This is a genomic window from Rhodococcus sp. NPDC056743 (genome assembly GCF_042790355.1).
Classification (GTDB): domain Bacteria; phylum Actinomycetota; class Actinomycetes; order Mycobacteriales; family Mycobacteriaceae; genus Rhodococcus_F.
Genome location: NZ_JBHTZI010000009.1, coordinates 132,674 through 189,121, shown reverse-complemented (window position 1 = coordinate 189,121; position 56,448 = coordinate 132,674). Strand labels below are relative to the sequence as shown.

55 protein-coding genes and 2 pseudogenes (2 of these 57 only partly in view) are annotated in these 56,448 nt (G+C 61.2%); 25 read left to right on the top strand and 32 right to left on the bottom strand.

Going from position 1 to position 56,448, the window contains the following annotated elements; genetic code table 11:
- On the top strand, positions 1-45 hold the 3' end of the coding sequence (locus tag ACFRFQ_RS21660) for a TetR/AcrR family transcriptional regulator C-terminal domain-containing protein (protein ID WP_378662054.1). It extends 594 nt beyond the left edge of the window; only the last 45 of its 639 coding nucleotides appear in the window; its start codon lies beyond the left edge, outside the window; it ends in the stop codon at positions 43-45.
- Here ACFRFQ_RS21660 and ACFRFQ_RS21655 read toward each other — a convergent pair.
- Positions 31-351, bottom strand: coding sequence for an AzlD domain-containing protein (locus ACFRFQ_RS21655; protein ID WP_378662052.1), 321 nt, complete (start codon positions 349-351; stop codon positions 31-33). The two genes, ACFRFQ_RS21660 and ACFRFQ_RS21655, sit on opposite strands and share 15 nt — an antisense overlap.
- The gene (locus ACFRFQ_RS21650) at positions 348-1,025 is read right to left on the bottom strand and encodes an AzlC family ABC transporter permease (RefSeq protein ID WP_378662049.1); all 678 of its coding nucleotides are present in this window, start codon (positions 1,023-1,025) and stop codon (positions 348-350) included. Before ACFRFQ_RS21650 ends, ACFRFQ_RS21655 begins: the two co-directional genes overlap by 4 nt.
- A gap of 64 nt (positions 1,026-1,089) precedes the next feature.
- Here ACFRFQ_RS21650 and ACFRFQ_RS21645 point away from each other — a divergent pair, with 64 nt between their 5' ends.
- The 3 genes from ACFRFQ_RS21645 (at position 1,090) to ACFRFQ_RS21635 (ending at position 2,529) form a co-directional block, all read left to right on the top strand.
- Positions 1,090-1,650: a helix-turn-helix domain-containing protein gene (locus ACFRFQ_RS21645; protein ID WP_378662046.1), complete on the top strand. Its 561-nt coding sequence runs from the start codon at positions 1,090-1,092 to the stop codon at positions 1,648-1,650.
- Between the two features lie 91 nt (positions 1,651-1,741).
- Positions 1,742-2,152, top strand: coding sequence for a VOC family protein (locus ACFRFQ_RS21640; protein WP_378662044.1), 411 nt, complete (start codon positions 1,742-1,744; stop codon positions 2,150-2,152).
- The gene (locus tag ACFRFQ_RS21635; RefSeq protein ID WP_378662041.1) at positions 2,149-2,529 is read left to right on the top strand and encodes a VOC family protein; all 381 of its coding nucleotides are present in this window, start codon (positions 2,149-2,151) and stop codon (positions 2,527-2,529) included. The genes ACFRFQ_RS21640 and ACFRFQ_RS21635 overlap by 4 nt, the downstream gene beginning before the upstream one ends.
- Before the next feature lie 20 nt (positions 2,530-2,549).
- Here ACFRFQ_RS21635 and ACFRFQ_RS21630 read toward each other — a convergent pair whose 3' ends face one another.
- The 4 genes from ACFRFQ_RS21630 to ACFRFQ_RS21615 all read right to left on the bottom strand — a co-directional run bounded on the left by ACFRFQ_RS21630 (position 2,550) and on the right by ACFRFQ_RS21615 (position 5,529).
- Positions 2,550-2,708 carry a hypothetical protein gene (locus ACFRFQ_RS21630; RefSeq protein WP_165826276.1) on the bottom strand — a complete coding sequence of 53 codons (159 nt, stop codon included), beginning with the start codon at positions 2,706-2,708 and terminating at the stop codon, positions 2,550-2,552.
- Between the two features lie 356 nt (positions 2,709-3,064).
- On the bottom strand, positions 3,065-4,207 hold the full coding sequence (locus tag ACFRFQ_RS21625) for a hypothetical protein (protein WP_378662037.1): 1,143 nt from the start codon (positions 4,205-4,207) through the stop codon (positions 3,065-3,067).
- Complete coding sequence (locus ACFRFQ_RS21620) at positions 4,200-4,427, bottom strand: hypothetical protein (RefSeq protein ID WP_378662034.1); 228 nt, start codon at positions 4,425-4,427, stop codon at positions 4,200-4,202. The genes ACFRFQ_RS21625 and ACFRFQ_RS21620 overlap by 8 nt, the downstream gene beginning before the upstream one ends.
- Positions 4,428-4,431: 4 nt before the next feature.
- Positions 4,432-5,529: a hypothetical protein gene (locus ACFRFQ_RS21615; protein WP_378662031.1), complete on the bottom strand. Its 1,098-nt coding sequence runs from the start codon at positions 5,527-5,529 to the stop codon at positions 4,432-4,434.
- A 611-nt stretch (positions 5,530-6,140) separates the two neighbouring features.
- Between ACFRFQ_RS21615 and ACFRFQ_RS21610 the strand changes: the two genes are divergently transcribed.
- Positions 6,141-8,528: a DNA topoisomerase gene (locus ACFRFQ_RS21610; RefSeq protein ID WP_378662029.1), complete on the top strand. Its 2,388-nt coding sequence runs from the start codon at positions 6,141-6,143 to the stop codon at positions 8,526-8,528.
- Between the two features lie 73 nt (positions 8,529-8,601).
- On the top strand, positions 8,602-8,922 hold the full coding sequence (locus ACFRFQ_RS21605; RefSeq protein WP_378662027.1) for a hypothetical protein: 321 nt from the start codon (positions 8,602-8,604) through the stop codon (positions 8,920-8,922).
- A 178-nt stretch (positions 8,923-9,100) separates the two neighbouring features.
- Here ACFRFQ_RS21605 and ACFRFQ_RS21600 read toward each other — a convergent pair whose 3' ends face one another.
- Positions 9,101-9,604: a DUF6301 family protein gene (locus ACFRFQ_RS21600; protein ID WP_378662024.1), complete on the bottom strand. Its 504-nt coding sequence runs from the start codon at positions 9,602-9,604 to the stop codon at positions 9,101-9,103.
- A 526-nt stretch (positions 9,605-10,130) separates the two neighbouring features.
- Here ACFRFQ_RS21600 and ACFRFQ_RS21595 point away from each other — a divergent pair.
- Positions 10,131-10,856 (top strand): hypothetical protein, encoded by a 726-nt coding sequence (locus ACFRFQ_RS21595; protein ID WP_378662021.1) that lies wholly within the window; start codon positions 10,131-10,133, stop codon positions 10,854-10,856.
- A 226-nt stretch (positions 10,857-11,082) separates the two neighbouring features.
- On the opposite strand, the gene ACFRFQ_RS21590 is transcribed toward ACFRFQ_RS21595, so the two are convergent.
- Entirely contained in the window at positions 11,083-11,574 is a 492-nt protein-coding gene (locus tag ACFRFQ_RS21590) for a DUF6301 family protein (RefSeq protein ID WP_378662018.1), read from the bottom strand.
- A 591-nt stretch (positions 11,575-12,165) separates the two neighbouring features.
- On the opposite strand from ACFRFQ_RS21590, the gene ACFRFQ_RS21585 reads away from it, so the two are divergent.
- Entirely contained in the window at positions 12,166-12,717 is a 552-nt protein-coding gene (locus tag ACFRFQ_RS21585; protein WP_378662015.1) for a hypothetical protein, read from the top strand.
- Between the two features lie 53 nt (positions 12,718-12,770).
- On the opposite strand, the gene ACFRFQ_RS21580 is transcribed toward ACFRFQ_RS21585, so the two are convergent.
- Together ACFRFQ_RS21580 and ACFRFQ_RS21575 are read right to left on the bottom strand one after the other, a co-directional pair.
- Positions 12,771-13,217 (bottom strand): hypothetical protein, encoded by a 447-nt coding sequence (locus ACFRFQ_RS21580; protein WP_378662013.1) that lies wholly within the window; start codon positions 13,215-13,217, stop codon positions 12,771-12,773.
- 193 nt (positions 13,218-13,410) lie between these two features.
- Positions 13,411-13,903, bottom strand: a pseudogene (locus ACFRFQ_RS21575) (recombinase family protein).
- 236 nt (positions 13,904-14,139) lie between these two features.
- Here ACFRFQ_RS21575 and ACFRFQ_RS21570 point away from each other — a divergent pair.
- A complete protein-coding gene (locus ACFRFQ_RS21570; protein ID WP_378662010.1) occupies positions 14,140-14,625 on the top strand; it encodes a DUF6301 family protein in 486 nt (161 codons plus the stop codon).
- Between the two features lie 128 nt (positions 14,626-14,753).
- Here the strand turns inward: ACFRFQ_RS21570 and ACFRFQ_RS21565 are convergent.
- The 3 genes and pseudogenes from ACFRFQ_RS21565 to ACFRFQ_RS21555 form a co-directional block, all read right to left on the bottom strand.
- A pseudogene (locus ACFRFQ_RS21565) lies at positions 14,754-15,005 on the bottom strand (helix-turn-helix domain-containing protein); the annotation flags it as partial.
- A 65-nt stretch (positions 15,006-15,070) separates the two neighbouring features.
- Positions 15,071-15,571 carry a DUF6301 family protein gene (locus ACFRFQ_RS21560; RefSeq protein ID WP_378662007.1) on the bottom strand — a complete coding sequence of 167 codons (501 nt, stop codon included), beginning with the start codon at positions 15,569-15,571 and terminating at the stop codon, positions 15,071-15,073.
- A 148-nt stretch (positions 15,572-15,719) separates the two neighbouring features.
- Entirely contained in the window at positions 15,720-16,268 is a 549-nt protein-coding gene (locus ACFRFQ_RS21555; protein ID WP_378662004.1) for a recombinase family protein, read from the bottom strand.
- Between the two features lie 223 nt (positions 16,269-16,491).
- Here ACFRFQ_RS21555 and ACFRFQ_RS21550 point away from each other — a divergent pair, with 223 nt between their 5' ends.
- Positions 16,492-16,944: a hypothetical protein gene (locus tag ACFRFQ_RS21550; RefSeq protein ID WP_378662002.1), complete on the top strand. Its 453-nt coding sequence runs from the start codon at positions 16,492-16,494 to the stop codon at positions 16,942-16,944.
- A gap of 683 nt (positions 16,945-17,627) precedes the next feature.
- On the opposite strand, the gene ACFRFQ_RS21545 is transcribed toward ACFRFQ_RS21550, so the two are convergent.
- The gene (locus ACFRFQ_RS21545; protein WP_378662000.1) at positions 17,628-18,260 is read right to left on the bottom strand and encodes a hypothetical protein; all 633 of its coding nucleotides are present in this window, start codon (positions 18,258-18,260) and stop codon (positions 17,628-17,630) included.
- A 135-nt stretch (positions 18,261-18,395) separates the two neighbouring features.
- Complete coding sequence (locus ACFRFQ_RS21540) at positions 18,396-18,731, bottom strand: hypothetical protein (protein WP_378661998.1); 336 nt, start codon at positions 18,729-18,731, stop codon at positions 18,396-18,398.
- Between the two features lie 175 nt (positions 18,732-18,906).
- On the opposite strand from ACFRFQ_RS21540, the gene ACFRFQ_RS21535 reads away from it, so the two are divergent.
- Complete coding sequence (locus tag ACFRFQ_RS21535) at positions 18,907-19,395, top strand: recombinase family protein (RefSeq protein WP_378661996.1); 489 nt, start codon at positions 18,907-18,909, stop codon at positions 19,393-19,395.
- Positions 19,396-19,474: 79 nt separating this feature from the next.
- Here the strand turns inward: ACFRFQ_RS21535 and ACFRFQ_RS21530 are convergent, their stop codons facing one another.
- On the bottom strand, positions 19,475-20,014 hold the full coding sequence (locus ACFRFQ_RS21530) for a hypothetical protein (protein WP_378661993.1): 540 nt from the start codon (positions 20,012-20,014) through the stop codon (positions 19,475-19,477).
- A gap of 913 nt (positions 20,015-20,927) precedes the next feature.
- Here ACFRFQ_RS21530 and ACFRFQ_RS21525 point away from each other — a divergent pair.
- Positions 20,928-22,067 carry an acyl-CoA dehydrogenase family protein gene (locus ACFRFQ_RS21525; RefSeq protein WP_378661990.1) on the top strand — a complete coding sequence of 380 codons (1,140 nt, stop codon included), beginning with the start codon at positions 20,928-20,930 and terminating at the stop codon, positions 22,065-22,067.
- Positions 22,064-23,344: an acyl-CoA dehydrogenase family protein gene (locus ACFRFQ_RS21520; protein WP_378661987.1), complete on the top strand. Its 1,281-nt coding sequence runs from the start codon at positions 22,064-22,066 to the stop codon at positions 23,342-23,344. Before ACFRFQ_RS21525 ends, ACFRFQ_RS21520 begins: the two co-directional genes overlap by 4 nt.
- Here ACFRFQ_RS21520 and ACFRFQ_RS21515 read toward each other — a convergent pair.
- The 3 genes from ACFRFQ_RS21515 to ACFRFQ_RS21505 all read right to left on the bottom strand — a co-directional run bounded on the left by ACFRFQ_RS21515 (position 23,327) and on the right by ACFRFQ_RS21505 (position 26,678).
- Positions 23,327-24,727, bottom strand: a complete 1,401-nt coding sequence (locus tag ACFRFQ_RS21515) for a diguanylate cyclase (RefSeq protein ID WP_378661984.1) — start codon at positions 24,725-24,727, stop codon at positions 23,327-23,329. The two genes, ACFRFQ_RS21520 and ACFRFQ_RS21515, sit on opposite strands and share 18 nt — an antisense overlap.
- A 110-nt stretch (positions 24,728-24,837) precedes the next feature.
- Positions 24,838-25,536 (bottom strand): dethiobiotin synthase, encoded by a 699-nt coding sequence (bioD, locus tag ACFRFQ_RS21510; RefSeq protein ID WP_378661981.1) that lies wholly within the window; start codon positions 25,534-25,536, stop codon positions 24,838-24,840.
- Complete coding sequence (locus tag ACFRFQ_RS21505) at positions 25,533-26,678, bottom strand: 8-amino-7-oxononanoate synthase (protein ID WP_378662489.1); 1,146 nt, start codon at positions 26,676-26,678, stop codon at positions 25,533-25,535. The genes bioD and ACFRFQ_RS21505 overlap by 4 nt, the downstream gene beginning before the upstream one ends.
- Positions 26,679-26,716: 38 nt before the next feature.
- Here ACFRFQ_RS21505 and ACFRFQ_RS21500 point away from each other — a divergent pair, with 38 nt between their 5' ends.
- The 5 genes from ACFRFQ_RS21500 (at position 26,717) to ACFRFQ_RS21480 (ending at position 34,633) form a co-directional block, all read left to right on the top strand.
- Complete coding sequence (locus ACFRFQ_RS21500; protein WP_378661978.1) at positions 26,717-28,003, top strand: adenosylmethionine--8-amino-7-oxononanoate transaminase; 1,287 nt, start codon at positions 26,717-26,719, stop codon at positions 28,001-28,003.
- Positions 28,004-28,064: 61 nt separating this feature from the next.
- Entirely contained in the window at positions 28,065-30,386 is a 2,322-nt protein-coding gene (gene glgX, locus ACFRFQ_RS21495) for a glycogen debranching protein GlgX (protein ID WP_378661975.1), read from the top strand.
- Between the two features lie 11 nt (positions 30,387-30,397).
- Positions 30,398-32,746: a malto-oligosyltrehalose synthase gene (treY, locus tag ACFRFQ_RS21490; protein ID WP_378661972.1), complete on the top strand. Its 2,349-nt coding sequence runs from the start codon at positions 30,398-30,400 to the stop codon at positions 32,744-32,746.
- 83 nt (positions 32,747-32,829) lie between these two features.
- Positions 32,830-33,642: a mycofactocin-coupled SDR family oxidoreductase gene (locus ACFRFQ_RS21485; protein ID WP_378661970.1), complete on the top strand. Its 813-nt coding sequence runs from the start codon at positions 32,830-32,832 to the stop codon at positions 33,640-33,642.
- Between the two features lie 67 nt (positions 33,643-33,709).
- The gene (locus ACFRFQ_RS21480) at positions 33,710-34,633 is read left to right on the top strand and encodes an NADP-dependent oxidoreductase (protein WP_378661968.1); all 924 of its coding nucleotides are present in this window, start codon (positions 33,710-33,712) and stop codon (positions 34,631-34,633) included.
- 7 nt (positions 34,634-34,640) lie between these two features.
- On the opposite strand, the gene ACFRFQ_RS21475 is transcribed toward ACFRFQ_RS21480, so the two are convergent.
- The 3 genes from ACFRFQ_RS21475 to ACFRFQ_RS21465 form a co-directional block, all read right to left on the bottom strand.
- Complete coding sequence (locus tag ACFRFQ_RS21475; protein ID WP_378661966.1) at positions 34,641-34,997, bottom strand: PLD nuclease N-terminal domain-containing protein; 357 nt, start codon at positions 34,995-34,997, stop codon at positions 34,641-34,643.
- A gap of 57 nt (positions 34,998-35,054) precedes the next feature.
- Positions 35,055-35,684, bottom strand: a complete 630-nt coding sequence (locus tag ACFRFQ_RS21470; RefSeq protein WP_378661963.1) for a TetR/AcrR family transcriptional regulator — start codon at positions 35,682-35,684, stop codon at positions 35,055-35,057.
- 78 nt (positions 35,685-35,762) lie between these two features.
- Positions 35,763-35,951 (bottom strand): DUF1918 domain-containing protein, encoded by a 189-nt coding sequence (locus tag ACFRFQ_RS21465; RefSeq protein WP_033230977.1) that lies wholly within the window; start codon positions 35,949-35,951, stop codon positions 35,763-35,765.
- Between the two features lie 167 nt (positions 35,952-36,118).
- Between ACFRFQ_RS21465 and ACFRFQ_RS21460 the strand changes: the two genes are divergently transcribed.
- Both ACFRFQ_RS21460 and treZ read left to right on the top strand, forming a co-directional pair.
- Positions 36,119-38,110, top strand: a complete 1,992-nt coding sequence (locus ACFRFQ_RS21460; RefSeq protein ID WP_378661960.1) for an MFS transporter — start codon at positions 36,119-36,121, stop codon at positions 38,108-38,110.
- A 101-nt stretch (positions 38,111-38,211) separates the two neighbouring features.
- Entirely contained in the window at positions 38,212-39,933 is a 1,722-nt protein-coding gene (gene treZ / locus ACFRFQ_RS21455) for a malto-oligosyltrehalose trehalohydrolase (RefSeq protein ID WP_378661958.1), read from the top strand.
- Positions 39,934-39,951: 18 nt separating this feature from the next.
- Here treZ and ACFRFQ_RS21450 read toward each other — a convergent pair whose 3' ends face one another.
- Positions 39,952-41,496, bottom strand: coding sequence for an MFS transporter (locus ACFRFQ_RS21450; protein WP_378661955.1), 1,545 nt, complete (start codon positions 41,494-41,496; stop codon positions 39,952-39,954).
- A gap of 127 nt (positions 41,497-41,623) precedes the next feature.
- On the opposite strand from ACFRFQ_RS21450, the gene ACFRFQ_RS21445 reads away from it, so the two are divergent.
- Complete coding sequence (locus ACFRFQ_RS21445; RefSeq protein WP_378661953.1) at positions 41,624-42,145, top strand: TetR/AcrR family transcriptional regulator; 522 nt, start codon at positions 41,624-41,626, stop codon at positions 42,143-42,145.
- Positions 42,146-42,164: 19 nt separating this feature from the next.
- On the opposite strand, the gene ilvA is transcribed toward ACFRFQ_RS21445, so the two are convergent.
- Both ilvA and ACFRFQ_RS21435 read right to left on the bottom strand, forming a co-directional pair.
- The gene (gene ilvA, locus ACFRFQ_RS21440; RefSeq protein ID WP_378661950.1) at positions 42,165-43,520 is read right to left on the bottom strand and encodes a threonine ammonia-lyase IlvA; all 1,356 of its coding nucleotides are present in this window, start codon (positions 43,518-43,520) and stop codon (positions 42,165-42,167) included.
- 54 nt (positions 43,521-43,574) lie between these two features.
- Entirely contained in the window at positions 43,575-44,822 is a 1,248-nt protein-coding gene (locus ACFRFQ_RS21435; RefSeq protein ID WP_378661947.1) for a phytanoyl-CoA dioxygenase family protein, read from the bottom strand.
- Positions 44,823-44,887: 65 nt separating this feature from the next.
- Here ACFRFQ_RS21435 and ACFRFQ_RS21430 point away from each other — a divergent pair, with 65 nt between their 5' ends.
- The gene (locus ACFRFQ_RS21430; protein WP_378661943.1) at positions 44,888-45,598 is read left to right on the top strand and encodes an IclR family transcriptional regulator; all 711 of its coding nucleotides are present in this window, start codon (positions 44,888-44,890) and stop codon (positions 45,596-45,598) included.
- 1 nt (position 45,599) lies between these two features.
- Here ACFRFQ_RS21430 and ACFRFQ_RS21425 read toward each other — a convergent pair whose 3' ends face one another.
- On the bottom strand, positions 45,600-47,375 hold the full coding sequence (locus tag ACFRFQ_RS21425) for a pyruvate dehydrogenase (protein WP_378661941.1): 1,776 nt from the start codon (positions 47,373-47,375) through the stop codon (positions 45,600-45,602).
- 67 nt (positions 47,376-47,442) lie between these two features.
- Positions 47,443-47,877, bottom strand: coding sequence for a nitroreductase family deazaflavin-dependent oxidoreductase (locus tag ACFRFQ_RS21420; protein ID WP_378661938.1), 435 nt, complete (start codon positions 47,875-47,877; stop codon positions 47,443-47,445).
- 175 nt (positions 47,878-48,052) lie between these two features.
- On the opposite strand from ACFRFQ_RS21420, the gene ACFRFQ_RS21415 reads away from it, so the two are divergent.
- Positions 48,053-48,283: a hypothetical protein gene (locus tag ACFRFQ_RS21415; protein ID WP_378662487.1), complete on the top strand. Its 231-nt coding sequence runs from the start codon at positions 48,053-48,055 to the stop codon at positions 48,281-48,283.
- A 93-nt stretch (positions 48,284-48,376) separates the two neighbouring features.
- Here ACFRFQ_RS21415 and dnaE read toward each other — a convergent pair whose 3' ends face one another.
- The 5 genes from dnaE to lspA form a co-directional block, all read right to left on the bottom strand.
- Complete coding sequence (dnaE, locus tag ACFRFQ_RS21410) at positions 48,377-51,913, bottom strand: DNA polymerase III subunit alpha (protein ID WP_378661935.1); 3,537 nt, start codon at positions 51,911-51,913, stop codon at positions 48,377-48,379.
- A gap of 100 nt (positions 51,914-52,013) precedes the next feature.
- Entirely contained in the window at positions 52,014-52,961 is a 948-nt protein-coding gene (gene rarD, locus ACFRFQ_RS21405; RefSeq protein WP_378661933.1) for an EamA family transporter RarD, read from the bottom strand.
- Positions 52,958-53,602 carry a hypothetical protein gene (locus ACFRFQ_RS21400; protein WP_378661930.1) on the bottom strand — a complete coding sequence of 215 codons (645 nt, stop codon included), beginning with the start codon at positions 53,600-53,602 and terminating at the stop codon, positions 52,958-52,960. The genes rarD and ACFRFQ_RS21400 overlap by 4 nt, the downstream gene beginning before the upstream one ends.
- Entirely contained in the window at positions 53,599-54,525 is a 927-nt protein-coding gene (locus ACFRFQ_RS21395) for an RluA family pseudouridine synthase (RefSeq protein WP_045070283.1), read from the bottom strand. Before ACFRFQ_RS21395 ends, ACFRFQ_RS21400 begins: the two co-directional genes overlap by 4 nt.
- Complete coding sequence (gene lspA, locus ACFRFQ_RS21390; RefSeq protein WP_378662484.1) at positions 54,522-55,148, bottom strand: signal peptidase II; 627 nt, start codon at positions 55,146-55,148, stop codon at positions 54,522-54,524. The genes ACFRFQ_RS21395 and lspA overlap by 4 nt, the downstream gene beginning before the upstream one ends.
- Before the next feature lie 81 nt (positions 55,149-55,229).
- Here lspA and ACFRFQ_RS21385 point away from each other — a divergent pair, with 81 nt between their 5' ends.
- Together ACFRFQ_RS21385 and ACFRFQ_RS21380 are read left to right on the top strand one after the other, a co-directional pair.
- On the top strand, positions 55,230-56,171 hold the full coding sequence (locus tag ACFRFQ_RS21385; RefSeq protein WP_378661927.1) for a hypothetical protein: 942 nt from the start codon (positions 55,230-55,232) through the stop codon (positions 56,169-56,171).
- A protein-coding gene (locus ACFRFQ_RS21380) for a sensor domain-containing protein (protein WP_378661926.1) crosses the window boundary here: on the top strand, positions 56,171-56,448 show its start. The gene runs 493 nt beyond the window's last position; the window shows 278 of its 771 coding nt (coding positions 1-278); its start codon is at positions 56,171-56,173; its stop codon lies off the right edge, out of view. Before ACFRFQ_RS21385 ends, ACFRFQ_RS21380 begins: the two co-directional genes overlap by 1 nt.

Sequence of the window (56,448 nt, the reverse complement as noted above, 5' to 3'; positions counted from 1 at the left end):
CGCGCACGATTGGCGAACCCGCACGCTGCGCTACGCAATTCCTGACAGCCGCAACAGTGCCGTTGCGCCCGTCGCTACGAGAACCACGGCAACCAGTGGCGCTTTGAACCACGCAGCAATAGCGCCGACGCTCACACCGATGACACGTGCGAGCCCACCAAAATCGTTGCCGTCGAACAGCGTCGACGTGAGCGCAACGGCAACCAGGAGACATACGATAGCGCGGTCGAGAGACGTGAGCGCCGCCGCAGACAGCGCAACCCGAGCGCGTAGCAGAACTCCACTGACCCGTAACGCGTAAGTGCCACAAGCAAATACAACTATCGCAACGCTCACGCCCAGCGCGCTCATCTGGCCTTCTCCCGAAACGGGAAGGCAGCAACCATCCCCAGCAAGGCCACCAGAGGGGCTGTCCCCGCCGGCAAGAAGGTCGAAGTGCCCACCGCCACACCGGCGCCGACGCACACCGCAATCAACGTGATTTTCTCCTTCAACGCCGGCAACACCAGAGCGACGATCACGACCGGAAACGCTGCGTCCAGTCCGAGCGTCGCCGGATCCTGGATGACCGAGCCGAGGATTCCGCCCGCCAAGGCGCCGAGTGGCCAGCAGATCGCGATGCCGATTCCGCAAAGCCAGAAAGCGGCTCGCTTTCCCGCGAGAGTTGACTGACCAGTGGCAATCGCCACGGATTCGTCATTGACCAGATGCGCGCCCAGCATTCGTCGCCAGCCCTGGCCAAGGATTGAGCCGACCGATAATCCGTACGCAAAATTCCGTGAATTGATCATCAACCCGGCAAGAATCGCCGCGAGTGGACTCCCACCGGCAGCGATAATCCCGATGAAGAGAAACTCTGACGATGCACCGAGCACCAGGATCGCCAGCGCAAGTAACTGCCAGAGCGAGAACCCAACAGATCCGGCCGTCACGCCATAGGACACTCCCACTACGGCCACAGATACGCAGATCAACACGGACACCCGGACGGTGTCCTGATCAAGTGTTCGCCATATAGAACGCATGTATTCTATGTTGAACGAATTGATACCGTTCGTCAAGGCGAACGAACGATCGGAGCATCGAACGATGGCGAATGACGACAGCACACCACAGCAACTGGTTGCGAAGGCACTCAAACGGGAGCGCAACCGGGCAGGACTGAGCATCTCCGAAGTCGCACGACGAGCCGACATCGCCAAATCGACACTCTCCCAACTCGAATCCGGTCTGGGAAACCCCAGCCTGGAAACGTTGTGGGCTCTCGGAAACGCGCTGGGCGTTCCGTTCTCGCAACTCGTCGACGCCCCGTCGCACCCCGTCCAGCTGATTCGCGCCGGCGACGGCCCGGCAATCGCGTCGGCAAACGCGTCGTACATAGCTACGCTTCTGGCGCCCAGCCCACCGAATGCCCGCCGCGACCTCTACCGGATAGTCGCCGAGCCGGGTGAACCGCGCATCTCCACGCCGCACGCACGCGGTACGACCGAACACGTTGTCATCGGACATGGTCGAGCCGAAGTCGGACCGACTGCCGACCCCGTCGAACTGGGCCCTGGTGACTACCTCTCGTACCCCGGCGACGAGGAACATATCTTCCGCGCGCTCGAACCGGGCACAACCGCAATTCTGGTTTCCGAACATATCTAAGAGTCGTGCGATGACTTTTGCGGAAGTGGGAAGTCTATAAATCTAGGCAGTCCTTCTCGACTCGCCCGTACGGCTACCAGCAGGAGGAAGCATGTCCGGATCCAGCATCGGGAGCATTTTGCTCTCCAGTAACAACCCAGATCGCCTGCGCGACTGGTACGCGCAAGCATTCGCACCGAAAGTCGATCGCACACCCGGAGAACCCGGCTACGACGTCCTCGACTTCAACGGCTTCTACATGATGATCGACAAACGCGACGACATCGGCGACACCAACGCAGAACCCGGCCGGATGTTCCTGAACATCGAGACGGATGATGCGCGCGCAATTGCGGAGCGGATCGATGCACTCGGAGGAACCTGGTTCGCCCCGCTCGAAGACCGTGGCGGAAGTTGGTTTGCCACCGCGATCGACCCCGATGGCAACTACATTCAGATCATCGAGTTCAGTGAGGCGGCCCGCGCGGAGATGGAGTCGACTATGAGCGAGGACAAGAAATGAGCGCACTGGGAAGCACCAAAGCAATCAGCGGATTCTCTGTCGACGACATCGAAGCAGCGAAAAAATTCTACGGTGAAACCCTTGGACTGAAGGTCACCGACGAGGAAATGGGAATTATCCGCCTACACCTGGCAGGTGGGACCGAAATACTCGTCTACCCCAAGCCGACTCATGAGCCTGCGTCGTACACGATCCTGAATTTCCTCGTGGACGATATCGACGGTACGGTCGACGAACTGACCGGCCGCGGTGTGGAGTTCGTCAAATACGACGGATTCCCTCAGGAGGAGAACGGCATCATGCGAGGCAACGGACCCGACATCGCCTGGTTTACCGACCCGGCCGGCAACGTGATCTCCGTCCTGAAAGAATCCTGACGCGTCTTCACACCGAACAACTACCCGCTGAACAGTTGCGACTGGCGCTGTTCAGCGGTGTCGGCATTGGAACGTTCCGCCACCGAAGCGGTGCGTTCGGACGCCAATTCCTCTGCCGTTTTTTCGATCTCGGCCGACTCCGTCGCGCTGGAGTCGGAAAACAAATTCGATTCGTACATGTGCCACCCTTGTGATTTTCACCCGCCGCGATTTTCACCCTGTTGCCGTAGTAAACAACACCTATCCGGAACGGATGACTCAGCGGTTCGTACACCAGTCTTGCACGCCATCCAACTACCGGAAAAAACGGTATCCACGGGTTGTCATCGAGCCCTCTCCGGAGGAGCGTGCAAAGTGATCGCACAGTGGGAGAAACACACACGGATCGCGGCCCCACGATTCGCGAAACCCCCTGTCGATCGGACTATATCGATCGGATCCTGTCGATCGGATCGGCAAAGTCGCGGCCTGAGGCCAGCAGAACGAGTGCTTCTATCAACTTCTCAAGAATTATCGGCCCCGGACAACTCTGATCTCAGTATCCGTCGGTACCGGCGAAGACAAGTTCAGGCGTGCCCACTACCGATAGACCGGGGTGTAGTTGGTGCTGTAGTGACTCGATTCCGGCGGCGTCGAGTGTTCCGCGGTGAATCTGGCAGACCCAGTCGAAATCTTCTGTAGACCAGGCTATCTGATACTCGTACGTCTGGGTTTTCCACGGCTCGCTCGATCGTGGCCTCCGGGCGATCCATCCCGCTTTGTCACCGAGTTCGGCGGCGAATGCGCCGGATTCGGGTTCGATCGAATGAACGAAGCGTGGAGTCAGGTCCGTCAGCAGGGGCACCCTGATGGGTTCGGCGGTGATCTCCTCACGAAACCAGCTCATCGACTCTTGCGCCGGCGGTACTGGTGGCCCACCGCGACCGGCGAGGATCCTGGATTCGGCGTCGGTGACGACCGGACCGTCCCAGGCGAACAGGGAGAGGTCGAGGCCCTCCCCCACGGTGAGGTCGGCGTATGCGGCGCCGTCGATACCGTCGCCGGAGTGTTGGGCAAGGACTGCACCGGTTTCGGCGTCGACGACAAGCCGCAGCGACGGCTTCGGTAGATAACGGCTCTCGCGTGGGACGAGATCCACCGACCAGCAGCGACGGCCGAGAAACTCGACGTCTGTCACCGGCCCTGTCGGGCGTGAGTGATGGTTGCCGACCCAATGCTCAACCCGCGGGGTGATCGCAAGGTATCGACCCGCGCCGGGCGAGTGCACCTGACGGAGTTCGGTGCTGCGCGGATGGTCTGCGTCGGCGGTGAAGTCCCAGGCGGTGGTGCCGTCGCTGACGAACATCACGTGGCCGTCGAGTGATTCGATCCTCGATCGACGTCCCCACCGATACAGATACACGCCGGGGAGACGGATTGGAAGAAACACAGGTTCTTCACCGTAGCTGCCGAAGTAGTAGTGAAACGGTTCGTCGGAATTGCGGTACGGGATCACGGCACCGTGGACCGGCTGCTGCGGGCCGTCGGCCATGGTCACCAACATCTGCACCCATTCGGTCATCACTGCCTCCATTACATATTCGCGTGTCGGTGGTCTGCGGCCCAGGTCAACGCGTCTCCCACCGGCCATTGCGGTGAGCTTTCCGGCCCGATCGCCTCCGCCGCTCGGCTCAGACATGTAGGACTCCCGCGATGGCTTCGGAAGCCGGCGGGTAGGCGCGGGTGTCGGCTTGTTCCCTCAACTCTGCCGCGGCATAGGACAGGAGATTGTCGAGTCGGATGCCTTGCTCGTCGTACAGATTGAGACGAGCGGTCAACGTCAGTCCCGGGTAGTCACGATGCCGGAATCGGACATGGATCCGGCCGCTAGGCCAGTGGCCGACATACGTGGCGCTCACCTGATCAACTTTGTCCGAAAACCGTATTCGGTCGAGGCCGTGCAGGCAGTACTGCACGTACCCGTGATGGTCGAGTGGCTCGGGACCCGACAGGCCAGCACCGATCGGTGATGTCGATGCCGCCGGTAATCAGCGAAGCGATCCCGCCATCGAACCCGGTGGAAAGTACCGCCCGACCGACGGCAGGACGGGCGGCGGTCCTCGCGGCCAACCACAGCCTCCCGGCCCCGGCTACCCCGTGCGCGACATCCATCCCGGGCAGCGTCAAGGTCGTCACCGGCGACGGATCCTCACCACGGTAAGCCCGTACGGTTGTGGGACCATGCGCAATGGGGTCTTTGCCCCAGTACCAGCGCACGTCGCCGTCGAATGCGCGCTTGCGGCGATGGTTTTCGTTGTAGTACTTATCGGCGTACTCGCTGGTGTACCCGACCTGCCGATTTTCCGCGCACAGGTAGGTGTCGCGGTCGATACGTAGCGGGGCCGGATCATGCAGAGGTATCTGCAATACCGATGAGCTGTAACGCAACTCGAACCCGGGTCGCTTTCCTCCGGCGCCGCCCACGCGCGGCACCCGTTCCCACGGATCGTGTTCGACGCCGAGATAGAGCGACGATTCGTCGAACTCGGCCGACACGATCGCCGCGGCATCCACTTCGACGCGACGCATGCCACCATCCGGCTTGGTCACCAGCAGCGCCGGTCTCCGCCGCAGCGTCCGTGGCGGAGTGTCCGGCGAGGGTGCGATGTCGTTGTGTCGGCGTGTAGTCGTCATGCACCAGGCGCCGGCGCGTCCCGCGGCGATCAGGTGGTGCCCTTCGGTGTATTCGGAACGGTCGATGCCATCGATGCCGACGTGAACCAAAGGGCCGTCGCGGTGGTTCTGTATCCATAAACCGGACTCGCCGGCAGCGATCCGTACTGGGCCGGATCCTGGTGGTGTGGGAGGAAGATCGGTCCACGCCACCAACCCAGCCAATGATTCTGTGTGCGGATCAATCAGTGCCGCAACGGGTTGACGCTCGTCGACCACCCACAGGTGAGCCGCGGTGAAGAAGACATATCGGGGGCGCAGATACCTGCGCCCGAGGTGGGCGCTCACGCGCCTTTCTGCAGAGTCATGACATGGACCGTACCAGCGAAGCAGATCGTCCACCGCGAAGACCGCCGACTGGTTCGATTTCAGGCCGATTGCGTCGCGGGCAGTATGGCTCCGGTGTTCGTCCGGTCAGGTTGACAGGTCGTACCGTTGTTAAGCATCGCGCACAGGGCGTTACTTCGGCGGCGAGCTAGGCAGCCTGCGTAGTCGGCGAGATGGCCTGCGTTGGCGAACCTGTCGATGCTAGAGATTTCCACGAGCATCGTGACCGCGGTGTCAAACTGAAACTGGAGAATGCCCAGCGTAAAGCACTCACCGGCTAGTACGCGTGTCGATCGTGTCGCCGCTACATGACACGATCGACATCGCCCCGACCAAAGTTCTGAAATCTCCGCAGTGAGCAATCCGAAAGTGAGCAACAACGATGAGTGCCGCCTCGCCCTCTGGAATGCCCTACAGCGGTCCGTTCACTAGTGTTCTCAACCTGTTCGTCGACTCCGAAATCTTCCTGTCCGTTCAAATCTATCTATCCGCGCACAAAGGCCCCAACTGGCGGCTTCAACTTGGGAAGCGTCCCGTATGACGAGGTCAATCCTCAACGAAGGAGAAACAGTATGGGGAAAGTCGGCATTCTCACCGAGAAGCCCTCGGCGGCCCGCAATTTCGCGGCTGCTTTGGGCGGTATGAGCGGCACCTTCGACGGCACGGAATACGTCATCGTGAGTGCTCGCGGTCACCTGCTGGAATTGAAGGACCCCGCGGCGATGGTGCCCGCACCTCTCTCCGAGCAGTACAAGAGCTGGGATCTGCAGCATCTGCCGTGGAATGCCGGCGACTTCCGCTGGGAGCGCGAGGTCAGACGTAAGGTTTCCGGAGGGAAGCTGGTCACCGACCCGGACGCGAAGAGTCTGCTCGACGCACTCAAAGAGACCTTGTCGACGTGCGAAACCGTATGCAACGCCGCCGATCTCGATCCGACCGGCGAAGGTTCGCTGCTGGGGTGGGAAATCGTCGAGTACCTGGGCTTGGAGGGCAAGAAGCTCGAGCGGATGGAGTTTCTCGACGAAACCCCGGCGTCGCTGCGGAAGGCTTTCACGAATCGCCGCGCAGTGACCTCGATCGAGTCTGAAGGTGACTACCGCAAGGCAGACTTCCGATCGAAGTGGGACATGCTGTCGATGCAGTTCACACGGGCGGCGACGAAAGTGTCCGGCTCAAACACCGTAGTGCGTAACGGTCGACTCAAGTCGGCAATGGTCGTGATCGTCGGCGACGGCCTCGACGCGCACAAGGGTTACGTCAAGAAAGCGTTCTACGAGAACCGTTTTCTTGACGAGAACAATGTCACCTACACCGACCCCGACATCGACCGGTTCGAGAACAAGAGCGCCGTACCCGGCGGACTCGAGTCCTCACCGGTGGTCCATGACGGGACCACCCGCAAGAAGACCGGGCCACCGAAATTGATGGACCTCGCCGGCCTCTCGTCGCTGCTGTCGAAGAAGGGCTTCGAAGCCAAGAAGGTCCTCGAGACGTATCAGAGGATGTACGAGGCACAGGTGGTGTCCTATCCGCGCACCGAGGACAAGTTCATCTCCATCGAACAGTTCAACGAACTGCTCCCGCTGGTCGACAAGATCGCCGGCGTCGTCGGAGTGAACCCGGCCGCGCTCAGTCACCGAGGACCACGCAAGAGCCACATCAAGTCCGGCGGCGCCCACGGTGCCAACCGTCCGGGCCCGAACGTGCCTCCGAGTTTGGCTGCGGTGGAACAGAAATTCGGCGAACTGGGTAAGGAAATCTACGAGCTCCTGGCGAAGAACTATTTGACTATGCTTGCCCCGGACTACGAGTACGACCAGCATCGCGGGCATGTCGAGAAGTATCCGAGCTTCGTCGGCTCGCTGAACGTCCCGGCGGTACTTGGCTGGAAGGGCGTGTTCGTCGTCGAAGACGACGATGAGGAGCAGGACGAGGCAGCAGCGGGTGCGACTGCGCTCGGGACCATCGCGAAACCGTTCGTCCACGAGGGTTTTCCGACGCGGCCACCGCACCCGACGATGGGGTGGCTGATGAAGCAGCTGGAAAAACGCAGTGTGGGTACCGGTGCCACCCGGACGAGCACGTACGCCGAGGTCACCAACAACGCCACCGGCAAGGCGTTGATGCGCGAGCAGCGCGGCAAGATCACGCTCAGTGCGGTCGGTGAACTCAACCACCGGATTCTCCCAGGCACGCACATTGGCGATCTGACGATCACCGAGAAGGTTTTCGAGCAGATGGCACAGGTCGAGGCGGGTACCGGCGTGGCTCCCGACTTCCTGTCGCTGGTGGCAGACCTGGTGCGCCATGACCTCGAGAAGATGAAGGCGAACGCGAGCAGGTTGCCGGCCGACCTGAGAGAGCGAATGGGCAAGGCCGGAGTGATCCGTGAGCCGGTCGAGAACATCACCTTGCCGCCGGCACTGCATTTCACCCACGGCGACACCGTGGTCACCACCGCGAAGAGAGGGTTCGGCGGGCACCGGTTCACCGACGCCGAGGTAGCCACACTCGTGGCTGGCGGCGTCATCGAGATCACGGCGACAAGCACCAAGACCGGCGAGCCGTACACCTGCAAGGGCAAGCTCGAAGCCGGGGTGATGGAGAAGAACGGGAAGACGTACCCGTTCGTGGGCTTCAAGCCCCAGTTCGAGGAGCGAGCTCCAAGAACGGACCTGGTCAGCGGAGTGTGGAAGGGCAAGAAAGTCCAGTTCAAGGGCCGCGGTTGGGGTGCCAACGAGCACTGGCCCGGCAAGGACTTCACCGAGCAGGAACTGGCAAAGCTACTGGCCGGGGAGACCATCGAATTCCAGGCCAAGGGTAAGAGCGGTAATTCGTACACAGCGAAGGGCGCATTGGCCACAAAAACTCTCAACGGCCACAAGACGTTCGGCTTCACCTTGAAGTTCGAGGACCGAAAAGCTCCCACCGGCGCGAAGAAGCGCAAGACCAGCAAGTAGCGGCAGCAGCCACCGGAAGCGGCGGCAGGTGACAGAATCTTCAAATACCATCAGAAAGCCATAGGAGACCGGCATGTTCAGCAACATCGTATGGATCGCTGTAGTCGTGTTGTCCGCAGCTGTCGGTGGTCTCGAAGTTAAACGACTGGTCGCCGGGACCAAGACGGCAGGTAGCCCGTTCATGGTCGCCTCTCCTATCTTCCTCATCATTGCGGGCATCATCGGATTTACCACCCAACCGACGCTCATCACCAACGCCATTTCCCTCGGCGCAGTCGTCCTCGGACTCATAGCGGCACTGATCGCTCAGTACCGCAACGCCCGCGAGCGGAAGCAACATTCTCGCCCGTACGGAGGAAACATGTCGTGGACGCCGAGCAGCGCGCACGAGTAGTCAATGAGGAAGACCCGCAGAAGCTCAAACTGACACTGGAGAATATCCACCGCAAGGCACTCACCGCCTAGTTGCCACCAACCTGATGGCCGGGTACACCAAGAGCGAGCTGCGCAAGCTATCGATTTTCAGGAATGCCAGTGAGTCGGGCCGGCCGCAGCCTGAACCGACCTCACGTCTATTCATCTTCGGCGCTCTGCTCGATTTCGTCGCTCCATTGCTGGTACGCAGGACTGACCAGATACACCCAGACCGATGAGACGCCGATCTGGGCCCTAACCACCAGGCCCGGAAGGTCCCAGCGCAGGCCGCGGGTCGGTTCGATCCACCAATCCGTGGGCCGCTGCCCCAGCAGTTCGAACATCCGCTGCACGAGTGCATCGAAAACTTCATCCAGCTCAGGCTCCAAGTCGCTCCGACCGAGAACCACATCACTGGCACGGAAGGAGATCATATCGATCGCTCGCGACAATTCGGTTGTCGATATGTCCGCGACGCCCACCATCACATCGGGGCGATTGACTTCGAGATCGGTCACGGCTGCTGGCACCTGCTCATCGAGGCCGCTGAACTGCCAGCCGACCTGACCGCAGAACGGCGGCAGGTCATGGACGGTCCACGTCCAGTCGAACCCGGCGGCCGCGCGCACCGCCTGGGCAGCGCGTTCGATATCTGCTCGCATCTTTTACAGCTCTTTCTCGTAGTCAGAGTTGGTGGTTCGGTAGTGGCCGTCACGGCGGTCGTAGCCTCCCACATCACGACGGGGCCAAGTACTCACAGGTAAGTCATGCCGCGGATCTCGCGGATAATCCAACCGAGGTGCCGCGCCGCGTGTCATTTTCAGAAGACGACTGCACGGTGTCCTGCGATTTCGGTCTTGCGTGCAGTTGTCTTCTGACATTCTGTGTTCAGAAGTGCAGTGCACCCGGCAGGGGTAAGGGTTGACCAGGGTATTTCGAAGAGACGGTGCGATAACGGAAATTATCGTCACCGACCGCGCACAAACCTCGAGTGAGCCAGGAAAAGGGACTCCGGCACCGAATGCCAGTGGGTATGGAGGGATGAATTATGTGACCAGGCCTCGTGTATCGGACACCAGGTAACGTCCCTGAGGTGGCTACAGATCCGGCAAGGTCGTGGTGGGAGCGTTACAACGACGGGATTGGTGAATCGATATGGTGAGGGCTCTCGCCTGAAAGGAGTTAGTTGTGGCTGCTCGTAAAAGAGACCGTATTGCCAATATGGTTAAAGAGGAATTGACCGATGCAATGGTGCGCGCGGGGTACGTGCCGTCTCATTCCCTAGCAAAGAGTAATGAGGGTGCATTTTGGTTCAAGAGTGATGCTGCTGGCATTCCGCATACCATCGCTGCCGTGCGAGCAGATATTAGCTATTCGAGGGACGGTGCCGCGAGGTGCACGGGAACTGCATGCCTGATGTCTCCGACGGTAGGTGATATACGACGGTCAATGCCATCGGACGCGCTGCTGAAAGGCGACGGGCCGGACAGCTCCTCCCTTGAGTACGTTGACGATCGGTTTTTCAACGAACTGCCGGGTCTGGAGTTGGCGGGGAAGGCACCATGGGTGATTACTGAAGCGGACGTGCCGATTGCCGTGCAGTGGTTTGAGAATCGCGTATCCGGGGCGGTTGTGACATGGTTCGACGATCGCAACTCGATTGAGAAGTTGATCCGGGTGGCGGAGGAGCCGATCCCGGGAATCTCGCCCGACCGGATCAACCCCCGTGTTCTACGGGCGACAATTGTCTTGTGCATCGTCAATGGCTACTTCACTGAGGCAGCAGGATTGATGACGGCGCACCTTCAACGCGATCACGTGCAGCCGAATGTTGATTCATTCGATCGTGCTGCCGCGTTCGATAAAGCTCTGGCAGAGAGGTTTCCGGAGTATCGGAGTGCCCGAGGCCGCTGACCTTGCCATATCCCGGACGGCGGGATATCCGCTGTGGGTGTCCTCTGGACCGGTGGCCATGAGCTGAATCACTTCTCGGTGTGGCGATTCCGCCGGGCACTATGAGTTCTCTGGGGAGAATGCAAACAGGATTGAAGGGCTCTTCCGGATCCGAAGTGCATGAGGCCGGGCCGCGCGGTGACCAGTACTGTTTCCGCACCGGATGCGATCTCGCCGACCTCGATCGCTAGTCCTCGTCCTCGTACGCCGGTTCGGGCTCATCCACCCATGCCTGATATCCCGGACTCGTCAGACGCAGGTGGATCGCGCTGGGGCTCATACTGAGTATGACGACCACTTTGGGCAGGTCCCACCGGAGAGCTGCCGTTGGTCCGGGTTCGGCGCTCGTGGCTGTCCCCAGGAGTGCAGTAAGTGCCACATCGAGGTTCGTGAACCCTTCGTCCAGCAGCGGGCGCACCACTGTCATGGGCGTAGCGTCATCTGCCAGGTCCGTGACGAAGATCGAGATCCAATTCATTCTGTGTTGCCGCCCGAACATGTGCGCCTCCGGCCGGCTGACATGAAGGTTCGTCCGTATCGAGCCGCCACCTTGCCTGAGTTCGACGAGCTCCCATCCAGCTTGTGCGCAGAAGGGTTCCAGGTCGTCGACGGCCCAGGTCCAGTCGAATTCTGTAGCGAGGCGGGCGATCCGGGTGGCGCCTTCGATGTCGACGTGCATGTGTGGATGCTACTTCCTTCTTGATTTTCGATTCTGGCGGTATCTCTAATGCATGAGTCGATTCGTTCCGTTGCTTCTGCTGACAACCCTGTTAATTGCCGGATGCACGAAAGAAATCGATGGAACCGCAGCGGAGGCAGCCGTTGAAGCGCAGACCCCAAAACTTCAATTACCGATTCCGTAACTGAGACTTTCCGCCTACCCGGGTTCGCATCAATTCTTCCGGGGCTGTACGAAGATTTGGCGGGTGCCTTCCTAGATGACGGTGCGACTTTGTGATATCTACGGTGAATCGATATGGTGAGGGCTCTCGCCTGAAAGGATTAGGTTGTGGCTTCTCGTAAAAGAGACCGTATTGCCAATATGGTTAAAGAGGAATTGACCGATGCAATGGTGCGCGCGGGATACATTCCGTCTGATCCCCTAGCCGAGAGGAATGAGGATGCCTTTTGGTTCACGGGTGATGCTGCCGGCATTCCGTATACTATCGCTGCAGTACAGGCACTTATCGGCGATTCGAGGGACGGTGCCGTGAGGTGCACGGGAACTGCATTCCTGATATCTCCGACGGTAGGTGACATACTACGGTCAATGTCATCGGAAGCACTGCTGAAAAACCGTGGGCCAGACAGCTCCTCCCTTGAGCGCGTTGACGAGCGGTTTTTCAACGAACTGCCGGGTCTGGAGTCGGTGGGGATGGCGCCATGGGTGATTACTGAAGCGGACGTGCCGATTGCCGCGCAGTGGTTCGAACGTCGCGTATCCGGGGCGGTCGCGACATGGTTTGACGATCGCAACTCGCTTGAGAAGTTGATTCGGGTGGCGGAGGAGCCGATCCCGGGAATCTCGCCCGACCGGATTTACCCCGATGTTTTACGGGCGACAATTGTCTTGTGCATCGTCAATGGCTACTTCGCTGAGGCAGCAGGGTTGATGACGGCGCACCTTGAACGCGATCACGTGCAGCCGAATATTGATTCATTCGAGCGTGCTGCCGCGTTCGATAAAGCTCTGGCAGACAGGTTTCCGGAATATCGGAGTGCCCGAGGCCGGTCACGCGGATCCGGCATCTCCTCGAGTGCGGCGCGCAGACCCGGCATCGCCGAATCGTCGGCGGCGACCTGGCCCCACCGGGTCAACTGATCAAGGCACGGTTCGGTCAGGGACACTGTCCCGCGGCGAACAAGTGCGCCGCCTCACCCGCCCTGCCAGCCTCGGCGAACGACAGTCAATGATTCGGCTTTGATTAGGTCCTTGGCCGAGCCTGTGGGAACGAAACCCAGCAGGTAGCCATCTCCACCGAGTTCGAGTTCGACCAGGAGTACGCCGTGCTTGCGGCTCTGCTCTCCAGCCAAGCCGAGAAACCGTTCGATGGCCTCGTCCCCATCGTCGTCATCCTCGTGTTCTTCCCACCAGTCCCACGACATGGACGACGGGTGGAACTTCAAGGATTCCAATGCTTCTCGGGCCATCTCCGGATCGTCAGACCAGTCGATGTACTCCATGACCTCAGCGTCCCGTAGACCTCGGGTCAGCTCCGCCAATGCCCATCTGTCATCCACCGCCGCCCGGACCGCCTCAGTGAGCGACGGCCTCTCCGGTACCAACTGCTCAGCGATCGCGATCAAGCTGCAACGGTCCATACGTTTCCCCTTCGACATGCCTTCGGATGACATGCTTATCACGAGCAATCTGCGCGATCGTGAAGGCCCCGAATCGCGACGCACTAATCTGCCGCATACCGCGCTGACCGAACCGGCCAGAGCCGGATGTCAAGCTGTGCCCCGTGAGTCGTCTTCCGCCATTCCGTGTTCAAAAGTGCTGTGCACCAACCGTCTAACTGACGTTGCGGTACAGGGTCGATCGGGCAACTCCGAGCGTGTCCGCGATGGTGGTCATCGAGACGCCGGCACCTTTCATCTTGCGGGCGATTGCCTTCTGCTTCTCATCAAGTACCGGCGGTCGACCACCTACGTCCTTGCTTCTTCGCGGCTTCCAAACCTGCAAATGTCCTCTCCCTCAGAAGATTCCGTTCGAATTCGGCGAGAGCACCAAAAATGGTGAAGATCAGCCGGCCACCGGAGGTGGTGGTGTTGATCTCTTCGGTGAGGGAAGTAAACCCGACGCCGATCGATTCGAGGTGAGCCACCGTTTCCAACAAGTGAGGAAGGCTTCGACCGAGCCGGTCCAGGCGCCACACGGCCAGCGTGTCGCCCGGTCGAAGGTGTTCGATGACTGCGGCCAGTTCTGGGCGATCGTCTTTCGAGCCGGATGCGACGTCGGTCCATATCTTGTAACAACTCGCGGCCGTCAGAGCGTCCGTCTGCAGAGTTGGGTTTTGATCGGCGGTCGATACCCTCGCGTACCCCTGTGACTCTCGGAATTATTTGGCACGTTTTTCCGCGAATTATTTGGCACGGTGAGGCCCCGCCGGGCGGGTTGGCGGTCGACGGTCTGCTGGCACCGAGCCTTTCGGCTCAGCTAGCCGCGAGCGCTTCGATCAATGAATCGTAGGTTCCCTCTGCGTTGGAACTGTCTGCGTAGAGAACGAAGTAGCATCCACACATGCACGTCGACATCGAAGGCGCCACCCGGATCGCCCGCCTCGCCGCAGAATTTGACTGGACCTGGGCCGTCGACGACCTGGAACCCTTCTGCGCACAAGCCGGATGGGAGCTCGTCGAACTCAGGCAAGGTGGCGGCTCGATACGGACGAACCTTCATGTCAGCCGGCCGGAGGCGCACATGTTCGGGCGGCAACACAGAATGAATTGGATCTCGATCTTCGTCACGGACGTGGCAGATGACGCTACGCCCATGACAGTGGTGCGTCCGCTGCTGGTCGAAGGGTTCACGAACCTCGATGTGGCACTTACTGCACTCCTGGGGACAGCCACGAGCGCCGAACCCGAACCAAAGGCAGCTCTCAGATGGGATCTGCCGAAAGCGGTCATCACACTGAACCGGGGTGTCAGTGCGATCGACCTGCGTCTGAAGAGTCCGGGATATCAGGCATGGGCGGATGAGCCCGAACCGGAGGACGAGGACTAGCGATCGAGGTCGGCGAGATCGCATCCGGTGCGGGTGTCAGTTTCAGAAGTGCTGTGCGCCAAGCATCTAACTGGTCTTGCGGTTCACAGCTGTCAATGGTTCTTCTGAACAGATCCCCAGATGGGCGCTCAAATAGCAGCCACTTCGTTCTCCGTGAGATGTCGATACAGAGTGACACGGCCTATTCCGAGTGCCTTCGCGATCTCCGTCTTGGGTGTGCCAATCCCGATCATCTGACTAATGATGCGAGCTTTCGCTGGGTCAATTCGCTTGGGCTGCCCGCCGATACGACCACGAGCGCGAGCCGGTGCCAAACCTGCTGCCGTGCGCTCCTGGATGAGCGTGCGCTCGAATTGAGCTAGGGCGCCGAAGATTTGGAAGGACTGGCTCGACGAGTTCGACGACCACTCGGAGACCCGAGGAGATCGAGAACTTCCTGTGGCGATCAGTCTTCGCCGTCCTCGTCCTCTTCGTCGTCCCATTCATCTTCGGGTTCGTCGGTCCACGCTTGGCGTTTGGGGCTGACGAGGCGCATGGTGACAGCCCCGAGCCCCGCCGAGAGGACGATCACCACATTCGGCAGATCCCAACGAAGTTCCTTGACAATACCGGCGGTAACAGGGGTTCCATCCCCGAACTCCGCGGCCATCGGCACGCTCAACTCACCCAGTAGCTTCGCCATCACCTCCGGAATATCGGTGTCTGGATCGGCTACGTCGGTCACCCACAACCGTATGATTTGGAGGGGTCCCCAAGTCAGGGACGCGTTGCCGCTGCGACGGTTGATGTCGAGGTTCGTGGCGAGGGTGGCTGCGGTGTCAGAGAAGCGCTCTGCTTGCCAGCCGGCGTTGGCGCAGAAACGTTCGAGGTCTTCGGAATCCCATGTCCAGTCAAAATGGGCTGCCAGGCGCGCGATCCGGACCGCGCCTTCGATATCAGCGTGCATGATCAGGAATCTACCCTTCGATCGGTATGGCTACAGGTGGGCCGCGGCTGTCAGTTTCAGAAGACAACTGCACGGCGACCTACGATTTCAGTGCCCCGTGCAGTCGTCTTACGCCATTCCGTGTTCAAAAGTGCTGTGCACCAACCGTCTAACTGACGTTGCGGTACAGGGTCGATCGGGCAACTCCGAGCGTGTCCGCTATGGCGGTCATCGAGACGCCGGCACCTTTCATCTTGCGGGCGATTGCCTTCTGCTTCTCATCAAGCACAGGTGGTCGACCACCGGTACGTCCTAGCTTTCTCGCCGCCTCCAAACCTGCAAATGTCCTCTCCTTCAATAGGTTCCGATCAAACTCGGCCAAAGCACCAAAAATGGTGAAGATCAGCCGGCCACCGGAGGTGGTGGTGTTGATCTCTTCGGTGAGGGAAGTAAACCCGACGCCGATCGATTCGAGGTGAGCCACCGTTTCCAACAAGTGAGGAAGGCTTCGACCGAGCCGGTCCAGGCGCCACACGGCCAGCGTGTCGCCCGGTCGAAGGTGTTCGATGACCGCGGCCAGTTCCGGGCGATCGTCTTTCGAGCCGGATGCGACGTCGGTCCATATCTTGTAACAACCCGCGGCCGTCAGAGCGTCCGTCTGCAGAGTTGGGTTTTGATCGGCGGTCGATACCCTCGCGTACCCCAAAAGTGTGCTCACAAGGGCACAGTGTTGCAGAACTCAACGACAGTAAGTATTGAGAGACAGTGGGTTTTCGGACGGGTTTTGCGACAGTCAACGATTCGATAACGAAAGGTCACTCGAACTCGCCGATATGGGTCCGGCAGTGTCCGAGAAACGAACTTGGTCTCAACAGGTCAAGATCGATTCCGAGAACAGACCGATCCCCCCTTTAAAAGTCTCCGTTATATAGCCTGCGTTCATGAGCGTGGAAGAGAACTGGCTGAGGCTTAGCGACTGGTGCCAGCGCGAAGCCCCGATAACTGCTGCGGCGATCGACCCACCCGCGGGCAAAAGTGCCGTGGACGAGATCGAACGATTGACCGGCATAAAGTGGCCGACCGAGCTTCGGACGTGGTTCGGTCTCCAGAATGGGAACCCGGACGGAAGACACTCCGCCCTGATATTTCCGGACTTCCAACCACTGTCGTTGGATCGCGTCGCATCTGTATGGGCATCGATGACGGAAACGTGGGCGGAAACGACAGCGGCAGTCGGCGGCCTCAGTTTGCTCGACGAACCTGCAGGGGAAGTCTCTGAAACTTACTTGTCCGCGTACATCCCGATCGCCTTCAACATTCGAGGCGACCTCTTATTCGTCGCCGCGGTTCGGAGCCTGGTTTTCCGAACTATTTATAGCGTGGCTCAAATGTAACCCAGCAGTGCGAATCCGCAGCTTCGAGCAGTGCGTCGCTTCCTTCTTCGGAAAGAAGACTCAAGTCGATTCACTATCGAACGATGCGATACCGGCTTTCGTAGTCAATACAGACGGAAGAATCGAACTCAATGACTACGTTCGGTCGTACCGCGACGGAGGTGCAACAACACAATATTCGGTGCTGAATGACAATCTCTCCACCGTCGAAAATGATCCTGCCTTCCAGTATTTCCTCGAATTGGGGGGCACCGTCCTTCGGAGTGTTCCCCATGCCCAGTCGTCCAGCTATGTGGAGGAGGATTTGTACCAGGACGGATGTCGCGAGAATCCAGAATGCCTGAACTCCGATCGGTGCTGTGTTACGACCAGTATCTGTTCTTCAAAACCGTGAACCATGCGGTTCCGCCACTGATCGATCACTGGCGACGCACAACAATGAGCTGATCACACAATGTACGACCGCCTTCGACCCCGTACGGACGACGACGGCTGTGGCGCAGCAGAATCGGGTTTGCGAGTTGGTATGCGGTTCTCTTGTTTGTTATCGGTCTCGCAATTGCGGCGTTCAGCGTTGTCGTCGAGAGGAGCGAAGGCGCAGGGAAAGCGGGGAATGTTCTGTTGGCAGGCGGTTCGATCGCTGCGGTCGGACTCGTCTGGGCGTTCTGGTGACTGCGTAGCCCTCAGTCGAGGCCGTAGTCACGTTCGGTCAAGCGCTCAGTGCCGGCATCCTGGGCAGGTTCTGGTTTGTCCTGGGCACCTGAGGAATTGGTGTTGAGGTGATCGCGAATCGTTCGCGGGTGAGCGCGGGACACAGTCGACAACGCTCGGGCGATGTCGACGGTGTAGTCCTCGGTGGCCGGCGCCTGCTGGGACTGGAGCCAGCTCCGCGCGCGAGAGACGGCGAGATCGCGGTTGTCGCGATAGCCGCTCGACCAGTCGATCCCGGCGTTGTCGATCCGATCGAGAACCTCGGCAGGGTCGATGATGTTGTCGCGGATCAACGCTCCGACGAACTCGTGGTCTTTCTCCCGACCGGCAATCAGTTTCGAGACACACAGGTCGATCGGGTGCAGGCACAGTCCGGTGCGCCCATAGTTTTGGTCGTCGCCAGTTCCGGTGGCAGCGAAGGTGACAAGCCTGTTTTCCCAGCCTCGGGGAAGTACCACGGTTTCGCGGTGGATCCCCTCGACGTAAATACCGTGGAGAGCGTGAAACGGTGAGTCCTCCCCTACCCAGACGTTGAGCGCGATCACCTTCTCCGTGACATCGGCGCCGGTCGTCAAGGCACTGGCCGGAGTGATGTCGACTTCCATCGACCGTGTAGCTTCTTCCGGCAGTGAGTCTTCGTCGTAGCTTCCGAATACTGATTTCAGACCCGAAGATCACTACCTGCGATTCCTTCACCCATCCGCACGCAGCGATAACGGCTTTTTCGAGGTCGCTTCGGTTCACTCGCGAGTTCCCTGGAAGAGAAGGTCGAGCACCCGCCGGCGTTCGCTCTCGCTCAACAAGACCGACAGGGGCGACATGTTTCGCATCTCGCGGTCGGTCTCGGTATCGGAGACGCTGATCTTGCGAACGGTGTCAATGTCGTTGTCCGCGATAATGCGTTCCCACTGGTCCAGGCACTTGCGCAGCATGGTCCCGTGCACGTGCTCACGGTTGGTCTGCAATCTGGCGCGCACCTTGTCGGTGTTGATCGAAAGGTGTTCGCGGTCGATCTTGCCGAGGACCGCTTCGTGTACGAGTTTCTTCCGAACGACTTTCGACGGGACTGCGGACATCTGCGACTCCCCCATCTTCGACATACCAGCGTTGACCAGCTAAGTTGTTCGATCAGTGTATCTGTTTCACGGCCTCGGTCACGGTCATCGGAACGCTCTCGGTCAGATTCTGCCCGATCCGCCCCACTCACCACGTAATACATACAGAGGTCTATTCGTAGAATGCGATAGCGGAATGCTGATCGGATACGCACGCTACGCCTCGTCCATGGCCGACGACGAACAATGCCAGCGCGCTGTACTCGTCGCACTCGGCGTCGACGCCGACTTCATCCATATCGACCACGGTCTGACCGGGACAGATCGGCCCAGACCTGCACTGACAGCGGCACTGTCCGCTCTCTCGGCTCGGGATACCCTCGTCGTCACGACGCTCGAACGACTGGCCAGGTCGGTCACCGACCTCAGCGAAATCGCCACGGACCTCGCAAAACGGGACGTGCTGTTGATGTTCGCCGGCACAGTCCACGACCCGAAGGACCCCATCGGAGCAACCGTGTTCGACATGCTCTCCCAAACCTTCAGTACGTTCGAGACCGGACTGATCCATCTGCGCACGATGGAAGGAAACGCTCGCCGCAAAGCCACCGGCGGCTTCGCTGGCCGCACACCGCTTCTCGACGCACAGCAGCAAGCAAAACTTTTCGACCTGCACTCGGCGTGAGCATTCCATTGCGGAGCAGGCAACAATGTTCAATCTCAGTAAACCCGGTGTCTACAAGTACGTTGCACGCGAGAAGAACCTACGCTCGGAACTCGACTCCAGCTCTACCACTTAACTGACCCCGCCAGCATGTTGTGACAGGGCAAAGCATCGCGGCAGCGGTGTCGCGGCAGCATGCTCGATCGCGAACTCCGAGCCGACGATCTGCTGATGCAACCGGTCCACGTCCCCTCCCCCAACTGCCCAGCTCGGTCACCACCCGAAGATTGCGCAGGCTCGTCTCGACAGGGGTGAGGGCGGCTTCGTAGGCGCGGAGCGCGGCAACCCGGTCGATCAATGCTGATTTTACTTGTGCGGCAACGACGTGCCGGCGTTCCCACTCTGCCCGCGCTCGGGCGAGGACGTCGCTACCGTCGTCGGTAGGGATGTCGGTCATGGCCGTGCGCACGGTTAACAACTGGTGGGCCGCGGCTGCGACGGTGTGCAGCTCGATCGTCAGTCCGAGGATGGAGCGGTGCGCGTCGAGCATCGGGCGCGTCCACACCGGGCGCGCAATGATGCGTGCCGCAACGTCATCCGCTATTGCTGCCAACCGGATCTCCGGGCCTTCCTCGCGCAACGGCCAATGCAAAGGCGCAAGGGCTGCACGCAGCTCACGGCGTTGATCGGCGTTGAGTTGCCGGTATCCGATGGGTCAACCGGTGACGCTGCGCCACCAGCTCGGCTGTGCAACAAGGCTGTTCGGCTCGGGAATCGTGGATGAGAAGTCGACTACCGCCGACTGCGTCGATCGGGAGACGAGAGTCCAGTCGAACACTGCGGTCGTGCGTCGTCGACACGTCGACTGATCGACTCGAGTTCCCCGAGGCTGGTGGCGACATGCACCGCACCGACGAACCCGGCGCACAGGCTTTCCCCGAGCCTCGGCGGGGCGGCCGCGGATCCGAGTTCCCCGGCCTTGGCGGCGCGTTCGATGATGACGGATCGGAATCCTGCTCAGCGACGCAACGATCAAGACAGACGTGATCTCACCACGTGACACCACGGTCGCCGGCGCTCGCGCACGAACCCGCGCTCGGGCCGGCATCCGCCACCACGTGCGATGGGTTGGCTCACACCTCGGGCGCAGACGCGGCGGCACTGCCGCGGCACCCGAACCGACAAGCACAAGAGGTACTGGACCGATTCTGCCGTCTTCAGATCAGCACCTGGACTTACGGTTTCGATCACGAATCCGTCCGTCGCCTCGGGCCGATGACGCAAGAATTCGCAGCGGCATTCGGACTGAGAGCGAATGAGCGGCACATCGACGCCGCCGGAGTGTGCATGGCAAGCATCCAAGCGCTACAGAAACGCGTATCTGCACTGGAACCCGAACTAGCCCGCGCCGTAGCGGCCTCAGCGCCGCCAACAGAGAAGAAGGTATCAAATAACAATCAATGGCGAAATAACCGTCTCCTTCTGAGGCAATGTTATTCTCCATTTAGAGAGTTTCATACTCTCGAACGTGACCGCAGGCCGAGAGGGCGAACATGCTGTTGGAGACAACTCCCGACCAAGACTTCTTCCGCGACACCACAGCCCGATTCCTGAGCAGCCAGGTGCCAAGTTCAACTCTGCGACTCCTGCGCGACAACCCAGCGGGATACGACGCCGAATACTGGCGGCGCGGCGCAGAACTCGGTTGGACCAGTCTGCTCGTGGACAAAGCACACGGCGGCGGAACGATCAGCGAACGCGGACTCGTCGACCTCACCCTTGTCGCGTATGAGTTCGGCCGCACCGCTGCACCTGGCCCGCTCACCCCGACCAACGTCGTCGCCGCACTTCTGAGCAACTACTCAGGCGAGAGAACAGACCAAGTACTTGAGCAGCTCCTCTCCGGAACTTCCACCGCAGCATGGTGTTTCACGGAGCCGCAAGCGAACAGCCTCGTGAGCACTCCACCCCTGGAGATTCGCGTCGAGGGCAACGACGTCATGGTATCCGGCGTCAAACGCCCTGTCGAAGCTGCCCAGACCGCGGATATCCTCCTGGTAACCGGCCAGAGCGGCGATTCCGCCGCGCAAGTCCTGATGCCCGTCGACACGCCCGGCGTGCACGTAAAACCTTTACGATCAATCGATCTGACACGGCGCTACGCCGAGGTGACGTTCGACAACGTGCGACTCCCCCGGAGTTCCATGATCGGCGACGCAGCGGATGCGGCTCGCGACATCGAGCGCTCACGACAACTCGCGATCGTGCTCAGTTGCGCCGAGTCCGTCGGCGCCATGCACGCCGCCTTCGACCTCACCGTCGCGTGGGCCTTCGACCGATATTCATTCGGACGCCCACTGGCTTCGTACCAAGAACTCAAACACCGCTTCGCCGACATGAAGACCTGGCTCGAAGCCAGCCACGGCCTCGCCGATGCCGCGGCCGCCGCGGTTGCGGCCGACAGCCCGGACTCCGCTGAACTCACCAGCGCCGCACACGCATACATCGGTGATCGCGGCGGCGAGCTACTCCAGGATTGTGTGCAGATCCACGGCGGAATCGGCGTGACATTCGAACACGACCTGCATCTGTTCATGCGGCGAGCCGCGGCGAACCGCTCCAGCTACGGCACTCCCGCCGAGCATCGTCAATTGATCGCCGCCATTGCCATACGTGAGGAGAGCACCCGATGAGCACCCAGACCGTCGTCGGCATGGAATCGGTAGAGCACTTCCGCACTCGAGCCCGCGACTGGATCCGCAACAATCTCGGCCCCACCGACCCGAAGGCGAACATCGGAGTCATGCGCGCCGAGGGACCTGACGAAGACGAACTCGCCGACGTCGCGGAACAACGCGCACTGCAGCGACAACTGTTCGATGCGGGCCTCGCCGGTATCTGCTTTCCCCGGGAGTACGGCGGGCAAGGCCTCACTCACGCTCACCAGCGGGCCTTGAACGAGGAACTCGCCGGTTACACGTACGCTGAACGATTGCAATCTCCGACATTTGTGCCCTGCGCCGCAGTGCTTCTCGAATTCGGCACCGAGGAACAGAAGCAACGCCACATCCCCGCCATCTTGATGGGCGAAGAGATCTGGATGCAAATGCTCTCCGAGCCGAGTGGCGGCTCCGACGTTGCCGGCGCGGTCACTACCGCTGTTCGAGACGGCGACGACTGGGTTCTGAACGGATCGAAGATCTGGACAACCGGTGCGTGGTGGTCCGATTGGGCTCTGTGCCTGGCCAGAACGAACTGGGACGTGCCCAAGCATCGCGGCCTGACCGTGTTCATGGTGCCGCTCGATCGCGCCGGCATGGAAGTGAACCGCATCGAGTTACTCAGTGGCTCGCGCGAATTCTGTCAAGAGTTCATGACCGATGTCAGGGTTCCGGACAGTGACCGAATCGGTGAAATCAACGACGGCTGGACCGTCGGCACACGCTGGATGTTCCACGAACGAATGCTGTCGAATTCCCCGTACGCGACCATGGCTGCGGGAAGCACACAGCGAGGAACCAAGATGCCGGAACTGCTTGCAGTCGCGCGCGATGCAGGACGATTGAACGACCCCGTCAGCCGTGACCTCATCGGCGAGGCGCGCATGCTGGAGTTGGCCAACAACGCATTACAGCATCGCGTTGTCCAGGGCATCACTACCGGCGTCATGTCCGATCAGGCGGCGAGTATCGCCCGATTGATGGCCGGTCTGATGTCTACGCGGTTGGTGACGATCATCTACGAGTTCACCGGACCTGCCGGGGCCGCGTGGGACGACGACGACGGTACGGTCGGCGACTGCGCCACGGACTATCTCGGTCAACAGGTCTGGTGCATCGCCGGCGGGACCACCGAAATGGCTCGCAATGCCATCAGCGAGCGAGTCCTCGGTATGCCGCGTGAACGCACGCACGAGCAGAACATCGCCTTCCGGGACATCCCGAAGAGCCGATCAACTTCTGGCAGTTAGAGACACGGTGCAGTTGCGGTCGAACTTCTTTGCCAGGTACAGCGCTTCGTCAGCGCAATCGATCATGCTGGCCACGTCGGCGTCACCGTTCGGTGAACACGCCACACCGATACTGACAGTCGGACCGAGTTCTCCGAGCGTTGTCATCGATTGCTCCTGCTGGGCCTCGCGAATTATTTCTGCCGTTCGCGTTGCCTCGTCGAGATCCGTGTCGATCAACAACACGACGAACTCCTCGCCGCCCAGGCGTGCAAACAGCGCAGTGTGATCGAGATGGCGCCGCACTTGATCTGCGAAGGCAACAAGGACAGTGTCCCCGGTTCTATGGCCCAGAGTGTCGTTGACCTTCTTGAAGTGGTCAAGGTCCATCATCAGGACGCTCACCGGCAGGCCAGACTGAAGGGATTCGATGGCATCGGTACTCTTTCGCATGAATTCGTCGCGGCGAAGCGCTCCAGTCAGATCGTCGAGCATCACAGCTTCGGTCAGAGCATCGAGAGCGCGTCGACGCTCATGAATCACGCAGGCAACGGCAATCGGCGCAGTTGCCAACAGCGCCAAGCCGATCCGCACGGAAGCGCTGACCGCGGACAACCCTGCTACAGCCGTTCCCAGATGACCATCAGCGGTCAAGATCAGCGTTGTTGCTGTCGAAACAGCCGTCATCAGTGACGTGACAAAGACGTTGGTCAGTAATGCCGCGGTGACAAGTGCCGGCATGGCAAATGCAATTGCCCCGGCACCACCGATGACCCATTCGAGCAGAATGCAGACTCCCAACAACGCTGCCGGAATCACGGACAGGCGAAGAACTCTGACCACGGCCTCAGGGTCTCGATCCTCCGGTCGAAGTGAGGGGAACGTCAGTACCAGCGGAACAATTGTCATGTAGTTGACGAGGTTGCCCGAGAACCAGAGAATCCAACCCGCCGACCACGTGCCGCCGAACAGGACCACGTTCGCGGCGCCGCCGACGCATCCTGTAATCGCCGCGGCGACCATGGTCATGGATACGAGGTAACCCACCGACCGAATACTCGACAGCCGCCGGTCTTCCGCGGCGACCCATCGAAATGCGTAGAACCCACCCACAACGCCGATCATGTTGCTGGCACAGAGCCACAGCGCTGACTCGATGGAACCGCCGGTGACAAGATCGGCGGCAAGATAACCGCCCACAGCACACAACCACATGGGAACGGTTGCCGACCGTGGTGATCGAACAAGCAGACCGAGTAGCAGCGCATTTGTCGGCCAGAACACGGCAAGGGTCCCGGGAAGCCTGCTGAGAATCCCGATCAGGCACGCCACAAAAACAATGACACCGATCAGCAGGCTGTGTCGTAGCGCCGCAGCTGATGTCGACTTTTCTAACGCAAACACCTACGCACCTGGTCTCCTTGGATCAGTCGTGACGGGCGATCAAACGTCCTACACAAAAATCCCCGCCTAGAGAACAGGCGAATTGCGCTAATTATCCCTTTCGCAGCGATCTAATCAATGACATTCGTCGTTACATAGTTCGGCGCATCAAGACTTTCCCGGGCCAGGCGCAAAAATTTGTCGGGAGTTACCCCGCCGCTGCCGGCAGGCAGCGATCCGAGCAACGGAACTCCGGTCACCGATTCCAGATCGTCTTGGTTGCATCGCTCGGCCAGACCAGGTTCATCCGGCCACGACCCGATCACCAGACCGGAGCACCGAACGCCTCTGTGCTTCAGTGCTTCCACGCTGAGCGCGCAATGGTTGAGCGTTCCCAACCCAGCTGCGGCAACCAGAATCGCAGGAACTGCGAGTTTCGCTGCGACATCGCACACGGTGAAGTTGTCGACGCCGAGGCGAACCAGCACTCCGCCGGCACCTTCGATCAGCGTCAGGTCGTGAGCTGCATCCAACTCGCGGGCGCGGGCCACCACTGCGTCCATGGTCAGCATCGGAAGGCCGCTGCGCCGCGCGGCGGTGTCAGGCGCCAACGGATCGGGGTACCGCGCCAATTCGGCCAGCGTGACGCCGCCGCCAGTCAGACGATCGATGTCGGCCAGGTCTCCGGGCTCACCGAGTTCGACGCCGGTCTGCGCCGGCTTGAGGACGGCAACCGAGCGACCCGACTGCAGCGCCAGCGACGCCAATGCGGCCGTCACCACGGTCTTTCCGACGTCCGTTGACGTCCCCGTCACCACAAGAATGCTCATACTCGGGCCTCCGCCAGGACATTTCCGAGAATCTGGCCGATCCGGTCCATATCGGCCTGCGACAGGGAAGCGCGAGCGGTAAGCCGCAGACGCGACGTTCCCTCGGGAACCGACGGCGGCCGGAAACAACCGACAGCCAACCCCTGCCGACGACACTCCGCGGCCGCGTCGTTAGCCCGCTGCGGATCACCGAGAACAACTGATACGACTGCAGATTCAGGTGTTCCGACGCCGGTGATCGCAGCCAGTTCGGACGCACGATCCAATACGTCCATCGCGAGGGACGGCTCGCGGCGAAGGACGGTCAGCGCTGCCCTTGCCGCACCCACCGCTGCAGGCGCCAGCCCGGTGTCGAAGATGAAGGTTCGTGCCGAATCGATCAAATGGGCGCGGATCTTGCTGTGTCCCAAGACAACCCCACCCTGACTGGCGAGAGACTTGGACAACGTTGCTGTCACCACGACATCCGGCTGCCCCGCAAGGCCGACTTCGTGCACGAGCCCGCGCCCACCACTCCCCCGGACACCGATACCGTGGGCCTCGTCGACCAGCAGTAACGCACCGTTGTCGCGGCAGACGCCGTGCAGCTCGCGAAGGGGTGCGAGATCTCCGTCTGCGCTGAACACCGAATCCGTGACCACCAGGGCTCGCTCCTCGGTTCGTGACTCGAGCTGCTCCGCGACGAAGTCCACGTCCGAATGCGGAGCAACCACGACTCTCGCCCGCGAGAGGCGGCACGCGTCGACCAACGACGCATGGGAACCCGCGTCGGAAATGATCAACGATCCAGGTCCGGACAGGGCCGTCACCGCGCCGAGATTGGCGGTGTAACCGGACGAGAAGACCAAGGCGGAATCCGACCCGACAAACTCTGCGAGTTCGAGCTCGAGCAATTCGTGATCGGTTGTTGTTCCCGTCACGAGTCGCGAACCCGTGGAACCCGCGCCCCACTTCTCCAACGCGGTCATGGCGCCGGCAATCACTTCGGGATGACGAACCAATCCGAGGTAGTCATTGGACGCGAGGTCGATCAGCGGCGAGTCGGCGGTTCGCGGGCGCACGTCGCGGCGCAATCCGGCGGCGCGGCGTTCCGTTTCGACGGCAGTGAGCCAGTTCAACGAGGTAGTCACATTTCCGACCATACTTGAACGCCGTTCAAGCATGTCGCTATGGTGCATGTGTGCACACACTCGGACTGGAATCAGACACCGTCGCCGCGATCGACGCCGCTCATCTCTGGCATCCGTACGGAGCCTTTCCGGCAACAACCGAACCACTGGTCGTCGACAGCGCACAGGGCGCCACCTTGACCTTGTCCGACGGCACCCAACTCGTCGACGGCATGAGTTCGTGGTGGGCTGCGATCCACGGATACCGCAATCCTGTTCTCGACGCCGCCGCAGCAACACAACTCGGCAAGATGAGTCACGTCATGTTCGGCGGACTGACTCATGAACCTGCGGCCAAGCTCGCACAACTCCTCGTAGATGTCACCCCGGTGGGACTCGACAAGGTTTTTCTCTCGGACTCCGGTTCCGTTGCCGTCGAGGTTGCCGTGAAAATGTGCCTGCAGTACTGGCGCAGTCTCGGAAAACCGTCGAAAAACCGCCTCATGACGTGGCGTGGCGGGTACCACGGCGACACCTTCACCCCGATGAGCGTCTGTGATCCCGACGGCGGCATGCACTCCCTGTGGACCGACGTACTCCGCGCTCAGGTGTTTGCAGACGCACCGCCAACCGAGTACCAGGCCGAGTATGTTCGGCACCTCGACGGACTGCTCGCGGCACATCACCACGAACTGGCGGCGGTCATCGTCGAACCGGTAGTACAGGGCGCTGGTGGCATGCGATTCCACGACCCCGCCTATCTTGTCGATCTTCGAGTGCTCTGCGACAAATACAACGTCCTTCTGGTCTTCGACGAAATTGCGACCGGATTCGGCCGAACCGGCAAACTGTTTGCCGCCGATCACGCCGACGTCAGCCCAGATGTCCTGTGTGTCGGCAAAGCACTGACCGGTGGATATCTGAGCTTGGCGGCCACGCTGTGCACCACCGACATAGCCGAGGCCATCACCGCCGGCGAGGGCGGCGGCCTGATGCACGGACCGACGTTCATGGGCAATCCGCTGGCCTGCGCGATCGCCGTCGCGTCCACCGAACTTCTGTTGGCGATGAACTGGCGACGCGACGTGACGAGACTGTCCGAGGGACTCGATCGAGGACTCGCCGACGCACGGTCGATCCGAGGCGTGAAAGACGCCCGAGTCCTCGGCGGCATCGGAGTCCTCGAACTCGACCACCCGGTCGACATGCGCAGCGCCACCGACGCAGCGGTTCGATCCGGTGTGTGGCTGCGCCCGTTCCGCAATCTCGTGTACACGATGCCGCCCTATCTCTGCTCCACCGACGAAGTGGAACAGATCACGGCCGCAATGCTCGAAGTCGCCCGCAGCCAGTCCTGACGAGGTCGGAGGGAAAGCGGTTCGACAGGAGGGTGTCCGACGTGGGCGATAGGGTTCGTTCATGGAGCAGTCGCCGACAGACAAACCTGCCAGCACACCGATCGCCGTGTGGCCGGGCAGCGCATACCCTCTTGGCGCGACGTACGACGGCGCAGGCACCAACTTCTCACTGTTCTCCGAAGTGGCCGACGCCGTCGAGCTATGCCTGATCGCCAAGGACGGAACCGAAACCCGAATCCGGATGGACGAAGTGGACGGATACGTCTGGCACGCCTATCTGCCCTCGGTATCTCCCGGCCAGCGCTATGGCTACCGGGTGCACGGTCCGTACGATCCGTCGGCCGGATTGCGCTGTGACCCCAGCAAGTTGTTGCTCGACCCGTACGGCAAGGCCTTTGCCGGCGACTTCGACGGTGATCGTTCGCTGTTCTCCTACGACATCGACGCGGCCGACATAGCTGAACCCGAAGAACCCACACCCGAGACGACGGTTGCCGAAGAAGCCGAGGTCGAAAAAACCGGGTCCCCGGAAACCAGTGTCGAGGAAACACCCGACGACACCGATGACACTGCAATCGAAGTCACTGCGGTCGACGACGACGAGTTGGTCGACGAACCCGCGACACTGTCTTTCCCACAGCATGATTCACTCGGCCACACGATGTCCACGGTCGTGATAAATCCGTTCTTCGACTGGGCGTCGGATCGATCACCAGGGCGTCCGTATCACGAGACCGTGATCTACGAGGCACACGTCAAAGGCATGACAGCGGCGCACCCCGGAATTCCGGAGGAGCTGCGCGGAACCTATGCCGGCCTGGCGCATCCGGTCGTCATCGACCACCTGACCAACCTCGGAGTCACGGCCATCGAACTGATGCCGGTACACCAATTCATGCACGATCAGGTTCTCCTCGACCAGGGACTGCGAAACTACTGGGGATACAACACCTTCGGATTCCTTGCGCCGCACACCGACTACTCGTCGGCCACCAAACCCGATGCAGCAGTGGCGGAGTTCAAGGCGATGGTGCGCAGTTTCCATCAGGCCGGCATCGAGGTGATCCTCGACGTCGTCTACAACCACACCGCAGAAGGTAACCACCTGGGGCCCACCATCTGTTTCCGCGGCATCGACAATGCTGCATACTATCGCCTGGTCGACGGCGACGGCGCTCACTACATGGACTACACCGGCACCGGTAACAGCCTCAATGCGCGCCATCCGCACACGTTGCAACTCATCATGGACTCGCTGCGTTACTGGGTCACCGAAATGCACGTCGACGGATTCCGCTTCGACCTCGCATCCACACTGGCTCGCGAACTGCACGACGTCGACCGGCTGTCCGCGTTCTTCGATCTGGTGCAACAAGATCCGGTTGTCAGTCAGGTCAAACTGATTGCCGAGCCGTGGGACATCGGGGAAGGCGGCTACCAGGTCGGTAACTTCCCCGGACTGTGGACCGAATGGAACGGCAAGTACCGCGACACGGTTCGTGACTACTGGCGCGGTGAGCCGGCGACACTCGGCGAATTCGCTTCCAGGCTCACCGGATCGTCCGATCTGTACGAAGCAACCGGTCGACGTCCCGGCGCCAGCATCAATTTTGTCATCGCCCACGACGGTTTCACTCTCCACGACCTCGTCTCGTACAACGAGAAGCACAACGAGGCCAACGGCGAGGACAACAACGACGGCGAATCGCACAATCGATCCTGGAATTGCGGTGTCGAAGGCCCCACCGACGATCCTGAGATCCTCGAACTCCGGGCGCGTCAGAGTCGCAATATTCTTGCCACCTTGATGCTGAGCCAGGGCACCCCGATGCTCGCACACGGCGACGAGATGGGCCGAACTCAGCTGGGCAACAACAACGTCTACTGTCAGGACTCCGAACTGTCCTGGATGGACTGGTCACTGGCGGAGACCAACGCCGACCTTGTCGAATTCACCAAGCGGGCTATCTCGTTGCGCGCCAAGAACCCTGTGTTCCGGCGTCGACGATTCTTCGAGGGACGGCCCATTCGCAGTGGAGATCAGAGCCGCGACATCGCGTGGCTCACTCCCGCCGGCGAGGAAATGACACCGGCGGACTGGGACAGCGGCTTCGGAAAATCGTTGGCTGTGTTCCTCAACGGCGAAGCTATCCCCGAGCCTAACTACCGCGGCGAGCGTGTTGTCGGTGATTCGTTCCTGCTGTGTTTCAACGCCCACTACGAAGATATGGAATTTTCGACACCTGATTCCGACTACGCGGCGGAGTGGACGGTGGTGCTCGACACCTCGGTGCCCACCGGCGAAAGTGATGTCGTCATCAAAGCCGGAACAGTGCTCGACGTCCGGGCTCGTGCATTGATGGTCCTTCGCAGAACAGCCTGAGGAGAAGAACGATGGCGCCGATCACCAGCACGTACCGCCTGCAACTGCGGCCCGACGCTTTCACACTGCACGACGCTGCCGGCATCGTCGATTACCTTGACGCTCTGGGAGTTTCGCATCTCTATCTCTCCCCCATCCTGACCGCAACGTCCGGATCGACACACGGATACGACGTCACCGACCCCACCACCGTCGCCGAGGGTCTCGGTGGCCGAGACGCACTGGTCACTCTGTCGGGGGTCTGCCGAGAACACGGCATGGGATTGATCGTCGATCTGGTGCCCAATCACGTCGGAGTGGCCAAACCCCACGAAAATACCTGGTGGTGGGATGTTCTCACCTACGGACAGGAATCTGCGTACGCAGACTTCTTCGACATCGATTGGGAAAGCGACAACGGCGCGGACGGAAAGTTGGCTCTCCCGGTGTTGGGGAAGGCCGCTGATCTCGACACACTGACCGTCGACAACGCCACCGGGACACCACTTCTCGCTTTCTACGAACACCGGTTCCCCATCGCCGCGGGAACCGGCACCGGATCTGCTCGGGAAATCCATGCCCGTCAGTCGTACCGGCTTGTTCCGTGGGACGCGGGAATCATCACCTACCGCAGATTTTTTGCCGTCAACGAACTCGCGGCGTTGCGCCAAGAAGATCCCCGAGTTTTCGAACTCTGCCACCGTGAGCTGAAATCGTGGGTCGACGAGGGTTTGATCGACGGGGTTCGGATCGATCATCCCGATGGACTTGCCGATCCGGCGGACTATCTCAAACGCCTTCGTTCGTTGCTGGGACCGGATCAGTGGATCGTGATCGAGAAGATTCTCGGGCACAACGAGCCGCTCGATCCGCTACTGCCCGTCGACGGTACTACCGGGTACGACGCTCTGAACCAACTGGGCGGAGTATTTGTCGATCCCAGTGGCGAGGACCAGCTTTCCGAACTGTCCGGCGCCTTGACCGGTAACGACGGCGACAGCACCTGGCTACATCACACGGAACGTCAGTTCAAACGCGAGACGGCCCGCGGTGAACTCGCGCCTGAAATCCGACGCCTGGTGCGGGCTATTCGTACCGAAACGACTACCCGCTGCAGCGACAAGGCGCTCAACGACGCGGTTGTGGTCGCCATCGCACGGATGCCGGTGTACCGCTCCGACTACAGCCCTCTTGCCGGGTTGACTGCTCGGATTGTCGGTGGAATCCACGAACTGGCTCCTGGCCACGAAGAAGCCTTCAACGCCGTGGCACAGGCACTGTCCGGTGGCGGCGAGGCGGCAGTGCGCTTCCAACAGGTGTGCGGCGCAGTCATGGCGAAATCCGTCGAGGACCGATTGTTCTACCGCACTGCGCGATTGATCTCGCGGCAAGAAGTCGGGGGCAATCCCGCCGCGTTCTCCGTCTCGGTCGCCGAGTTCCACCTGGCCAATTCCGATCGGGCTCGTCTGTGGCCCGCAGCCATGACCTCACTGTCCACACACGACACCAAACGCGGCGAGGACGTCCGCGCTCGGATCAACGTCCTGTCTCAGACGCCGGCCCTGTGGTCGAGGCTGGTGCAGGACTGGGAAAACGTCGAGCCCAGCCCCGAACCGATGACGGGATTGTTCCTGTGGCAGAACATCGTCGGTGTCTGGCCGGTGGGTGAACCTGCACCAGACTTCCGCTCGCGCCTGCACGCGTACGCCGAGAAGGCAATTCGCGAAGCGGCGCTTGCGACCACGTGGAATTCTCCGGACTCGGAGTTCGAGACCGCTGTTCACACGTGGATCGACAACGTCATCGACGGCCCGGTCGCCGCGTCGATCAGACAACTGGTCTCCCGGATCGTCCACCACGCATGGTCGGACTCGTTGGGACAGAAACTGCTTCAGATCTGCGGCCCTGGAATTCCGGACGTCTACCAGGGCACCGAGCTCTGGGAAGATTCGCTCGTCGACCCGGACAACCGCAGATTGGTCGACTTCGATATCCGTCGCGCACTGCTCGACAATCCCGCTACGTCCGTCGATGCCACCGGCGCGGCAAAACTCCAACTGGTTCGCGCCGCCCTGGCATTGCGACGAGAGAACCCCGACTGGTTTGTCGGCGGCACCTACCTCCCGGTTCTGGCAGCGGGCGAAAGTTCCGGGCATGTCGTCGGGTTTTCGCGCGGACCCGAAGGCGGGCAACCTGCGGTTGTCGCGCTGGCCACGCGGCATTCGATGGTCCTTGCCGACCACGGCTGGGGCGAGACAGTCGTAGCGCTCCCGGAGGGCCGCTGGACTGACATCGCGACCGGCACAGCAGTCGTGTCACAGCGTGCAAGCGATATCTTCCGCGCCGGTCCTACTGCTCTGCTGATTCGCTCATTCCGGTGAGCGGGCTACGTGTCCTACAACACACTTTCCCACGCTAACTTTCTCGGTACCAGCTCAACAGGACCATCGAGAGGTTGCACACTATGTCCACAGGTCGCTACACCGGCAAGGTCGCATTCATCACGGGAGCCGCTCGCGGCCAGGGCCGCGCCGAAGCAGTTCGGCTCGCCGAGGAAGGTGCCGACATCATCGCCGTCGACGCGTGCGTCCAATTCGATTCCACGTCGTACACCGGAGCAACCGAAGACGACCTCGCCGAGACCGTCGAACTGGTCAAAGCCCTCGACCGTCGAATTGTCGCCACCAAGACCGATGTCCGCGACTTCGACGCTCTCTCAGCAGCACTCAATGCCGGCATCGCCGAACTCGGCCGCCTCGACGTCGTAGTTGCCAATGCCGGAATCTGTTCCGCCAACATGTCCTGGGAGATCACACCCGAGCAGTGGCAGGAAACCTTGGACGTCAACCTCACGGGCGTCTTCTACACCGCGAAGGCAGCAATTCCGCATCTGATCAAGCAGGGCACCGGCGGCTCGATCATCTTCACGAGTTCCGTGGCCGGTCTGCGCGGACTTCCGTTCCTCGGCCACTACGTCGCCAGCAAGCACGGCATCACCGGTCTCGCGAAGACCATGGCATCCGAGTTGGGGCAGTACAACATTCGGGTCAACACCATCCACCCGCATGGCGTCGCCACCGGAATGCAGATGACGGATATGCAGCCCCTCATCGCGGAACACGCTCACACACTCGGGCCGATCTTCATGCAGACACTGCCCGATCCGGTCAGCCAGCCCGAAGACATCGCCGCTGCGGTCGCGTTCCTCGGATCGGACGAGGCCCACCACATCACCGGCATCGCCATGCCACTCGATCTGGGTACGCTGCTTCGCTGATCGATTCCGTCCACGGATGCGACGGGTCTCGGGGAATACCGTTCCCCCGAGACTCGTTGCGCCACACATGACCAAAACAGTGGTAGCGCAGAAATACGGAAGCCCCGACGTTCTGAAGCTGATCGACGTGGAGGTTCCGTCGCCGGCGCGCGGAGAAGTACGCGTCGACGTCAAAGCAATTGGCGTCAATCCCTTCGACTACAAGCTCTACAGCGGCGCCTTCGGCACCGATCCGAGCAAGCTGCCGATACATCTCGGCGGTGAGGCCGCTGGGGTCGTGTCCGCGATCGGCCCCGATGTCACGGGTGTTGCCGTCGGCGACGAGGTGATCGTAAGTCCGGGAAACGGCTTGTACTCCGAGCAGGTCGTGGTCCCGGTCTCGTCCGTTACGGCAAAACCGGCATCCCTGAGCTGGGAGCAAGCAGCCGGACTTCTGCTTGTCGGCGGCACTGCCGTCGATGCACTCGATACAATCCGCGTCAGCGCGGGTGAGACCGTGTTGATTCACGGCGCATCTGGCGGTGTCGGATCACTTGCCGTGCAACTGGCCGTCGCTCGCGGTGCAACGGTAATCGGAACCGCCGGCGCATCCAATCAGGAGTATGTCCGTTCCTTGGGAGCGACGCCGGTGCTCTACGGCGACGGGCTCGAATCCCGCGTTCGGGAACTGGGTTCGGTGGACGCCGCCTTCGACACTGCGGGCACCGACGAAGCCGTCGACGTGTCCCTGGCCCTGGTTGCCGACAAGAGCCGAATCGTCACAATCGTGGCGTTCGGACGAGCAGAATCCGACGGATTCAATGCCGTCGGTGGCGGAAATCCGCAGAGTGCCCAGGCCAGGCTGAAAGCTCGTGCCGAACTCGTCGAACTCGCCGGAGCCGGACGCTTGAACGTGAAGATCGCCAAGACTTTTCCCTTGGCCGAGGCCGCCCAGGCTCACGCCGAACTTCAGAGTTCGCACCCGGCCGGCAAGTTCATCCTGATCCCGTAAGGACCGGTCAGACTCCGCCGACAGTGCCGTCACCGCGCTGCTGCTTCGCGATCCGTCGCTGCTCCTCCGCACGCGCACGGCACTGTCTCAGGAATTCTTCGTCGGCGGCCGGATCGGCGGCAACGGCCCGGCCCGGCCGTTCGTATTCGCCGTACCCGGTCGATCCGACGTACCCCGCCGGAGCGTTGTGTCCACGTCCGACGATCAGCCACAGCACCGACCCGAGCGTCGGCAGGAAGATGATCACAAGAATCCAGACCACCTTGGGTAGGTGCTGGATGTATGCATCGTCGCGGGTGATGGCGTCCACGATGCAGAAGATCCACAACAGCATCGTGATGAGTCCGAACAATGCGTAAGGCACGCTGGATTTCCCTCCCAGGTTCGAGAAACTCTCGCAATGCTAGCTAAAACAGACCAATTAGTACATTAGATTGGTGCGAATCGCGAATTCGAGCCACTCCCGATAGTCGCCGACATTCCATCCTCCGATCGACCGCAATTGCTGATGTACGTGCGGCGAAACCAGGGCCGCCAGAACGCCGGATGCCTTGTCCACCGAAATGTCGGTGCGCAGCAATCCGTGCTCGGCCAGACCTTCCGCAATCGACGTGGCGTTCGCAAAGGACTGTTCCGAGGATTCCGCGGCCAGTCGCCGCATGTCAGCGTCCGCCCCCGATGACTGGATCGCCGTCATCATGAGCGGACCGGCGCGTTCGAGAAGTCCGATGCTCTGCTCGACGATCTGCGCGACCAGCCTGCGAACGTCGTCGGGATCGGAGTGATCACGGTGCACGGACGCAGTGCTGTCGACAGACTCCGCCTCGAGCGCATGGCTGAATGCGGCCTCGAAGATCTCGAGTTTGCCGCCGGGGAAAGCTGTGAAAACAGTGCGGGGAGCAACACCAGCTGCGTGGGCGATGTCCTTGGCAGTCGCGCTCACATAGCCTTTGTCGACAAAAAGCGCGGCCCCGGCATCTCGGATCAATTCACGAGTGCGACGGGCCGCGTCATCTCGAACCTTCGATTGATAGTGCCGCTTCTCGATCACAGCAGAACTCTAGCGGCACCCTCTGGCAGCTGCATTCAATGCACTGCGAATGCAAAGAAAGTAGTTGCAGGTCAGAGACTACTTCTTCGGATGATCGATCCATCCGTCACTGCCAGGGAACACTAGAACTTCGTGACCGTCGTCATAACGCACAAGATACGGCGGCGCGCCGTTCTCGCCGTGCACTTCGATCACTTCTGCCGACGTCTCGGGCTGACCCACTACTCGACCCTGCACATGTAGACGATCACCTACCTGGGCATGCATGTGAATTCCTCCCTCCGACGAATACTCACAATTCGTGTTCCCCACCGCGTCGCCGAATAACCCATCCACGCCCCTGTGACAAAATCCACAGGGGATTGCGTAGCGTCGGCGAGGAGTGATTCACTCACTGGTGAACACCTATTCACCTCGTCGAGGAAGGCCCCACCTTGGCTCTGCACTCGGCCCCTGAAGCCCGCCGTTCCAGCGGACTCATCACCGGAGTCCTCTGCCTCTCCGGAACTGTCATCGCTCTACAGCAGACGATGTTCATCCCGCTTCTGCCTGATTTTCCGAAGATTCTCGGAGTCAGTTCCGACAACGCGTCATGGCTCGTCACCATCACGCTACTGACGAGTGCGATATCAACACCCATCGTGTCGCGTCTGGCGGACATGTTCGGAAAACGCCGAATGATGCTGATCTCGATGACGATGATCGTCCTCGGATCTGTGATCGCGGCTGCCGGTGGCACGTTTGTGACACTGCTCATCGGACGCGGATTGCAGGGATTTGCCATCTCGATGATTCCCATCGGAATCAGCATCATGCGAGACGAGTTGCCTAAGGACAAGGTCGCATCCGCGACGGCATTGATGAGCGCCACCCTCGGAATCGGCGCCGCGTTAGGGCTCCCGCTAGCAGGATTGATCTACGAGCAGTTCGGGTGGGAAGCGATATTCTGGCTCTCCGCTGCTGTCGGCGCGCTGCTGATAGTCACTGTTGCGCTTGTCATTCCCGAATCCAGCGTGCGCACCCGCGGAAAATTCGATTTCCTGGGCGCGGTCATGCTGTCCGTTGCTCTGGCAGCACTCCTCCTAGCCGTCTCCAAGGGAGCGAGGTGGGGTTGGACCAGCGAGCCGACGATCCTGATGTTCGTTCTCGGCTTCGCGGTATTGGCACTGTGGTTCCCCTACGAGCTTCGCGTCACACAACCTATGGTCGACCTGCGAACCTCGGCCAAACGTCCGGTCCTGCTGACCAACCTCGCGTCGGTCATGGTCGGTTTCTCCATGTACGCCAATAACCTGTCGACGACGCAGCAACTGCAGATGCCGAAAATCTCCGGCTACGGCTTCGAACTCGGCGTGATGGCAGCCGGAATCTGCATGATCCCAGCGGGTCTCGCAATGGTGGTCTTCGCGCCGGTGTCCGCGAAAATCACCAAACGATTCGGAGCAAAGACAACGCTGATGGTCGGCGCGGTCGTACTCGCGGGAGCGTACGTAGCCCGCGTATTCCTGACTGGTTCGATTGCGCTGATCGTAATCAGTGCCGCCATTGTCAGCATCGGCACAGCCATCGCCTACTCCGCGATGCCGATGCTGATCATGCGGTCAGTGCCCATCACGGAAACCGCGTCGGCGAACGGACTCAACTCGCTTCTGCGGTCCGTGGGTACCTCAATGTCGAGCGCCGTGGTTGCCGCGATGCTGACCGCGCTGGTGATCCCGTCCGGTCCCGGCGCCGGCCTACCGTCGCTCGGCGCATTCAAGAACATATTCTGGCTCGCGGCTCTCGCTGCTGTTGCCGCACTTGTCGCAGCAGCATTCATTCCGCGCTACGGCGCCAAGCCCGAATCGGCAGTACGTCCTGTCACACCCGAGGGCTTCGAAATTACGTCCACCGACACTGACATCGTCGTGGCGGGGAATGTGATCCGCGCTGACGGCCGTTCGGTGAAACAAGCCGTCGTGACCGTCATGGACATGACCGGGGCGCCCGTGGACTGGAGCCGCGCCGACAACGAAGGAATCTTCTCGCTGGCGTTGCCCGAGCCCGGCCGCTACCTCGTGGTGACCAGTGCCGACGGATGGTCTCCGACGTCGCAGGTCGTGCGGTTCGATGGTGCGGAATCAACACATACCGTGACGCTGGGCGAGCGGCTCACCATCTCCGGACAGGTCACCATTGCCGGCGTCCCGACTTCGGGAACCGTTGTCACGTTGACCAAACCGACCGGCGAATTCGTGGCGTCCACCATCACCGACCACGCCGGACGCTACGGAATTGCACTCCCCTCGTCAGGGCGATACATCCTCACTGCACTCGCCGACGACGGCGCGGGTTCGCAAGCGAGACAGATTGCCGTGATCGCACAATCGACGTCCGTGGACTTCGATGTGCCGCTGGATCCGGCGTTCGCGCTTACCCGGTCCTGAATGCACACAAGTCACCTCGCCCGGTCGCATCCCGCCATCTGCGACCGGGTTGGGTGCACTCAGGCACGGCGCAGCAGCGCAAAACCAGGCATGCTGATGCCGTGCACACTTTCGAGGTCTGGGCGCCCACTCCGGAATCAGTACAGGTCGACGTCGACGGCATAGTTCACGCGATGACACGCGATACCGATGGTTGGTGGCGCACGACCGTCGACTGTGCTGAGGATGCTCGGTACGGCTTTGTCGTCGACGGCGACACGCTTCCCGATCCGCGTTCCCCGCGCCAACCTGACGGGGTTCACGAACGCTCACAACTGCACGCCCTCGACGACGCGGCATGGTCCGATGCCGGCTGGACCGGACGTCAACTCGCGGGCTCGTCGGTATACGAACTCCACATCGGAACCTTCACTCCCGAGGGAACATTCGACGCCGCGATCGAACGCCTCGATCACCTGGTGAATCTGGGAATCGGCTTCGTGGAAATCATGCCGGTGAACGGCTTCAACGGAACCCACAACTGGGGTTACGACGGCGTACTCTGGTACACGGTCCACGAGGCGTACGGCGGCCCGGACGGATTGCAGCGCTTGGTGAATGCAGCGCATCAGCGTGGACTCGGAGTCCTGCTGGACGTTGTCTACAACCACCTCGGTCCGTCCGGAAACTATCTCGAACGGTTTGGCCCCTACCTCACCGACGGCGCAAACACCTGGGGACGCACCATCAACATCGGTGGTCCACAGTCCGGTGAAGTACGCGAGTACATCATCGAGAACGCTCTGCGGTGGATGCGTAATTTCCACATCGACGGCCTCCGCCTCGACGCCGTTCACGCACTGGTCGATCACACCGGCACCCACATTCTCGAGGAACTTGCCGTCCGTACCGAAACACTGTCCGCCCATCTCGGCCGGCCGTTGACGCTGATCGCCGAGAGCGACCTCAACGACGCCACCCTGATCACGGCGCGTTCGACGGGAGGTTTCGGCCTGAACGCGCAGTGGGACGACGACATTCACCACGCAATCCACACTGCAGTCTCCGGTGAACGTCAGGGGTACTACGCGGACTTCGGTTCACTGGAATCGCTCGCGACCACGTTGCGGCTCGGCTTCTTTCACGCGGGAACGTACTCGTCGTTCCGCGGACGAGTCCACGGCCGCCCCATCGACATCGCATATCAACCGGCAAGCTCGCTGCTGGCCTACACGTGTACTCACGACCAGATCGGCAATCGTGCGCTCGGCGACCGTCCGAGTGCCTACCTGACACCAGGACAATTGGCAGTCAAAGCTGCACTCGTGTTGCTCTCCCCCTACACTCCGATGCTCTTCATGGGCGAAGAATGGGGTGCGTCAACACCTTTCCAGTTCTTCACCTCACATCCGGAGCCCGAACTGGGCGAGGCAACCGCCAAAGGACGCAAAGCGGAGTTCGCGGCTCACGGTTGGGACACCGACGACATCCCGGATCCGCAAGACCCCCAGACATTCCTGAGATCAAAACTGAACTGGGACGAACTCACCGCGCTGCCGCACAATCGAATCCTGGAGTGCTACCGCGATCTGATTGCGTTACGCAAGAGCCGAAGTGACATCACCGACCCGTGGCTCGGGCATGTGCATGTCGACTACGACGAGGACAAGCGCTGGATAACGCTGCGCCGCGGAACAATACAGGTCGTCTGCAATCTGGGACCGGACGCGGCCCGCGTCCCGGCCGGTGGAACCCCCATACTCTGGTGGGATCGACCGACACAGGACGAGACCGCGTCCGCAACAGTGGTGCCCGGCTATTCGTTTGTCGTTCTGGAAACCTGACTAACGCTGCTTCATGCGTTAACGCTTCGCGTTCTCTGGTGTACTGCGCAACATCCGCAGAACCAGCGCCGCACAGATGAACAACACGAGCGCAGTCGCACCGGTGGCTACATGCATGCCGTCGACAAACGCCGCCTTCGCGGAATCGACGAGCACCGAACTCGCTTCGCCCGGAAGATGTGCAGCTTCCGCAATGGCGCCGCCCAGCGTGCCCTGCGCCGCATGTGCCTGATCCGCGTCGAGCATCGACGTGTCGATTCCCTTGCGGAAGATCGCCATGACCACACTGCCGAGGATCGCCACGCCGAGCGCGATTCCCAGTTCGTACGCGGTTTCCGATACCGCCGAGGCGGCGCCGGCACGTTCCGGTTCCACTGAGCTGACCACCAGGTCGGAGGTGAGCGTCAGCGCAATACCCACACCGGCGCCGACCAGACCGAAGCCGATCACGAACATCACCGGACCACTGTCGACACCGAGTGCCAGCAGCATGGCCGCACCGACACCGGCGATGATCAGGCCCGCACTGAGCACCTGCATGACCGTCCAACGCCGAACCAGCCAGGCTGCGGCGACGGCGGTGAAGGCGCTGAGCAACATGCCGGGCAGCATGAGCAGACCAGCGTCGAAGGCGCCGTTACCGAGAACCAACTGCAGGTACTGCGAACCGAAGAACAGCACACCGGCGAGCGCGAAGATCGACAGCAGGTTTGTCAGAACCGCCGTGGTGAAGGCCGCGTTGGAGAACAGCTTCAGATCCAGCATCGGATCCTTCAAGCTCCGCTGGCGCCGGACGAACGCGACACCTGCGGCTAGACCGAATGCAGCGATTCCCAGCATCGTGAGGTCGATACCGTGCACCACAGATTCCTTGACGGCGTAGACCAGCGGCAGCATGGTTGCCATCGACAATGCGGCACTGATCAGATCGAATCGGCCGGGGTTGGGGTCCTTGGACTCGGGAATCAGAATCGGGCCGAGGACGACCAGCGCGATCATGACGGGAATGTTGATGAGGAACACCGAACCCCACCAGAAATGCTCGAGCATCCAGCCACCGATCAGCGGACCGGCAGCCGTACCACCGCCGGCCATCGCGCCCCAGACGCCGATGGCTTCGGTGCGCTGGCGAGGGTTGACGAAGATGGTGCGGATCAGACCCAGCGTGGCGGGCATGAGCGTCGCACCTGAAATGCCTTGCAGCACTCGGGCACCGATCAACATTTCCGGGCTGGTCGAGACGGCCGCGATGATCGAGGCCAGGCCGAATCCGACAGCACCGATCAGCAAAAGCTTTCGACGCCCGATCCGGTCGCCGAGCGTACCCATTGTGATCAGGAGACCGGCAAGGACGAACGAATAGACGTCGATGATCCACAGCAACTGGGTGCTGCTCGGTTCGAGGTCCGCGCTGATGAACGGCAGCGCAAGATCGAGCACCGTGCCGTCGACCGCGATGAGCAACACGGCAAAGGCCAGGACCACCAGTCCTGCCCAGTCACGTTTTGTTGCCCGAACATCCTCGGGATTGAGTGCAGACGTGTGATCTGCTGACACTGACATGGCTCTTCTCGCAACTTTCCGTGAATCGACTACGAATTTCACTGAACCGTCCAGCCGGTACAGTGGTGTTGACACTAACAGTGAACCGTCTGGGCGGTAAAGTTATTTCCCGGTACAGTTTCATCACATGGCTGAAGGCACACGCGATCGCATTCTCGACGCCCTGGAGAAGTTACTGCTGGTCAACGGGGTCGCCCAGGTAACCCTCGAGGCAGTCGCCGCGCAGGCAGGAGTATCCAAGGGCGGGCTGCTGTACCACTTCCCCAGTAAGGAAGCTCTCCTCGCAGCCATGATTCGGCGACTCGGTGAACGCTCCGATCAGCAGCTTGCCGACGCCGTTGCGGGGGGCACGTCGGTGACAGAGTTCTATCTACACATTCCGGATGCAAACGAAGACGAAGACTTAGGCCTGTTCCGTTCGATCATCGCTGCCCTTCGCACCGTCGACGGGCAGCACGACGAAATCCAGAAGGCTGTCACCGAGGTGATGCGGAGCTGGGACAAAGGTCTACAGACGGAAATCTCCGACCCCGTTCAAGCCGAGATCGTCCGCCTTGTCGGCGACGGCCTCTACCTCGCGGCGATGCTCGGACTCCCCCAGCCCGATCCCGAACTCCATCGCCAGGTGGTCGAGCGTCTACTGCCGTGACCACCCGGCGCACGAGGAACTACGTCAGATAGCGATAGGCCGGGCTTCCCGGCTCCAGTCGCTCGGACTGCATCGGGGCACGCTCCATCCGCTCGAGCAACGACGCCAACCCGTCAGCGGAACCCAGCTCGATACCGACAAGTGCAGCGCCGGTCTCCCGGTTGTTGCGCTTCACGTACTCGAACAACGCGATGTCGTCATCGGGACCCAGCACCTCGGACAGGAAACGGCGCAACGCGCCCGGCTCCTGCGGGAAGTCGACCAGGAAATAGTGCTTGAGCCCCAGATGCACCAGTGATCGCTCGAGGATCTCGCCGTAGCGGGACACGTCGTTGTTACCGCCCGAGATCAAGCACACCACGGTGGAACCGGGTTCGAGCGTCAAATTCTGAAGGGCCGCAACGGAAAGCGCTCCCGCAGGTTCGGCGATGATGCCCTCGTTCTGATAGATCTCGAGCATGGCCGTGCAGATGGCGCCTTCGTCGATCTGGTTCACGACAAACGATCCGGTTCCCGGAATCGCGGCCAACTGCTTGGCAACCAACGGCAACGACGCATGCGAAACCACAGCAGCGCCGAGCCTCGACACCACCTCGAACGGAACGTCACCGATCCGCTTGACCGCAGCGCCGTCCACAAACGGATCGACTACCGGCAGCGTCACGGGAGCGCCGGCAACCAGTGCGGCTGTCATGGACGCCGCACCGGAAGGTTCGATACCCACAATCGACGTCTTCGGCGAACGCTCGTGCAAGTACGTGGCAATGCCGGCGATGCACCCACCGCCGCCAACGGGAACAACAATCGCGTCGAGAGGGGCATCCAATTGATTCAGGATTTCCGCGGCAATGGTCCCCTGCCCCGCAGCGGTACGCACATCGTCGAACGGCGGAACCATCGTGGCGCCGGTCCTGGCAACATCCTCGGCCGCAGCGGCAGCAGCCGCGTCGTACGTTTCACCCACCATGAAGAGTTCGACAAAATCGCCGCCGTGAGCGCGGATACGGTCACGCTTCTGCTTCGGGGTGTTAGCCGGAACGTAGATCCGCCCGTGAATCTCCATGGTGCGACATGCGTACGCAACACCCTGTGCATGATTTCCGGCGCTGGCCGTGACGGCACCGGCCGCACGTTCTGCTTCCGTCAGCTGCGACATGAGGTTGTACGCACCGCGGATCTTGTACGAGCGCACACCTTGCAGGTCTTCACGCTTGAGGTAGACCTTGGCACCGGTCAGCTCCGACAGACGCTCGCTGTACTGCAAGGGTGTAGCCGCAATAACGTTCTGAATTCGCTCGATGGCCGCGTCGATTTCCCGCGCATCGAGCGCAGGCAGAGTGGACTTGGTAGCTACGACATCGGGCGAGTTAGACACTCCGCCATTTTTGCACGTCCGGGCGCAAGGTTCCCACCGCGGTCACCTATCACCTCACCCGCGCTGGGTGACCGCGCGCGCTGACATCGTCCCGTCCTCATCCGCACGGAACAGTGCGTCGTTGTAGTGGCATCCCGGTGGCACCCATCGGAATGTCTTTTCCTCGGAGAACTTGTAATACAGAGCCCGCCGACCGGCGTCGTGGCCGGTTGGCGGTGGCGTGCTGTGCATGACGTCGCCAAAATGAAGAGTGAGATCGCCGGGTTCTGTTTCCAGCTTCACCACGGGTAGGTTGCCTTCGTCGCCCCACCTGCGCCAGTGATTGGCATACCGATGCGATCCCGCCAGCACCATGAGCTGACCATTCTCCGGATTAGCGTAGTCGAGCTGAATTCCACCCTGAATAAGTGGACACAACACCGGATGCCCACCGATACCGTCGTCGACGTGCCAGCCGAGGTCGCCGTCCCCCTTGACGACGTCGGACGATTTGATGAAGACCATCGGCCCGTCCAAACGGTCATCGCACACCCGAAAGTCCGGGTTTCCCAAGCGCGCCCATTCGGTCAGTCGAGGTTCGAAGCAAAGATCTTGCAGCACTTGCGAATAGCGACCGAGGTAATTGACGCGAGTAACCACCTCTTCGCCGTCTGCATTGACGGACCACCACGAGAAGGGGTCGCCTGGCGTTGTCTTTGATCGCACGAATTCGACTTCGTCGCGGAACGTCGCAATCTCCTCTGATGTATAGACGCTTTTGACATGCAGAAATCCCGCAGTGGCGAGAAAATGGCGCATTTCGTCGCGATCACCGTCCACCGGGAAGCGCCGAAGCAAGTCCAGCGGCTTGCCGTCACGGTCGACCAAGGTCTCCCACACAGCTTCGGTGTAGATCGGCCGACCTGAGATCAATGCCCGCGTGGCCGGTTCCCATCGCTTCCAGCCCGCGACGGTGCCGCGCACCACCTTTGCCCGCCCGGTGCGGACCGACCCACTCGCCGTCAAGAGCTCATGCAGGAATGAGGAGAACGTCGCCTCGTCGGTTTCGACAAGCGTCTCGGCATTCTTGTCGCCTTCGACTGCCTCGATACCGTCCGCCGTAGCGACCCACGTAAACGTCAGACCGTCTACTTGGAACGCCAGCGGTGGCACATCGGTCAGGTCATCGACAATCAACGCCCCGTTTCGGGTGTTCAGCGCAAGCAACTCGACCGTATGGAACGTGTCGAACGAGTACCGCGGGAAGGAATCTGCGATCGCCTCTACCCACGGAAGTCCGGTTCCCAGCTTATCGGTACCCATCAGCGCCTCCTCGTTGTGTTACTCTGAAACACGACTGTGTTATATAGTGACCTTAGGGTGGTTTCATGTCTTCCGTCAAGGAAATTCAGTCGGTCCACAACGCTTGCCGCCTGTTCGAGACAATCGCGCGCATGCAGCCAGTCGGAGTCAGCGACATCGCGCGGACAATCGGGATCGACAAAAGCGCAGCGCATCGCCTGGCGGTCACCCTTCACTCCGCCCAATGGCTCGAGCGCACCGAAGACGGGCGGTGGTGCATCTCGCCGACGATGCTTCCCACCATCCGCGAGTCCGCGGCTACAACGCTCATAGCAGGCGCCCGCCCCCTACTCGAGGCAGCTCGTGACCAGTCCGGGGAGATGTTGATGCTGGTGGTGCCAGATGGCAATCGCCTGATGATCGTCGAAGCCGCCGAAAGCCGACAGACTCTCAGAGTGTCCGTAACCGTCGGGACCGAGATGCCCGCTCGATCCAGTTCAGCGCTGCGCGCCATAGCCGCCTACCTGCCCGCAGACGCACTCGAGCCATGGCGGCGCATCGATCCCAGCCTGACCGACTCTGCACTCGCGAAAATCCGAGCACGCGGCTGGGCCCAGAACGACGGCGAGGGATTCGACGGCACGCGGGCCGTCGGAGCTGCATTACGGCGGGCCGACGGCCTACCTGTGGCCGCTTTGGTTCTGTGCGCACCGGCCAGCCGCTTTCAATCCGAGTTGATGCAGCAACACGGCGAACTGATCGCGCGACTTGCCGAATCCTGGCAAGCCGGACGCTGAGTTATCCCCTCGGGTTGAACTGCGATGGACGCGGCACATTCCGTAGATTCGACTTCGCCATCTGAACGGCTTCGCCGACGCCACCGTTCATCACCATCTTCGACATCGCGAGGGCAAAGCCCTTGACCTGACCACCGGTGATTGTGGGCGGCAACGACAATGCCAGTGGATCCGTCACAAGATCAACCAAAGCCGGGCCATCGTGATCGAGCGCCTCACGGACACCGGACTCGATGTCGGCGGGATTCTCGATCCGCCGGGAGAAGATCCCCAACGCCGCCGCGACACCCGCGTAGTCCACGGCAGGAACGTCGACTCCGAAATCGGGCAGGCCATCCACCAGCATCTCGAGCTTGACCATTCCGAGCGTGGAGTTGTTGAACACGACGATTTTGATCGGCAACTTGTACATCGCCACTGTCACCAACTCGCCCAACAGCATCGACAGACCGCCGTCACCGGATACCGAAATGACCTGGCGACCCGGACTTGCCCACTGCGCACCCATCGCGTGCGGCAAGGCATTAGCCATGGAACCATGCAGCGCCGACGACAGGAATCGACGCGATCCGTTGGGATTGAGATAGCGCGCCGTCCAGACGTTGCACATGCCCGTATCCGCGGTGAAGATCGCATCCTCGGCAGCAAGGTCGTCGAGGATCGACGCCGCATACTCGGGGTGAATCGGGGTGCGCTGCTTCACGGGATCGGTATACGCCCCGACAACTTTGGTCATCAACGATCTGTGCACCTCGAGCATATCGTCGAGGAACACTCGATCCGACTTCCGGTCCACCTGGGGTATCAACGCAGCCAGTGTGGCGGCAACATCTCCGTGGACCGCCAGATCAAGGCTGGTGCGACGCCCCAATTTCTCTGCGGCAGAATCGATCTGTGCTGTCCGGACGGTGTGCGGCAAAAACTGGTCGTACGGAAAGTCTGTCCCGATCAGCAGCAACAAGTCGGCACCGTGCATACCGTCGTGGGCCGCGCCGTAACCAAGCAGACCGGTCATGCCCACGTCATAGGGATTGTCGTACTGAATCCATTCCTTACCGCGGAGCGTGTGCCCGATCGGAGCGCCGACCGCCTCTGCCAGTGCGAGCACTTCGTCGCGGGCACCTCGCACTCCCGCTCCGGCAAAGATCGCCACCTTCCGCGACGCATTGATCACGTCTGCCAGTGCGCGCACGTCACCGGCATCCGGCACCAATGTAGGACGACGTGTCGCGACCAGCGTCGGCGGTTCTCCCTCGACCGGGCAGTCCGCGATGTCGCCGGGGAGGACGATCACGGACACACCACTCCGGGCAACCGCATGCGTAATTGCCGACTGGACTACACGCGGCGCTTGTGCCGCCGTGCTGATCAGTTCGGTATAGCTCGAACACTCGATGAAAATCCGCTCCGGATGGGTTTCCTGGAAATAGCCCATACCGATCTGAGCACTCGGAATGTGCGACGCTATCGCCAGGACCGGCGCGCCCGAGCGATGTGCGTCGTAGAGTCCGTTGATCAAATGCAGATTCCCCGGTCCGCACGAGCCCGCACACACGGCCAACTCGCCGGTGATCTGGGCGTCGGCCGCAGCCGCGAACGCGGCCGCTTCCTCGTGACGAACATGAATCCAGTCGATACCACCCTTGGCAGAACCACCGGTGCGCCGCACGGCGTCCACCACAGGATTGAGACTGTCTCCCACGATGCCGTAGATCCGGGAAACCCCGGCATCCACGAGCTGTCGAACCAATTGATCTGCAACAGATTTCGGACTCATCAGGCCTCCGTGACGCTACGTCGGTTCTGAACTACCTACATTTCTGAACTGCCTGTATCTCGAGCAACTACTTGGGTTCGAGCACGAACACCGGAATCTCTCGGTCCGTCTTCTTCTGATAGTTCGCGTAGTCGGGGAATGCCTCAACCGCGCGCTCCCACCAGATCGCCTTTTCGTCTCCCGTCACCTCACGCGCAACCATGTCGAAGACCTGCGTCGCGTCGCGCAACGTGACATTGGGGTTGGCCTTGACGTTGTAGTACCAGACGGGGTTCTTGGGTGCGCCGCCCAAGGACGCCACCACGGCGTATTTCCCGTCGTGCTCGACGCGCATCAACGGCGTCTTGCGGACCTTGCCGGACTTGGCGCCGACGGTCGTGAGGATGACGACGGGCATCCCGTTGAGTTCGTTCCCTTCGGTGCCACCGGAGTTCTCGATTTGCGCGACCTGATCTGCCGCCCACGTAGCGGGACTGGGTTCGTATTCACCTGTAATTGGCATGGGTACCAGTGAACACCGACTGTCTGACCTTGGCCACCGCAACACGCACACTGTGTGTTGATCGATACAGTGAGCCGCCCATCAATAAAGTTCGCTTGCCCGAAACCAGCTATCTGGATACCCTTAAAGTCCAGAACGGACCCCCAGAATGACCACAGAGACGGCAGGTGACCTCATGACAACCGCAGGTTTCGATACTCGCGCGTCACGCCGTGCCACCGACAACAGCGTCGACATTGCCGGAACCCTGTGGCCGCTGTACAAACTCGAGGCGCTGGTAATCGGCCTGATCGTCTTTGTTGCCATCCTCGCGATCACCACATCGATGCAGCCGGCCGTTCTCACCGCCGCGGCCGCCGCGGTGGTTACGTGGTGGGTTCGCAGAAACTACTACTCCCGCAGCTGAATCTCTCACTCCGCACGATCCGATCTCCAGCACAGACATAAAACGTCTCGCTTACCTGCTTCCAGGTAAGCGAGACGTTTTTTGTCTATAGCGCTAGACCGCCAGGCAGCCGGGCCCCAGGAGAGCCTTGAGATCGCCCATCAGCGCCGACGACGGCTCTACCCGAAGGACGTCGTCGACCTTCCACATTGTGATCTCGTTACTTCCGATCAATCGGACATGCACGTCCGACGTTCCGGGGTGGCGGGTCAGGATCTGCTTGAGCGCACCCAGCTTGTCCTTGGTGCATTGACGCAGCGGCAACGACACCGAGAGCGGTCGTGCCACGCCGATAGCCGAAAGATCCGGCACCGCAAGATCGTTGCCGATCAACGACATTCGGTCATCTCGGATGGATACCCGCGCCTTGACCAGCACGATCGCATCCTCCGCGATGTCCATGCCGTAGACGGCGTACGCCTGTGGGAAGAACAGCACCTCGATACCGCCGACCAGATCCTCGAGTTGCACGATGCACCACGTGAGGCCGTTCTTGTTCACTCGGCGATCGACCGACGCGATGATGCCGCCCAGCGTGACCTGTGCCCCGTCTTGTACGCCACCGTCGAGGATCGAGGCGATCGAGGTGTCGGACTGCTGCTTGAGAATGTGTTCGACGCCGTTGAGTGGGTGCCCGGAAACGTACAGCCCCAACATTTCTCGTTCGAGCGCAAGACGATGCTTGGTTTCCCACTCCTCTTCGGGAATCCGAACATCGAACACCGACGCGATGGACTCGTCCACTTCGGACCCGCCGAACAGGTCGAACTGCCCGATGGCCTCCGCCTTCTTGGTGCTCATGACGGCATCGATGGCGTCCGCGTGTACCAACATCAGGCCCTTGCGCGGATGTTCGAGAGAGTCGAATCCGCCTGCCTTGATAAGCGATTCGGTGACCTTCTTGTTGCACGCCATCGCGTCGATCTTGCCGAGATAGTCGGAGAAGTCGGTGAACTTTCCCTTCTCCGTGCGCGCCTTGATGATGGATGCCACCACGTTGGCGCCGACGTTGCGCACCGACCCCATTCCGAAGCGGATGTCCTCCCCCACCGTCGCGAAGTCGACCCGCGACTCGTTGACGTCCGGCGGCAGCACTGTAATGCCCATCTTGCGGCAGTCGGCGAGATAGACGGCGGACTTGTCCTTGTCGTCGCCGACGGAGGTGAGCAGACCGGCCATGTACTCGGCCGGATAGTTCGCCTTGAGGTACGCGGTCCAGAACGAGACGAGCCCGTAGCCGGCGGAGTGCGATTTGTTGAACGCGTAGCCGGCGAACGGGAGAACGGTGTCCCACAGTGCCTTGATGGCGGCTTCGCTGAAGTTGTTGTCCAACATGCCCTGACGGAAACCGGCGTACGCCTTCTCCAGTTCGGACAGCTTTTTCTTACCCATGGCGCGGCGCAGCAAGTCGGCCTGGCCCAGGGTGTACCCGGCGACCTTCTGCGCCAGTTGCATGATCTGCTCCTGATAGATGATCAGGCCGTAGGTCTCCGACAGGATCTCCGCGAGCGGTTCTTCCAGTTCGGGGTGAATCGGACTGACTTCTTCGAGTGCATTCTTGCGCTTGGCGTACGAGATGTGGGCGTCCACACCCATCGGCCCCGGCCGGTACAGCGCCAATGCGGCCACGATGTCGCCGAAACCGGTGGGCTGCATCAGTTTCAGAAGCTCACGCATGCCGCCGCCGTCAAGCTGGAACACGCCAAGGGTGTCGCCGCGGGCCAGCAGTTCGTACGTGGCTGGGTCGTCCATCGGCAACGTGTCGAGATCGATGTCGATGCCGCGGTTGGCCTTGATGTTCTCGAGGGTGTCGCCGATGACGGTGAGGTTTCGCAGACCCAGGAAGTCCATCTTGAGCAGACCGATGGCCTCACACGACGGGTAATCCCAGCCCGTGATGATGGCACCGTCCTGCGCACGCTTCCACACCGGAATCGCGTCCATCAACGGCTCGGACGACATGATCACGGCACACGCGTGCACACCCGCGTTACGGATCAGACCCTCCAGACCCACCGCGGTCTTGTAGATCTTCGCGACATCCGGGCTGGAGTCGATCAGTGAGCGAACCTCGGCCGCTTCCTTGTACCGCTCGTGCTTGGGATCAGTGATACCGGACACCGAAATGTCCTTGGCCATGATCGGCGGCGGCAATGCCTTGGTGATCTGGTCGGCAATGGCAAAACCAGGCTTGCCGAACTGCACACGAGCGGAGTCCTTGATAGCTGCCTTGGTCTTGATGGTGCCGAACGTGATGACCTGAGCGACGCGGTCGTCTCCCCACTTCTCCGTGGCGTAACGCACCATCTCACCGCGACGGCGATCATCGAAGTCGATATCGATATCAGGCATCGACACGCGCTCGGGGTTGAGGAATCGCTCGAACAGCAGACCGTACGGAAGCGGGTCGATGTTGGTGATTCCCATCGCGTAGGCCACCAATGAACCGGCCGCGGATCCACGGCCGGGTCCGACGTGGATGCCCACTTCCTTGGCGTGGTTGATGAGGTCACCGACCACGAGGAAGTAGGCCGGGAAGCCCATCTCGTTGATGACGCCGATCTCGTAGTCGGCACGCGCGAGGTACTCCTCGGGCGGGCCGCTGGGGAAACGCCGATCCAGTCCGCGCATCACCTCGGCGCGCAAGAACGTCTGCTGCGTGTGGCCCTCGGGAACGGGGAAGATCGGCATCCGGTCGTGGAACTTCCACACGTCCTCGTACGACTGAACGCGCTCGCCGATCTCCACGGTGTTGTCGCAGGCTCCCGGAACTTCGGCATCCCAGATCGCACGCATCTCCGCGGCAGACTTCAGGTAGTAGCCGTCGCCGTCGAACTTGAACCGCGTCGGATCCGAGAGCGTTTTACCGGTCTGGATGCACAGCAGCGCCTCGTGGTTCTCGGCCGCATCCTTGGTCACGTAATGGCAGTCATTGGTCGCGAGCGGCGGAATGCCGAGCTGCTGACCGATATTGAGCAAACCCTCACGCACCCGACGCTCGATCGACAAACCGTGGTCCATCACCTCGAGGAAGAAATTGTCCGGACCCCAGATCTCCTGCCACTTCGCGGCAGCCTCGAGGGCCTCGCGATCGTGACCGAGACGCAGACGCGTCTGGATCTCACCGGACGGGCAACCCGTGGTGGCGATGATGCCCTCGGCATGCGAGGCGATGAGTTCCTCGTCCATCCGCGGCCACTTACCCAACTGCCCCTCGATGGACGCCAGCGACGACAACTTGAAGAGATTGCGCAGACCCGTCGCATTCTCCGCGACCATCGTCATGTGCGTGTACGCGCCACTACCGGAGACGTCGTCGGACTTCTGGCTACGATCGCCCCACAACACACGCTTGGTGTTGAACCGCGATTCCGGCGCGATGTACGCCTCGATCCCGATAATCGGCTTGATCCCGGCCTTGACCGCCTCGTTGTAGAACTGGCTGGCGCCGTACATGTTTCCGTGGTCGGTCATACCGACAGCGGTCATGCCGAGCCGGTCGGCCTCCTCGAACATGGCGCCGACCTTGGCCGCGCCGTCGAGCATCGAGTACTCGGTGTGATTGTGAAGATGAACGAACGAGTCAGCCACGTGCGCCTCTCTGAAAGTCTGGGAGCTTGGACGAGTCTATGCCCCGCTACCGACAGAGTCGGCGACCGATCGATGTGACCGGAGCACGGCGCGACGTGAATTACGGGAGCGTCTCCTGCTTGGACGCCATCGACCCCTGTGAACGCCGATTCGCGCGGATGATGTCTGTCGTGAAGATCACCAGCGCCAGCCAGATCAAAGCAAAACCGATCCACCGCGACGCCGGCATGTCCTCGTGCATCACCGCGACGCCCCACATCATCTGCAGTGCCGGTGTCAGGTACTGCAACATGCCCATCGTGGAGAGCTTCACTCGCTGCGCGGCAACACCGAACAGCAACAGCGGCAAAGCTGTCACAGGACCAGCTGCCAAGAGGAGCAGACTTTGGCCCGTGCCACCGGATACAAACGAGCCTGCGCCGGTGAGACCCAGGAAGAGGAGGTACCCCACCGCGAACGGAGCAGCTACGACGCCCTCTGCCGTCAAGCTGGTTCGCGGGTCGAGCGGAACCACCTTCTTGATCAGTCCGTAGGTCGCGAACGATCCGGCCAGAACAAGCGCAACAATCGGCGGTTTGCCGTAGTCGACGGTGATCACCACTACGGCCGTCGCCGCGAGCACCAGAGCCGCGATCTGTGCCCGCCGAAGTCGCTCGCGGAAGATCAGGACACCGAGCAATACAGTCACCAACGGATTGATGAAATATCCGAGCGCGGCTTCCACCACTCGCCCCGATACCACCGCGTAGATGTACATGCCCCAGTTGACTGCGATCGCCGCCGACGCTGCCGCGACCAGCAACCACGTTCGCCCACTGATCCCGCGAAGAGAAGCGAGTCGGCCGAGCACCGCCAACACGATCAGCATCAGAACAAGAGTCCACACCACCCGGTGAGCAAGAACCTCGAGCGGGTCGGCAAAATCGAGCAGCCCGAAGAACGCCGGGAACGTTCCCCACACCAAGAAGGCCCCGACGCCGAACGCGATACCCGAGCTCGAGCCGGATTTTTTCGAAACTGCGGACTCCACTACTTCATCGGCACTCATGGGACCGGTCCGTCATCCGGTCCTACCCGAACCACATCCACGTACTCCGGCAACAGCGGCCGAAGGGCTGCGCGCCACGGAGTGCCGTCTGCGGGGAGCGCTTCGAGCGCTCGAATCGGCGGCGTGCTCGCCAACGCTGCGAGATCCTGCGCGCTGCCGTGCACCACGGCGCCGATCGCGCACGCGCACCCCTGAGACAACTGAAGACTCGAGACTTCCGCAACCCGTTTCTGCCGTTCGTCGACCCCCGACATGGCAGCGAGTCGCGTCGCCGCAGCTCCGGGAGAGCGTCGAATCGCTTCGTTGTTGTCCGGTACCGCGATCACGACCAGTGGAGTCTGTACCCGGTCAATCGAGACCCGGAACAGCACCTCGGACACGCGTACTCCGGGAGTGGCCGCTATGACGTCGTCAGCGGTCATCGGCGCGGCAAACGATGCGAGGGCCCACGCGGACTCCTCGACCGTGTCGAGTGTTTCGCGCGCCCGTTCGAGGTAATCGGATACACGTTCACCCGTGTCCGGGCCGAGCGCGTCGGTTCCCACCGGTGGGATGGGAACCGGATTCATCAGGCCGGCCCCGACCACGAGCGCAACAATTGCCATTCCCGCCACCGCCGAACCGACTGCTCGGGCGCTCATGCGGATCGAAGTACCTCTAGCGCATGTTCGAGGTCCTTCGGGTACTTGCTCTTGATCTCGACCCAGCGCCCGTCAGCCGGGTGTGCAAACCCGAGAGACACCGCATGGAGCCACTGGCGCTCGAGCCCCAGGCGCTCGGCAAGGCGGGGGTCCGCACCGTAGGTCAGGTCGCCGCAGCACGGGTGTCGCAGCGCGGAGAAGTGCACGCGAATCTGGTGTGTCCGGCCCGTTTCGAGGTGCACGTCCAACAGGCTTGCCGCCTGAAATGCCTCGATGGTGTCGTAATGCGTGACGCTCGCCTTGCCGTCGGCGGTGACGGCAAAACGCCAGTCGTTCCCGTGGTGCCGCCCGATCGGAGCATCGATTGTTCCGCTACTCGGATCCGGGTGCCCCTGGACCAGGGCGTGGTAACGCTTGTCGATGGTGCGCTGTTTGAAAGCCCGCTTGAGCACCGTGTATGCCCGCTCTGAGGTGGCAACAACCATGACACCGGACGTGCCGACATCCAGTCTGTGAACAATGCCCTGACGCTCGTGAGCGCCTGACGTCGAAATCCGGAAACCTGCGGCGGCAAGCCCGCCGATGACCGTCGGCCCCGTCCACCCCACACTTGCATGCGCAGCGACGCCGACCGGCTTGTCCACGGCAACAACATCATCGTCCGCGTAGAGAATTTCCATGCCCTCGACCGGGGTGGCTTCCACGGTCAGCGGACGCGGCGGCTCGGGCAGGACAACTTCGAGCCAGGAACCTGCGGTCAACCGATCGGACTTACCGACGGCGACACCGTCGAGCAGTACCGAACCTTCTTCCGCCAGGGTGGCCGAGACCGTTCGAGAGAGACCGAGCAGGCGCGCCAAACCGGCGTCGACGCGCATCGCGTCGAGTCCGTCGGGTACCGGCATCGAGCGCGATTCCCTCATTTGCTCTCCCCCTGGTCCTCGCTGGAAGCGTTGGAAGCGTTGGACTTGTCACTGCGGAGGCGCTCGCCGTTGGGTTCGAACCCGAACAGAGTCAAGGCGACCAACAGAATGGCCCCGCAGACGATCGCAGAATCTGCGATGTTGAACACTGGCCACCAGCCGATGGACATGAAGTCGACGACGTGTCCGCGCATGAACCCTGGGGCGCGGAACAATCTGTCGATGAGGTTGCCGAGTGCGCCGCCGAGCACCAAACCCAGACCCAGCGCCCACCACGGTGACCGCAGGGTGCGACCGATCTTGATCACTCCGATGACGACGCCGATCGCAACCAACGTGAGGATCCAGGTCATCGACGTTGCCATGGAGAACGCCGCACCGGGGTTGCGGACCAACGTGAAAGTGACGACGTCGCCGATGATTTCGATCGGTTTGCCCGGCGTGATCGCAGCAACAGCCCAGACCTTCGTCAAGACGTCCGCGATCAGGATGACTGCCGCGATGGCGATCAGCATCGCCAATCGTCGTGGTCTTGTCGGTGATGCGGACTTCGACAAATCGGTAATCGGCTGATCCTCCGCGCTGAGATCTCGGTCTGGGTGGTCTGTACTCACGCCCACCATCATCCCCTATGTCCGCTGCTCTGCACGCACGCGCTCCCCGACCCGACCGGGCACTCCGGCGAAGCGGTTAGCCTGGAGCGCGTGCCACAGTTGTCTATCTCCGGCCGGCGCGTTCCGTATGTGTTCGCCGCCGCCCTTGCTCTCGTCACCGTTCTCACCTCATGCGGCGACGCCGAGCAGTCGCCCGATACGCCTTCGGCGACTCCGACCGAGTTCACCGTCCCCGTGACTGTGGCTACCGTCGAGGTACTCGACGCGGGCAGTGAGCCCAGGCAGAGCCTGCGGATGAACCTGCTCGCCGGAACTACTCAGGCAACAACGCTGGTTACGTCAACGGATGTGCGCCAGCAGATCGATCAGCAGCCGGTTCAGGACATCTCCTCGCCTGAAGTCACCATTCCGCTCAATGCCGTCGTGACGACGGCCGCCTCTCCCGAGAATTCGACAGCCGTGGTTGATCTCACCCTCTCTGGCATGACTACGCCGGACGAGACGCTCCAGGCAGCGCTCGGAGGCGCCGAAGGTTCCGGGGCCGGTTTGACCGTCACCGAATCCGGCGCGATCACAGCGCTTCGGTTACGCCCGTCAGCCGGGTCGGCCAATGCGGCCCGGGCGGCAATCGAGCAGGCCTTCGGCCAAGCGGTGTATCGCGCAGTTGCACTGCCGACGGAGCCCGTCGGCGTCGGCGCACGGTGGGTGGTGAAACAAGACGTCAGTAGTGAGATACAGCTTGATCAGACGACAACCGTCACCGTGATTGCGCGTGACGGCGATCGCCTTACCCTGTCCGTGGAACTGTCACAATCCCCGCAGAGCAACGTCTGGAATCTCGCCGGCAACGCCGGAACACTCGACATCGATCAGTACGTGATGGCCGGGTCCGGAACCATGACCATCGATTTGAACCTGCCGCTTCCCGTCAGCGGCGAACTGTCCGTCGGCGGCGACCAGGCTTACAGCGACCCGGACGGCACCTCTGTCATCCGGCAGAGCATCACCAACAACATTCGGTGGACTTCGTGATGTCGCGTCGCGTTGCTGCTGGACTCGGCGCGGTGGCCGTTCTCTTCGTGGGCGGATGCGGATCCGAAACATCCTCTCCGACAGCCCCGGATTCGACGCCTGTTTCGACGCCGGTACCGGGCGTTGGCCTCGCTCCGTTCAGCGCGTCAGCTGTCCCGACCGCTCTCACCGGCACTCCCCTGGACAAGGTCGCGCTGGCGCAGACCGTGCTCACGCTGAGCGAACTTCCGGTGGACTTCGACATCGTGCCGGATCCGGTCGAGGATCTGGGTCTCGC

What these genes read in the sequence shown, in the direction of transcription:
- ACFRFQ_RS21655 (WP_378662052.1), bottom strand. Translation starts at nt 351, where the DNA reads ATGAGCGCGCTGGGCGTGAGCGTTGCGATAGTTGTATTTGCTTGTGGC.
- ACFRFQ_RS21650 (WP_378662049.1), bottom strand. Translation starts at nt 1,025, where the DNA reads ATGCGTTCTATATGGCGAACACTTGATCAGGACACCGTCCGGGTGTCC.
- ACFRFQ_RS21645 (WP_378662046.1), top strand. Translation starts at nt 1,090, where the DNA reads ATGGCGAATGACGACAGCACACCACAGCAACTGGTTGCGAAGGCACTC.
- ACFRFQ_RS21640 (WP_378662044.1), top strand. Translation starts at nt 1,742, where the DNA reads ATGTCCGGATCCAGCATCGGGAGCATTTTGCTCTCCAGTAACAACCCA.
- ACFRFQ_RS21635 (WP_378662041.1), top strand. Translation starts at nt 2,149, where the DNA reads ATGAGCGCACTGGGAAGCACCAAAGCAATCAGCGGATTCTCTGTCGAC.
- ACFRFQ_RS21630 (WP_165826276.1), bottom strand. Translation starts at nt 2,708, where the DNA reads ATGTACGAATCGAATTTGTTTTCCGACTCCAGCGCGACGGAGTCGGCC.
- ACFRFQ_RS21625 (WP_378662037.1), bottom strand. Translation starts at nt 4,207, where the DNA reads ATGTCTGAGCCGAGCGGCGGAGGCGATCGGGCCGGAAAGCTCACCGCA.
- ACFRFQ_RS21610 (WP_378662029.1), top strand. Translation starts at nt 6,141, where the DNA reads ATGGGGAAAGTCGGCATTCTCACCGAGAAGCCCTCGGCGGCCCGCAAT.
- ACFRFQ_RS21605 (WP_378662027.1), top strand. Translation starts at nt 8,602, where the DNA reads ATGTTCAGCAACATCGTATGGATCGCTGTAGTCGTGTTGTCCGCAGCT.
- ACFRFQ_RS21600 (WP_378662024.1), bottom strand. Translation starts at nt 9,604, where the DNA reads ATGCGAGCAGATATCGAACGCGCTGCCCAGGCGGTGCGCGCGGCCGCC.
- ACFRFQ_RS21590 (WP_378662018.1), bottom strand. Translation starts at nt 11,574, where the DNA reads ATGCACGTCGACATCGAAGGCGCCACCCGGATCGCCCGCCTCGCTACA.
- ACFRFQ_RS21585 (WP_378662015.1), top strand. Translation starts at nt 12,166, where the DNA reads ATGTCATCGGAAGCACTGCTGAAAAACCGTGGGCCAGACAGCTCCTCC.
- ACFRFQ_RS21580 (WP_378662013.1), bottom strand. Translation starts at nt 13,217, where the DNA reads ATGGACCGTTGCAGCTTGATCGCGATCGCTGAGCAGTTGGTACCGGAG.
- ACFRFQ_RS21570 (WP_378662010.1), top strand. Translation starts at nt 14,140, where the DNA reads ATGCACGTCGACATCGAAGGCGCCACCCGGATCGCCCGCCTCGCCGCA.
- ACFRFQ_RS21560 (WP_378662007.1), bottom strand. Translation starts at nt 15,571, where the DNA reads ATGCACGCTGATATCGAAGGCGCGGTCCGGATCGCGCGCCTGGCAGCC.
- ACFRFQ_RS21550 (WP_378662002.1), top strand. Translation starts at nt 16,492, where the DNA reads ATGAGCGTGGAAGAGAACTGGCTGAGGCTTAGCGACTGGTGCCAGCGC.
- ACFRFQ_RS21545 (WP_378662000.1), bottom strand. Translation starts at nt 18,260, where the DNA reads ATGGAAGTCGACATCACTCCGGCCAGTGCCTTGACGACCGGCGCCGAT.
- ACFRFQ_RS21540 (WP_378661998.1), bottom strand. Translation starts at nt 18,731, where the DNA reads ATGTCCGCAGTCCCGTCGAAAGTCGTTCGGAAGAAACTCGTACACGAA.
- ACFRFQ_RS21535 (WP_378661996.1), top strand. Translation starts at nt 18,907, where the DNA reads ATGCTGATCGGATACGCACGCTACGCCTCGTCCATGGCCGACGACGAA.
- ACFRFQ_RS21525 (WP_378661990.1), top strand. Translation starts at nt 20,928, where the DNA reads ATGCTGTTGGAGACAACTCCCGACCAAGACTTCTTCCGCGACACCACA.
- ACFRFQ_RS21520 (WP_378661987.1), top strand. Translation starts at nt 22,064, where the DNA reads ATGAGCACCCAGACCGTCGTCGGCATGGAATCGGTAGAGCACTTCCGC.
- bioD (WP_378661981.1), bottom strand. Translation starts at nt 25,536, where the DNA reads ATGAGCATTCTTGTGGTGACGGGGACGTCAACGGACGTCGGAAAGACC.
- ACFRFQ_RS21505 (WP_378662489.1), bottom strand. Translation starts at nt 26,678, where the DNA reads ATGGTCGGAAATGTGACTACCTCGTTGAACTGGCTCACTGCCGTCGAA.
- glgX (WP_378661975.1), top strand. Translation starts at nt 28,065, where the DNA reads ATGGAGCAGTCGCCGACAGACAAACCTGCCAGCACACCGATCGCCGTG.
- treY (WP_378661972.1), top strand. Translation starts at nt 30,398, where the DNA reads ATGGCGCCGATCACCAGCACGTACCGCCTGCAACTGCGGCCCGACGCT.
- ACFRFQ_RS21485 (WP_378661970.1), top strand. Translation starts at nt 32,830, where the DNA reads ATGTCCACAGGTCGCTACACCGGCAAGGTCGCATTCATCACGGGAGCC.
- ACFRFQ_RS21480 (WP_378661968.1), top strand. Translation starts at nt 33,710, where the DNA reads ATGACCAAAACAGTGGTAGCGCAGAAATACGGAAGCCCCGACGTTCTG.
- ACFRFQ_RS21465 (WP_033230977.1), bottom strand. Translation starts at nt 35,951, where the DNA reads ATGCATGCCCAGGTAGGTGATCGTCTACATGTGCAGGGTCGAGTAGTG.
- ACFRFQ_RS21450 (WP_378661955.1), bottom strand. Translation starts at nt 41,496, where the DNA reads ATGTCAGTGTCAGCAGATCACACGTCTGCACTCAATCCCGAGGATGTT.
- ACFRFQ_RS21445 (WP_378661953.1), top strand. Translation starts at nt 41,624, where the DNA reads ATGGCTGAAGGCACACGCGATCGCATTCTCGACGCCCTGGAGAAGTTA.
- ACFRFQ_RS21435 (WP_378661947.1), bottom strand. Translation starts at nt 44,822, where the DNA reads ATGGGTACCGATAAGCTGGGAACCGGACTTCCGTGGGTAGAGGCGATC.
- ACFRFQ_RS21430 (WP_378661943.1), top strand. Translation starts at nt 44,888, where the DNA reads ATGTCTTCCGTCAAGGAAATTCAGTCGGTCCACAACGCTTGCCGCCTG.
- ACFRFQ_RS21425 (WP_378661941.1), bottom strand. Translation starts at nt 47,375, where the DNA reads ATGAGTCCGAAATCTGTTGCAGATCAATTGGTTCGACAGCTCGTGGAT.
- ACFRFQ_RS21420 (WP_378661938.1), bottom strand. Translation starts at nt 47,877, where the DNA reads ATGCCAATTACAGGTGAATACGAACCCAGTCCCGCTACGTGGGCGGCA.
- ACFRFQ_RS21415 (WP_378662487.1), top strand. Translation starts at nt 48,053, where the DNA reads ATGACAACCGCAGGTTTCGATACTCGCGCGTCACGCCGTGCCACCGAC.
- rarD (WP_378661933.1), bottom strand. Translation starts at nt 52,961, where the DNA reads ATGAGTGCCGATGAAGTAGTGGAGTCCGCAGTTTCGAAAAAATCCGGC.
- ACFRFQ_RS21400 (WP_378661930.1), bottom strand. Translation starts at nt 53,602, where the DNA reads ATGAGCGCCCGAGCAGTCGGTTCGGCGGTGGCGGGAATGGCAATTGTT.
- ACFRFQ_RS21395 (WP_045070283.1), bottom strand. Translation starts at nt 54,525, where the DNA reads ATGAGGGAATCGCGCTCGATGCCGGTACCCGACGGACTCGACGCGATG.
- lspA (WP_378662484.1), bottom strand. Translation starts at nt 55,148, where the DNA reads ATGGTGGGCGTGAGTACAGACCACCCAGACCGAGATCTCAGCGCGGAG.